This is a genomic window from Devosia sp. CAU 1758 (assembly GCF_054482695.1).
Genome location: NZ_JBTLRJ010000005.1, coordinates 134,144 through 190,430 on the forward strand (window position 1 = coordinate 134,144; position 56,287 = coordinate 190,430).

Annotated in this window: 55 protein-coding genes (2 of these 55 cut by a window edge); 38 read left to right on the forward strand and 17 right to left on the reverse strand. The window is 63.2% G+C overall.

What is annotated here, in order from left to right:
* Positions 1-1,186: the 5' portion of a histidinol dehydrogenase gene (gene hisD, locus ACXYMS_RS16570; protein ID WP_458907928.1), read on the reverse strand. Its footprint begins 110 nt before the window's first position; 1,186 of the gene's 1,296 nt are visible here — the first part of the coding sequence; its start codon is at positions 1,184-1,186; its stop codon lies off the left edge, out of view.
* A gap of 170 nt (positions 1,187-1,356) precedes the next feature.
* Between hisD and ACXYMS_RS16575 the strand changes: the two genes are divergently transcribed.
* Positions 1,357-3,288 carry an alpha/beta fold hydrolase gene (locus tag ACXYMS_RS16575; protein ID WP_458907929.1) on the forward strand — a complete coding sequence of 644 codons (1,932 nt, stop codon included), beginning with the start codon at positions 1,357-1,359 and terminating at the stop codon, positions 3,286-3,288.
* Positions 3,289-3,329: 41 nt separating this feature from the next.
* On the opposite strand, the gene ACXYMS_RS16580 is transcribed toward ACXYMS_RS16575, so the two are convergent.
* Positions 3,330-4,109 (reverse strand): TetR/AcrR family transcriptional regulator, encoded by a 780-nt coding sequence (locus ACXYMS_RS16580; RefSeq protein WP_458907930.1) that lies wholly within the window; start codon positions 4,107-4,109, stop codon positions 3,330-3,332.
* 173 nt (positions 4,110-4,282) lie between these two features.
* On the opposite strand from ACXYMS_RS16580, the gene ACXYMS_RS16585 reads away from it, so the two are divergent.
* The 8 genes from ACXYMS_RS16585 to ACXYMS_RS16620 all read left to right on the forward strand — a co-directional run bounded on the left by ACXYMS_RS16585 (position 4,283) and on the right by ACXYMS_RS16620 (position 13,479).
* On the forward strand, positions 4,283-5,245 hold the full coding sequence (locus ACXYMS_RS16585; RefSeq protein ID WP_458907931.1) for an ATP-binding cassette domain-containing protein: 963 nt from the start codon (positions 4,283-4,285) through the stop codon (positions 5,243-5,245).
* Positions 5,246-5,256: 11 nt separating this feature from the next.
* Complete coding sequence (locus ACXYMS_RS16590; RefSeq protein WP_458907932.1) at positions 5,257-6,009, forward strand: ABC transporter permease; 753 nt, start codon at positions 5,257-5,259, stop codon at positions 6,007-6,009.
* A 21-nt stretch (positions 6,010-6,030) separates the two neighbouring features.
* Positions 6,031-8,298: an ATP-binding cassette domain-containing protein gene (locus tag ACXYMS_RS16595; RefSeq protein WP_458907933.1), complete on the forward strand. Its 2,268-nt coding sequence runs from the start codon at positions 6,031-6,033 to the stop codon at positions 8,296-8,298.
* Positions 8,299-8,395: 97 nt separating this feature from the next.
* Complete coding sequence (locus ACXYMS_RS16600) at positions 8,396-10,255, forward strand: feruloyl-CoA synthase (RefSeq protein WP_458907934.1); 1,860 nt, start codon at positions 8,396-8,398, stop codon at positions 10,253-10,255.
* Positions 10,256-10,257: 2 nt separating this feature from the next.
* Positions 10,258-11,499 carry a thiolase family protein gene (locus ACXYMS_RS16605; RefSeq protein WP_458907935.1) on the forward strand — a complete coding sequence of 414 codons (1,242 nt, stop codon included), beginning with the start codon at positions 10,258-10,260 and terminating at the stop codon, positions 11,497-11,499.
* Positions 11,499-12,260, forward strand: coding sequence for an SDR family NAD(P)-dependent oxidoreductase (locus ACXYMS_RS16610; protein ID WP_458908020.1), 762 nt, complete (start codon positions 11,499-11,501; stop codon positions 12,258-12,260). The genes ACXYMS_RS16605 and ACXYMS_RS16610 overlap by 1 nt, the downstream gene beginning before the upstream one ends.
* Before the next feature lie 8 nt (positions 12,261-12,268).
* Positions 12,269-12,688 (forward strand): acyl-CoA thioesterase, encoded by a 420-nt coding sequence (locus ACXYMS_RS16615; RefSeq protein WP_458907936.1) that lies wholly within the window; start codon positions 12,269-12,271, stop codon positions 12,686-12,688.
* Entirely contained in the window at positions 12,685-13,479 is a 795-nt protein-coding gene (locus ACXYMS_RS16620) for a crotonase/enoyl-CoA hydratase family protein (RefSeq protein ID WP_458907937.1), read from the forward strand. Before ACXYMS_RS16615 ends, ACXYMS_RS16620 begins: the two co-directional genes overlap by 4 nt.
* Before the next feature lie 167 nt (positions 13,480-13,646).
* Here the strand turns inward: ACXYMS_RS16620 and ACXYMS_RS16625 are convergent, their stop codons facing one another.
* Positions 13,647-14,123, reverse strand: a complete 477-nt coding sequence (locus tag ACXYMS_RS16625; protein ID WP_458907938.1) for a MarR family winged helix-turn-helix transcriptional regulator — start codon at positions 14,121-14,123, stop codon at positions 13,647-13,649.
* Positions 14,124-14,393: 270 nt separating this feature from the next.
* Between ACXYMS_RS16625 and ACXYMS_RS16630 the strand changes: the two genes are divergently transcribed.
* From ACXYMS_RS16630 to ACXYMS_RS16640, 3 genes are all read left to right on the forward strand, one after another.
* A complete protein-coding gene (locus ACXYMS_RS16630; RefSeq protein WP_458907939.1) occupies positions 14,394-14,936 on the forward strand; it encodes a TRAP transporter small permease in 543 nt (180 codons plus the stop codon).
* On the forward strand, positions 14,933-16,255 hold the full coding sequence (locus ACXYMS_RS16635; RefSeq protein ID WP_458907940.1) for a TRAP transporter large permease: 1,323 nt from the start codon (positions 14,933-14,935) through the stop codon (positions 16,253-16,255). Before ACXYMS_RS16630 ends, ACXYMS_RS16635 begins: the two co-directional genes overlap by 4 nt.
* Before the next feature lie 183 nt (positions 16,256-16,438).
* A complete protein-coding gene (locus tag ACXYMS_RS16640) occupies positions 16,439-17,455 on the forward strand; it encodes a TRAP transporter substrate-binding protein (RefSeq protein WP_458907941.1) in 1,017 nt (338 codons plus the stop codon).
* Positions 17,456-17,679: 224 nt separating this feature from the next.
* On the opposite strand, the gene pobA is transcribed toward ACXYMS_RS16640, so the two are convergent.
* Positions 17,680-18,837, reverse strand: a complete 1,158-nt coding sequence (pobA, locus tag ACXYMS_RS16645; RefSeq protein ID WP_458907942.1) for a 4-hydroxybenzoate 3-monooxygenase — start codon at positions 18,835-18,837, stop codon at positions 17,680-17,682.
* A 65-nt stretch (positions 18,838-18,902) separates the two neighbouring features.
* On the opposite strand from pobA, the gene ACXYMS_RS16650 reads away from it, so the two are divergent.
* Complete coding sequence (locus ACXYMS_RS16650) at positions 18,903-19,766, forward strand: helix-turn-helix domain-containing protein (RefSeq protein WP_458907943.1); 864 nt, start codon at positions 18,903-18,905, stop codon at positions 19,764-19,766.
* Here the strand turns inward: ACXYMS_RS16650 and pcaQ are convergent.
* Positions 19,763-20,698 carry a pca operon transcription factor PcaQ gene (gene pcaQ, locus ACXYMS_RS16655; protein ID WP_458907944.1) on the reverse strand — a complete coding sequence of 312 codons (936 nt, stop codon included), beginning with the start codon at positions 20,696-20,698 and terminating at the stop codon, positions 19,763-19,765. The genes ACXYMS_RS16650 and pcaQ overlap by 4 nt on opposite strands.
* 146 nt (positions 20,699-20,844) lie before the next feature.
* Between pcaQ and pcaD the strand changes: the two genes are divergently transcribed.
* From pcaD to ACXYMS_RS16680, 5 genes are all read left to right on the forward strand, one after another.
* Positions 20,845-21,636, forward strand: a complete 792-nt coding sequence (gene pcaD / locus ACXYMS_RS16660; protein WP_458907945.1) for a 3-oxoadipate enol-lactonase — start codon at positions 20,845-20,847, stop codon at positions 21,634-21,636.
* The gene (gene pcaC, locus ACXYMS_RS16665) at positions 21,629-22,018 is read left to right on the forward strand and encodes a 4-carboxymuconolactone decarboxylase (RefSeq protein WP_458907946.1); all 390 of its coding nucleotides are present in this window, start codon (positions 21,629-21,631) and stop codon (positions 22,016-22,018) included. The genes pcaD and pcaC overlap by 8 nt, the downstream gene beginning before the upstream one ends.
* Positions 22,015-22,761: a protocatechuate 3,4-dioxygenase subunit beta gene (pcaH, locus tag ACXYMS_RS16670; protein ID WP_458907947.1), complete on the forward strand. Its 747-nt coding sequence runs from the start codon at positions 22,015-22,017 to the stop codon at positions 22,759-22,761. Before pcaC ends, pcaH begins: the two co-directional genes overlap by 4 nt.
* 1 nt (position 22,762) lies before the next feature.
* On the forward strand, positions 22,763-23,383 hold the full coding sequence (gene pcaG / locus ACXYMS_RS16675; RefSeq protein WP_458907948.1) for a protocatechuate 3,4-dioxygenase subunit alpha: 621 nt from the start codon (positions 22,763-22,765) through the stop codon (positions 23,381-23,383).
* Positions 23,384-23,460: 77 nt separating this feature from the next.
* Entirely contained in the window at positions 23,461-24,489 is a 1,029-nt protein-coding gene (locus ACXYMS_RS16680; RefSeq protein ID WP_458907949.1) for a 3-carboxy-cis,cis-muconate cycloisomerase, read from the forward strand.
* On the opposite strand, the gene ACXYMS_RS16685 is transcribed toward ACXYMS_RS16680, so the two are convergent.
* Complete coding sequence (locus ACXYMS_RS16685) at positions 24,486-25,241, reverse strand: IclR family transcriptional regulator domain-containing protein (RefSeq protein ID WP_458907950.1); 756 nt, start codon at positions 25,239-25,241, stop codon at positions 24,486-24,488. The genes ACXYMS_RS16680 and ACXYMS_RS16685 overlap by 4 nt on opposite strands.
* A 126-nt stretch (positions 25,242-25,367) precedes the next feature.
* On the opposite strand from ACXYMS_RS16685, the gene ACXYMS_RS16690 reads away from it, so the two are divergent.
* From ACXYMS_RS16690 to ACXYMS_RS16710, 5 genes are all read left to right on the forward strand, one after another.
* Complete coding sequence (locus ACXYMS_RS16690) at positions 25,368-26,090, forward strand: 3-oxoacid CoA-transferase subunit A (RefSeq protein WP_458907951.1); 723 nt, start codon at positions 25,368-25,370, stop codon at positions 26,088-26,090.
* On the forward strand, positions 26,087-26,758 hold the full coding sequence (locus tag ACXYMS_RS16695; RefSeq protein WP_458907952.1) for a 3-oxoacid CoA-transferase subunit B: 672 nt from the start codon (positions 26,087-26,089) through the stop codon (positions 26,756-26,758). Before ACXYMS_RS16690 ends, ACXYMS_RS16695 begins: the two co-directional genes overlap by 4 nt.
* 1 nt (position 26,759) lies before the next feature.
* Complete coding sequence (gene pcaF / locus ACXYMS_RS16700; RefSeq protein WP_458907953.1) at positions 26,760-27,962, forward strand: 3-oxoadipyl-CoA thiolase; 1,203 nt, start codon at positions 26,760-26,762, stop codon at positions 27,960-27,962.
* 92 nt (positions 27,963-28,054) lie between these two features.
* Positions 28,055-28,975, forward strand: coding sequence for an ROK family protein (locus ACXYMS_RS16705; protein WP_458907954.1), 921 nt, complete (start codon positions 28,055-28,057; stop codon positions 28,973-28,975).
* Positions 28,972-29,682, forward strand: coding sequence for a copper homeostasis protein CutC (locus ACXYMS_RS16710; RefSeq protein ID WP_458907955.1), 711 nt, complete (start codon positions 28,972-28,974; stop codon positions 29,680-29,682). Before ACXYMS_RS16705 ends, ACXYMS_RS16710 begins: the two co-directional genes overlap by 4 nt.
* Here the strand turns inward: ACXYMS_RS16710 and ACXYMS_RS16715 are convergent, their stop codons facing one another.
* Complete coding sequence (locus tag ACXYMS_RS16715; RefSeq protein ID WP_458907956.1) at positions 29,683-30,375, reverse strand: FadR/GntR family transcriptional regulator; 693 nt, start codon at positions 30,373-30,375, stop codon at positions 29,683-29,685. It abuts the gene before it with no gap.
* A gap of 277 nt (positions 30,376-30,652) precedes the next feature.
* Between ACXYMS_RS16715 and ACXYMS_RS16720 the strand changes: the two genes are divergently transcribed.
* Both ACXYMS_RS16720 and ACXYMS_RS16725 read left to right on the forward strand, forming a co-directional pair.
* Positions 30,653-31,384 carry an SDR family oxidoreductase gene (locus ACXYMS_RS16720; protein ID WP_458907957.1) on the forward strand — a complete coding sequence of 244 codons (732 nt, stop codon included), beginning with the start codon at positions 30,653-30,655 and terminating at the stop codon, positions 31,382-31,384.
* A gap of 13 nt (positions 31,385-31,397) precedes the next feature.
* Positions 31,398-32,669, forward strand: coding sequence for an L-fuconate dehydratase (locus ACXYMS_RS16725; RefSeq protein WP_458907958.1), 1,272 nt, complete (start codon positions 31,398-31,400; stop codon positions 32,667-32,669).
* A 5-nt stretch (positions 32,670-32,674) separates the two neighbouring features.
* On the opposite strand, the gene ACXYMS_RS16730 is transcribed toward ACXYMS_RS16725, so the two are convergent.
* The 5 genes from ACXYMS_RS16730 to ACXYMS_RS16750 form a co-directional block, all read right to left on the reverse strand.
* Positions 32,675-33,412, reverse strand: coding sequence for a fumarylacetoacetate hydrolase family protein (locus ACXYMS_RS16730; protein ID WP_458907959.1), 738 nt, complete (start codon positions 33,410-33,412; stop codon positions 32,675-32,677).
* Positions 33,413-33,436: 24 nt separating this feature from the next.
* Positions 33,437-34,204, reverse strand: a complete 768-nt coding sequence (locus ACXYMS_RS16735) for a DeoR/GlpR family DNA-binding transcription regulator (protein WP_458907960.1) — start codon at positions 34,202-34,204, stop codon at positions 33,437-33,439.
* A 486-nt stretch (positions 34,205-34,690) separates the two neighbouring features.
* Positions 34,691-36,124, reverse strand: a complete 1,434-nt coding sequence (locus ACXYMS_RS16740) for a M81 family metallopeptidase (RefSeq protein ID WP_458907961.1) — start codon at positions 36,122-36,124, stop codon at positions 34,691-34,693.
* A complete protein-coding gene (locus ACXYMS_RS16745; protein ID WP_458907962.1) occupies positions 36,124-37,311 on the reverse strand; it encodes an MFS transporter in 1,188 nt (395 codons plus the stop codon). The genes ACXYMS_RS16740 and ACXYMS_RS16745 overlap by 1 nt, the downstream gene beginning before the upstream one ends.
* Before the next feature lie 237 nt (positions 37,312-37,548).
* Entirely contained in the window at positions 37,549-38,037 is a 489-nt protein-coding gene (locus tag ACXYMS_RS16750; protein ID WP_458907963.1) for a hypothetical protein, read from the reverse strand.
* A gap of 369 nt (positions 38,038-38,406) precedes the next feature.
* On the opposite strand from ACXYMS_RS16750, the gene ACXYMS_RS16755 reads away from it, so the two are divergent.
* The 7 genes from ACXYMS_RS16755 (at position 38,407) to ACXYMS_RS16785 (ending at position 47,067) form a co-directional block, all read left to right on the forward strand.
* Positions 38,407-39,561: a Gfo/Idh/MocA family protein gene (locus tag ACXYMS_RS16755; protein ID WP_458907964.1), complete on the forward strand. Its 1,155-nt coding sequence runs from the start codon at positions 38,407-38,409 to the stop codon at positions 39,559-39,561.
* Between the two features lie 12 nt (positions 39,562-39,573).
* Positions 39,574-40,461 carry a carbohydrate ABC transporter permease gene (locus ACXYMS_RS16760; RefSeq protein WP_458907965.1) on the forward strand — a complete coding sequence of 296 codons (888 nt, stop codon included), beginning with the start codon at positions 39,574-39,576 and terminating at the stop codon, positions 40,459-40,461.
* 80 nt (positions 40,462-40,541) lie between these two features.
* On the forward strand, positions 40,542-41,405 hold the full coding sequence (locus ACXYMS_RS16765; protein ID WP_458908021.1) for a carbohydrate ABC transporter permease: 864 nt from the start codon (positions 40,542-40,544) through the stop codon (positions 41,403-41,405).
* Positions 41,406-41,545: 140 nt separating this feature from the next.
* On the forward strand, positions 41,546-42,739 hold the full coding sequence (locus tag ACXYMS_RS16770; protein WP_458908022.1) for an ABC transporter substrate-binding protein: 1,194 nt from the start codon (positions 41,546-41,548) through the stop codon (positions 42,737-42,739).
* A 74-nt stretch (positions 42,740-42,813) separates the two neighbouring features.
* Complete coding sequence (locus ACXYMS_RS16775) at positions 42,814-43,890, forward strand: ABC transporter ATP-binding protein (RefSeq protein ID WP_458907966.1); 1,077 nt, start codon at positions 42,814-42,816, stop codon at positions 43,888-43,890.
* Positions 43,891-44,020: 130 nt separating this feature from the next.
* On the forward strand, positions 44,021-44,887 hold the full coding sequence (locus ACXYMS_RS16780; RefSeq protein ID WP_458907967.1) for a MurR/RpiR family transcriptional regulator: 867 nt from the start codon (positions 44,021-44,023) through the stop codon (positions 44,885-44,887).
* Between the two features lie 164 nt (positions 44,888-45,051).
* The gene (locus ACXYMS_RS16785; RefSeq protein ID WP_458907968.1) at positions 45,052-47,067 is read left to right on the forward strand and encodes a beta-N-acetylhexosaminidase; all 2,016 of its coding nucleotides are present in this window, start codon (positions 45,052-45,054) and stop codon (positions 47,065-47,067) included.
* A 105-nt stretch (positions 47,068-47,172) separates the two neighbouring features.
* Here ACXYMS_RS16785 and ACXYMS_RS16790 read toward each other — a convergent pair whose 3' ends face one another.
* Positions 47,173-47,631, reverse strand: coding sequence for a YybH family protein (locus tag ACXYMS_RS16790; protein WP_458907969.1), 459 nt, complete (start codon positions 47,629-47,631; stop codon positions 47,173-47,175).
* Between the two features lie 35 nt (positions 47,632-47,666).
* On the opposite strand from ACXYMS_RS16790, the gene ACXYMS_RS16795 reads away from it, so the two are divergent.
* A complete protein-coding gene (locus ACXYMS_RS16795) occupies positions 47,667-48,380 on the forward strand; it encodes a helix-turn-helix transcriptional regulator (RefSeq protein WP_458907970.1) in 714 nt (237 codons plus the stop codon).
* Between the two features lie 166 nt (positions 48,381-48,546).
* Here the strand turns inward: ACXYMS_RS16795 and ACXYMS_RS16800 are convergent, their stop codons facing one another.
* Positions 48,547-50,004 carry a M81 family metallopeptidase gene (locus tag ACXYMS_RS16800; RefSeq protein ID WP_458907971.1) on the reverse strand — a complete coding sequence of 486 codons (1,458 nt, stop codon included), beginning with the start codon at positions 50,002-50,004 and terminating at the stop codon, positions 48,547-48,549.
* 175 nt (positions 50,005-50,179) lie between these two features.
* Here ACXYMS_RS16800 and ACXYMS_RS16805 point away from each other — a divergent pair, with 175 nt between their 5' ends.
* The 3 genes from ACXYMS_RS16805 to ACXYMS_RS16815 are packed head-to-tail and all read left to right on the forward strand — an operon-like array spanning position 50,180 to position 52,428.
* Positions 50,180-50,563, forward strand: coding sequence for a RidA family protein (locus tag ACXYMS_RS16805; protein ID WP_458907972.1), 384 nt, complete (start codon positions 50,180-50,182; stop codon positions 50,561-50,563).
* 27 nt (positions 50,564-50,590) lie between these two features.
* Positions 50,591-51,367 carry an SDR family oxidoreductase gene (locus tag ACXYMS_RS16810; RefSeq protein WP_458907973.1) on the forward strand — a complete coding sequence of 259 codons (777 nt, stop codon included), beginning with the start codon at positions 50,591-50,593 and terminating at the stop codon, positions 51,365-51,367.
* A complete protein-coding gene (locus ACXYMS_RS16815; protein ID WP_458907974.1) occupies positions 51,364-52,428 on the forward strand; it encodes a D-TA family PLP-dependent enzyme in 1,065 nt (354 codons plus the stop codon). The genes ACXYMS_RS16810 and ACXYMS_RS16815 overlap by 4 nt, the downstream gene beginning before the upstream one ends.
* Here the strand turns inward: ACXYMS_RS16815 and ACXYMS_RS16820 are convergent.
* The 3 genes from ACXYMS_RS16820 to ACXYMS_RS16830 are packed head-to-tail and all read right to left on the reverse strand — an operon-like array spanning position 52,425 to position 54,825.
* Positions 52,425-52,838: a type II toxin-antitoxin system VapC family toxin gene (locus tag ACXYMS_RS16820; RefSeq protein ID WP_458907975.1), complete on the reverse strand. Its 414-nt coding sequence runs from the start codon at positions 52,836-52,838 to the stop codon at positions 52,425-52,427. The two genes, ACXYMS_RS16815 and ACXYMS_RS16820, sit on opposite strands and share 4 nt — an antisense overlap.
* On the reverse strand, positions 52,835-53,287 hold the full coding sequence (locus ACXYMS_RS16825; protein ID WP_458907976.1) for a DUF7662 domain-containing protein: 453 nt from the start codon (positions 53,285-53,287) through the stop codon (positions 52,835-52,837). The genes ACXYMS_RS16820 and ACXYMS_RS16825 overlap by 4 nt, the downstream gene beginning before the upstream one ends.
* Positions 53,288-53,328: 41 nt before the next feature.
* Entirely contained in the window at positions 53,329-54,825 is a 1,497-nt protein-coding gene (locus ACXYMS_RS16830) for an amino acid permease (protein ID WP_458907977.1), read from the reverse strand.
* 128 nt (positions 54,826-54,953) lie between these two features.
* On the opposite strand from ACXYMS_RS16830, the gene ACXYMS_RS16835 reads away from it, so the two are divergent.
* Positions 54,954-55,784, forward strand: coding sequence for a sugar phosphate isomerase/epimerase family protein (locus ACXYMS_RS16835; RefSeq protein WP_458907978.1), 831 nt, complete (start codon positions 54,954-54,956; stop codon positions 55,782-55,784).
* Positions 55,785-55,853: 69 nt separating this feature from the next.
* Positions 55,854-56,287: the 5' portion of a diguanylate cyclase gene (locus tag ACXYMS_RS16840; RefSeq protein WP_458907979.1), read on the forward strand. 1,315 nt of this gene lie beyond the right edge of the window; 434 of the gene's 1,749 nt are visible here — the first part of the coding sequence; its start codon is at positions 55,854-55,856; the stop codon falls past the right edge of the window.

Consider the following 56,287-nt stretch of genomic DNA (forward strand, 5'->3'; position numbering starts at 1 on the left):
TGACGCCCGCCTCATCGAGCCATTGATGGGTGGCAATCTTGACATAGGCGCCGACCCATAGCCCACCGGTATAAGCGCCCGCACCCATGGTGGGCAGGGTGTGGTTGGTGCCCGAGCACTTGTCGGAATAGACCACGCTCGCCAGTTCGCCGATGAAGAGACTCCCGTAATTCCGCAGCTTTTTGGCGAAGCCCTGGGCGTCGACGGTATGCACTTGCAGGTGCTCGGCGGCGATCAGGTCCGAATAGGCGATCATCGCCGCTTCGTCTTCGCACACGGTGATCTCGCCATAATTGATCCAGGCTTCACGGGCCGTGTTGGCGGTGGAGAGGGTTTCGAGCTGCTTTTCGACTTCGACCAGCGTGGCCTCAGCCAGCGCTTTGTCTGTGGTGATCAGGCCAACGCGGGTGCGGATGTCGTGCTCGGCCTGGGCAAGCAGGTCCGTCGCAATCATTTCGGCATCGCCGGTGGCGTCCGCTACGACGAAAATCTCTGACGGGCCAGCAAGCTGGTCGATGCCGACCGGGCCGAACACCTGACGCTTGGCTTCGTTGACAAAGGCATTGCCGGGGCCGACGATCTTGTTGACCGCCGGCACGCTCTTGGTGCCATAAGCCATGGCGGCGATGGCCTGGGCCCCGCCGATGCGGAAAATGCGGTCGGCGCCGGAGAGGTGGCAGCCGGCGATCATCGCGCTATGCGCATTGGGCGGCAGGCAGGCAATGACCTCGTCCACGCCGGCAACCTTGGCCGGCACGATGGTCATTATCGGTGCAGATAGAAGGGGATAGCGGCCGCCGGGCACATAGCAGCCGACGCGCTGGATGGGGATGACGCGGTGGCCCATATGGACGCCCGGCAGGGTCTCGACCTCCAGCGGCAGAATGGTCGAAAGCTGCGCTTCCGCGAATTTGCGCACATTCTCAATGGCGAATTCGGTGTCCTTGCGGGTCTGCGGATCGAGCTTGTTGAGAGCGGATACACGTTCCGCATCAGTGACTTCGAAGGCCTCCAGATCGGTCTTGTCAAACTTCGCGGAATAGTCGCGCACCGCTGCATCGCCATATTCGCGCACATTGGCGATGATCTCGCTCACCAGCGTCTCGACCGAGGCATTGTCACTCAGCGGGGAGCGGGCGGGTGCTTTCACATAAGTGACGCCGGGAAAGGGTGAGGGGTCAGTCATTACGAGCTCCAGGGGCAGGTCCTGGCCAGCGATCATGAACGCATTATGAACGCGTCCCGAGGCTCGCCGGCTCTGAATTTCGATCTTGCATACGTATTCAAAATTTGCCAGTGTTTTTTGGTAAGGAGCGCCTCGATCTTTCGTCGGAGCCTCAAAGCGAAGCCGGTGAGATGAACAAGCACGCAGTGCCGCAAGGCGAGGGGCAGAGTCAGGGCGCTCACGCGTTGCCGCTACTGCTGCTGCCCGGCACAGTCTGCGACGAACGGGTCTTCGGGCCGCTGATGGCGGAACTGGATCATCCCGACATGCGCGTCGTGGCCATGACCGGGGCCAGGTCGACGCCGGAGCTGGCGCGCAAGGTACTGGCCGCAGCGCCGGAGCGCTTTGCGCTGTTGGGATTTTCGCTGGGTGGTATCGTGGCGCTGGAAATGGCGGCGCAGGCGCCCGAGCGGATTGCTCGTTTGGCGCTGGTCGACACCACGCCTCGGCCCGACCCTGAAGCCAATGCAGTTGTGCGGCGGAATGCCGTGGCCAAGGCCCGGGCCGAAAGCATGGATCCCTATATTCTTGACGCCTGGGACAGGTTGGTGTCCCCGCACAATGTGGGGAATGATCGCCTCAGGGACGTGATCATTGCCATGGCCCGCGATGCCGGGGCCGATGTGCTGGCCGAACAATCCGAGATCGCCATTCACCGGGCCGACAGCCGGGAACGGCTTGGCGCCATTGCCTGCCCGACCTTGATCCTGGCCGGAGCCGACGAGCAGATCTGTCCGCTCTCCGCCCACGAGGAACTCGCCAGCGGTATTGCCGGCGCGCAATTTTTCACCATTCCGCAAGCGGGACACTTCGCCCCGCTTGAAAATCCGGCCGTGCTGGCGCGTCATATAGGCGGTTGGCTGGGTCGGGCACCCAAACATCATGCCGCACAGGCAGCAGACCAAGGAGCCAAGATGAGCGACGCAACGAGCAATCCCAAGAGCAAGGGCAATGCGCCCGTGGCCGCTGAATCGGTACTCCAGGTCGAGCGCCACGACTATACCGACCTGGCGCCGACCAATCGGCCGCGCGGCCAGTCCATGGCCGGGTTCGACGACATCTATACCGATATCGTCGACTACATCATCCGCTGCACCCACCGGATCTGGGACGAGCGCGATATCGGGCTGATCTACAGCCACTACACCCATAATTGCGTGCTCTATGGCACCACCGGCACGATCTACAATCGCGAGGATATTGTCCGCGACACCATCCAGCGGCTGGTGAGTTTTCCCGAGCGCCGCGGCATGGGCACCCATGTGATCTGGAACGGCAATGACAAGGACGGGTTCTTTACCAGCCATCTGGTGACCGGTTCGGGCCGACATACCCAATATGGCCATTTGGGCGCCCCGACCGGCAAACCCTTTGTCAGCCGCACCATTGCCGACTGCATGATCTTTGAAAACAAGATCTACCGCGAATGGGTCGTGGCAGACACCATGGCCATCATCCAGCAGCTGGGCCTCGATCCGCATCACTTTGCGACGAAGACTGCAAAGGCCAAATTCGATGCCGGGCTGATTTCGCTCGATATCGGGGAAAACCGCCGCTTCCTCGGTCAGACCCCACCCGCCGAAAAACCCGATACGTCTTTGGCCCATAATGATCTGGAAGCCCAGACCATCGAGATGCTGCACGAAATCTTCGTCAAGCGCATGTTCGGCCGCATCGCCCAGGATTACGCGCCCAATGCCCAGTATCACGGGCCGCTGATGAAGGAGCTCTATGGCCACGCGGCCATCATCCACCAGCATCTGGGCCTGATCGGCTCGCTGCCCGACGCCTCCTATGAAATCCAGCATGTAGCCTCCACGCCCTGCGAGGAAGGCGGCACCAAGGTCGCTGTACGCTGGATCATGGAAGGCCATCACCTGGGCTATGGCATTCTGGGCACGCTGGGCGATCCGACGGGCGTACGCATCCAGGTGATGGGCATGAGCCACTACCACTGGAAGAACGGCAAGGTCGTGGATGAATGGACCGTCTATGACGAATTGAGCCTGCTCACCCAGCTCAAGCTGGGGCAGTTGGCGGCCGCCGCCGGCGCGGCTGAGTAGGGTCGGCACGCAAGAAATGAAACGCCCGCGTTGCCCTGCCGTCAGGCCGGTGGCGCGGGCGTCTTGCTGGCGATGAGCATGGAAATGCCATCCAGGAGCCGGGCAAGGCCGAATTCAAAAGCGCGGGCCGGATCGCCCAGCCCATAAAGTTCGCCCACCACCGGGCCGACCCGGCTGGCCACCGGATAGCGGGAATAGTCGAGCGTCTCCAAAAAGGGCGCGATGGTGTACCACCATTCTTCGTCGCTCATGCCGGTCTGCTGCTTGACCAGATTAGCCCGGGCCGCGTCGCGCACCGCGCCATAGACATAATTGGTGATCAGCGTCACCGTCATGTCCATCTCGACCTCGTCCAGCCCCAGCCCATCGACGGCGCTCAATATGGCCTCATAGGACCGCATCGTGTTGGGGCCGAGCACCGGACGATGGGTGCCCACCTGCAGCGCCCAGGGGTGGCGCAGGTAGAAGTCACGATAGGCGCGGGCGACTATGGTGACATTTTCGCGCCAACGGCCGGGGTCGAATACCGGCATATCCACTTCGTCTGCACCGCCCGAGACGGCGTCCAGCATCAGATCGATCAGCACCGACTTGTCGGGGATATGGGTGTAAAAGCTCATCGGCGAAATACCGACGGCCTCGGCCACCCGACGGGTCGAGACTGCCTCGATACCTTCGCTGTCGGCGATAGTCACGGCCGCCTTGACCAGATCCGCCACGGCCACCCTGGCCTTGGGTCCACGCTTGGGCGCCTCCACCCGACCCCAGAGCAGATTGAGGGATTTCAATGGATCGCCCCTGCCGGCGATGTCCTCGGTCATATCATCTCCAAATAACTCTTTACACCGTACAATGTTGTGCTAAACCTTGTGTGCTGTACGGAATTTAAGGCGGCTCGGTGACAATGTCGAGCCTGTGTCGAATTCCAGACTGCTGACACGTCGCGTCAACGCATTGGGCAATGGTGCATTCCTTGCCGGTCATAGGGGTGAATATGATTAGTGCACGGGATCTGACTCGTTCGTTCAAGACCAAGGCCGGGCCGGTGGAAGCGGTGCGAGGCCTCAGCCTTGATGTCGCCGAAGGCGAACTGGTGGCCTTTCTCGGGCCAAACGGCGCGGGCAAATCAACCTCGGTGCGCATGCTGACGACGCTCCTGCCGCCCAGTTCCGGCACCGCCATGGTGGCGGGTAGCGACATTATCGCCGACCCGGCGGGCGTGCGGCGCAAGATCGGCTATGTCGGACAGGGCAGTGGCGCCGGGCAATATTACAAGCTGCGCGACGAGCTTCTGACCCAGGGGGCGGCCATGCGCATGGACAAGGCCGCCGCCAGGAAGCGCGCCGATGACCTGATCGGCATGCTGGAACTGACCGGCATGGAGGATCGCATCGGCAATACGCTCTCGGGCGGGCAGAAGCGGCGGCTCGACGTGGCTTTGGGCCTGATGCATAGCCCGAACCTGTTGTTTCTCGACGAACCCTCGACCGGGCTCGACCCGCATAGCCGCGCCAATCTCTGGGAACATGTGCTGCGGCTTCGGCGCGAAACCGGCATGACCATCTTCCTCACCACCCACTATCTCGAAGAGGCCGACACCATGGCCGAGCGGGTGATGATCATGGACAATGGACGGCTGATTGCCGATGACACGCCGGCCCGTCTCAAGGCCGACCTGGCCGGGGACCGGATCAGCATTGGCCTCGCTAATAGCGACAAGGCCGCAGCCGCCGCACTGGCGCAGAACCTGCCCCAGGCCCGCGAGGTCACGCTCGAGGACCAGAAAGTGCATGTCACGGTGGGCGAGGGCGAGACGCTGCTGCCCGAATTCATCCGGCGCCTCCATGAACAGGGCGTGGATGTCGCCAGCGCCTCGGTGCGGCGCCCTACGCTTGATGATGTGTTCCTGGGCCTCACCGGCCGGACCCTGCGCGAAGCCCAGGCGGCTGCGGCTTGAGGAGGTTGAAAATGGATTTCCTGTATGACGTGAAGACCAGCTTTGTCCGCGAGATGAAGCCGCTGATCTCGGGCTGGGTCTGGCTCGCCTTCGGCCTTGTGCAGCCCCTGCTCTATATTGGCCTCTTCGTGCCACTGCTGGGCGATGTGGGCATCGAGGGTGCTTCGCCGCTGCAATGGTTCATCCCCGGCATGATGGTGATGCTGACCCTGTTCGGCACCGCCATGGTGGGCTGGAGCCTGACCGAGGAACTGCTTTCGGGCGTGCTCGAACGCTTTCTCGCCACCCCCATGAGCCGGCCCGCCATGCTGATGGGCCGGGCGCTCAAGGAAATGTTTCCCCTGTTCTTCCAGGCCGTGGTGATGATCGTCATCGCCATTCCCTTCGGGCTGCGGCTCTTTCCGGTGGAAATGCTCTATGGCCTCCTACTGCTGGGTCTCTTCGGTGTCGGTGTGGCGGCGCTCTCCTATGCCCTGGCCATTGCCGCCAAGAACAATACTTCGCTGTTCTATATGGTGAGCCAGTCGGTGGCGCTGCCGCTGATGCTGCTGGGCGGCGTGCTGCTGCCGCTCGATCGTGGGCCGGGCTGGCTCTATATTGCCAGCCGCTTCAACCCGCTAACTTATCTGATCGAGGCCGAGCGGGCGCTATTCGTGGGAGAATTGTTCAGCACCACAGTGCTTTATGGCACGCTGGTGGTGGCAGCGACGCTGGTGGTCGGGCTTGTCGTGGGCGGCACGATGATCCGCAAGGCGAGCATCTAGAAAGTAGGGCAGGGGACGAAGATGCAGGACGATATTTACGGCGCCATCACCATTCGCGGCGCGCGCGAGAACAATCTGAAAAACGTCTCGCTCGACATACCCAAACGCCGGATCACCGTGTTCACCGGGGTCTCGGGTTCGGGCAAGTCGTCGCTGGTCTTTGGCACCATTGCCGCCGAAAGCCAGCGGCTGATCAACGAGACCTACCCCGCCTTCGTGCAGCAGTTCATGCCCAGCTACGGCCAGCCCGATGCCGATCAGCTGGAAAACATTTCGGCGGCCATCATCGTCGATCAGCAGCGGCTGGGCGGCAATTCGCGCTCCACCGTTGCCACAGTGACCGATGCGGCGCAGATGCTGCGCGTGCTGTTCTCACGCCTCGCCGAACCAAGGCTCGGCCCGCCGGGGCTCTATTCCTACAACGATCCGCGCGGCATGTGTCCCGACTGCGAAGGCATCGGCCAAGTGGCGGCCATGGACATGAGCGCGGTGATCGACGAGAGCAAATCGCTCAAGGGCGGGGCGTTGCTACCCAAGGATTTCGCCGTCGACAGTTGGTACTGGGAAATCTACGCCAATTCGGGCCTGTTCGATCTCGACAAGCCGATCAAGGATTACACAGCCGAGGAGCGCGAAAACCTCCTGCACCTCGATGATGGGCGCAAGATCAAGGTCGGCAAGATCGGGCTGACTTATGAGGGCGTCGTCGCCAAACTAAAGAAGGGTCTGGGCAGCAAGGACCCCGAAAGCCTGCAGCCCCATGTGTTGCGCGAATATGAAAAGATCTTCACCCGCGCAGTCTGCCCCGCCTGCCAGGGCACGCGACTCAACGCGGCGGCGCGGACCAGTCTGGTCAATGGAAAATCCATCGCCGAACTCTCGGGGATGCAGGTCTCGGACCTTGCCCCCTTCATCCGCAGCATCGACGCGCCGCAGGTGGGGCCCATGCTCCAGGCGCTGGCGGCGCGGCTGGAAAATCTCGTGACTATAGGGTTGGGTTATCTGAGCCTTGACCGCGAAAGCTCGACCCTCTCGGGTGGGGAGAGTCAGCGCGTGAAGATGGTGCGGCACCTCGGATCGTCGCTCACCGACATCACCTATGTCTTCGACGAGCCCTCGGTGGGCCTCCACCCGCACGACGTGGGGAGCCTGGCCGGGCTGATGACCCAGTTGCGCGACAAGGGCAACACCGTGCTCATTGTTGAGCACAAGCCCGACATGATCGCCATTGCCGACCATGTCGTGGATATGGGTCCGCTGGCGGGAAGCAAGGGCGGTGAAGTGGTCTATGAGGGCGATTATGCTGGCCTTCTCACATCGGGCACGCTGACCGGCAACCACATCCAGAAACACCAAGCCATCAAGGACAAGGTGCGCGCACCAAAGGGCGATGCGCTCAGGATCGCGCATGGCAAGGTCAACAATCTCCGGGACGTGTCGGTCGACATTCCGCGCGGCGTGTTGACCGTGGTCAGCGGGGTTGCCGGATCGGGCAAGTCGAGTCTCATCCAGGGGTGTCTGCCCACTGCCTACCCTGAGACCATCATCATCGACCAGAACCTGGCGCGCGGTTCGCGGCGGTCCAATACGGCGACCTATACGGGCCTGCTCGACGGCGTGCGCAAGGCCTTTGCCAAGGCCAATGGGGTGGAGGCTGCGCTGTTTTCGGCCAATTCCAAGGGCGCCTGCCCGGACTGCAACGGGCTGGGGGTGATCTTCACCGACCTCGCCCATCTCGATCCCATGGTGACCACCTGCGAGACCTGCGAGGGCAAGCGCTTCCTGCCCGAAGTGCTGGCGCATCAATTGCGCGGCAAGTCGATTGCCGATGTCTACGAGATGAGCATCGAGGACGCGGCAGGCTATTTCACCGAACCGGCCTTGGCCAGGATCGTCCAGGGTCTGGTCGATGTGGGTCTGGGCTATCTGACGCTCGGTCAGCCACTCTCGACCCTCTCGGGCGGCGAGCGGCAACGCCTCAAACTGGCGGCCGAACTGGGCAAGAAGGGCAATATCTATGTGCTCGACGAACCGACGACGGGGCTCCACATGAACGACGTCGATACCCTGATCGGCCTCTTCGACCGGCTGGTCGAGGCCGGCTCCACCGTCATCGTCATCGAGCACAATCTCGATGTCATCTCGCGCGCCGACTGGGTGATCGACATGGGGCCCGGGGCGGGCCATGACGGGGGCAGGGTGCAGTTCGAGGGTGTGCCCGCCGCGCTGGCGAAAGACCCGCTATCCTTGACGGGCCGATACTTGGCGCGGCGGAACGGGGCCAGCTGAGGCGGACCCGGAATTCTCCCCATCATTCCTCAGGCTGTATCGACCCTTGCATCTGTTATAGTTATGAGTCATAACTAAATGTGTGGGGAGGATACTCATGAACGTTCATTCTACCCCGATCCGCTCGGTGCGGCTCGGCAACATGGCGGCGGCCGCTGAAAAACGCGCCGATGGCAGCACTATCGTCCGCTCTGTCGAAGAGCTTGGCCCCTATCCCCGCGCCATTGTCGATGCGCTGGAGGCCTGGGCGCACAAGACCCCTGACGCCATGCTGATCGCCGATCGCGAGGGCGAGGGTTGGCGCAAGCTCAGCTTTGCCGATGTGATGGCGCGCATTCCCCCGCTGGCCCAGGCCCTGCTCGATGCCGGCCTCTCGCCCGAGCGGCCGCTCATGATCCTTTCGGGCAATGAGATCGAGCACTTCCAGCTCGGTATGGCGGCGATCTGGGTGGGCATCCCCTATGCCCCGATCTCCCCGGCCTATTCGCTGGTCTCCACCGATTTCGGCAAGCTGCGGCACATTGCCGGCCTGCTGACGCCCGGCATGCTCTATGCCAGCGACGGCGCCAGGTTTGAGCCTGCCATCGAGGCCGTTTTCGGTGCCGATGTGCCGGTGATCGTTCGCACCAATCCGCTGCCAGGCCGGCAGGCGAGCCTGTTCGATGACCTGCTTGCGACCCAGGTGACCCCCGCCGTCGCGGCAGCGCATGAAGCGATCACGGCTGACACCGTGGCCAAGGTGCTGTTCACCTCCGGCTCCACGGGCCTCCCCAAGGGCGTCATCACCACCAACCGGATGATGGCCTGCAACCAGCAGATGATCCGCCAGGCGCTGGCCTTCGTCGAAGACGAGCCGCCGGTGCTGCTGGACTGGATGCCGTGGAACCATGTGGCCGGAGGCAGCCACAATACCGGCATCGCCATCTATAATGGCGGCAGCTTCTATATCGATGATGGCCAGCCCACACCGGCCCGCATCGGGCGCACGCTGGAAAACTTGAAGACGGTGCAGCCGACCCTCTTCACCAATGTGCCCAAGGCCTATGAATTCCTCGTGGCCGCCTTTGACGAGCATCCCGAGGCGCGGCGCAATCTCTTCGCTCGGCTCAAGCTTCTGCAATATGCCGGCGCCGGGCTCAGCCAGCATGTATTCGAGGGTCTCGACAAGGCGGCCCGCGCCGAGACCGGCGAGCGGGTGATGATCATCACTGGCTATGGCTCGACCGAGACCGCACCCTTTGCCTTCACCACCACCTGGCCGGTGGAAGAAGCCGGCCATATCGGTCTGCCCGCCGCCGGCATGACGGTGAAACTCGTGTCCAACGGCGACAAGACCGAACTGCGTCTGAAAGGCCCCAATGTCACCCCCGGCTATTGGCGTGACGCGGACAAGACAGGTGAAGCTTTCGACGAGGAAGGTTTCTACCAGATCGGGGACGCCGTGCGCTTTGCCGATCCGGAGGACCTGACCAAGGGCTTTGTATTCGATGGCCGCGTCACCGAGGACTTCAAGCTCTCGACCGGCACATGGGTCAATTTCGCTGCCGTGCGTGGCTCTGTCATCAGCGCCTGCGCACCGCTGATTCGCGATGTGGTGCTGACCGGGCTTGATCGCAATTTCATCGGCGCCATGATCTTCCCCGATCTGGCCGCCTGTGCCCGCCATGCGGGCCTGCCCGCTGACGCCGATGCGCAGACAGTGATCGGACACCCCGCGGTGCGCGAGAAATTTGTGACAAGTCTTGCCGCGCTGGCGCAGAAATCCACCGGCAGTTCCACCCAGGTCGCCCGCGCCCTGGTGCTGCTCGACCAGCCCGATATTGACAAGGGCGAGGTCACCGACAAGGGCTCGATCAACCAGCGCGCCGTGCGGACGCATCGGCCCCAGCTGGTCGAGAGCCTCTATGCCGATACGCCCGGCCCCGACATCTTCGTTCTTTCCAAGAAAGGCGCCTGATCATGAGCAAAGGCCTTCGCCTCACCTTCGATGACGCCTATCTGCTCGGCGGCGCCCGCACCCCCTTTATCGATTATCGTGGCGCCCTGAGCGACGTCTCGCCTATCGATCTCGGCATCAAGGCGGCCCGCGCCGCGATTCAGAAGACCGGCGTCAAGGCATCGGACATCGGCCACACCATTGCCGGCTCCATGGCCCAGGCCTCATTCGACGCCTATGTCACCCCGCGCCATATCGGGCTCTATGCCGGCGCTCCCATTGAGGCGCCGGCGCATCTGGTGCAGCGCATCTGCGGTACCGGCATCGAGGTCATCGCTCAAGCAGCCGATTCGGTCTCGCTCGGGCGCGTTGACCTCGCGCTGGGCGCAGGGTGTGAATCCATGAGCCGCAATCCCATCGCCGCCTATACCCATCGCAATGGCTTTGCCATGGGCAAGGTGGAGTTCAAGGACTTCCTCTGGGAAGCGCTCTATGACCCGGCCGGCTGCGTCAATATGGGCGACACGGCGGAGAACCTGGCCAAGCAGTACAATATTGGTCGTGAACGGGTGGACCGCTTTGCCGAGCGCAGCTTCAACCGCGCCATTGCCGCCCACGACGGGGGCGTCCTCGCCGAAGAGATCGTGGCGGTGACCAGCGAGGTCTTCGAGATCGAGACGCTGGACAAGCGCGGTATCAAGCTGCCACGCGGGACCGATAGCGTCGATACGGATAGCCACATCCGCCCCTCGCCCTATGACATCCTCGCCAAGCTGCGTCCCGCCTTTGGCGGCGTGCAGACCGGTGGCAATAGCTCCGCCATTGTCGATGGGGCAGGGGCCGTTCTGGTCGCCTCTTCGGCCTATGCCAAGGCCAATGGCCACAAGCCGCTGGCCCGCATTCTGGCCAGTGCCGCCGTCGGCGTGCCGCCGCAGATCATGGGCATCGGCCCGGCCCCGGCCATTCGCGCCGTGCTCGAAACCGCCGGCATGCGGCTGGACCAGATCGGTCGCATCGAGATCAACGAGGCCTTCGGCGCGCAGATCCTGGCCTGCGTCGATGAATTGGGGCTCGATGAGGACAAGCTCAACGTCAATGGCGGCGCCATCGCCATCGGCCATCCGCTCGGCGTCACCGGCATTCGCCTCGGCCTGACCCTGGCGCTTGAACTCAAGCGCTCGGGTGAACGCTATGGCATTGCCTCGGCCTGTATCGGCGGCGGGCAGGGCATTGCCCTCCTCATCGAAAACCCGGAGGCGGCGTGATGGATATTGCGGGCAAGATCGCCTTCGTAACCGGCGGAGCTTCGGGCCTTGGCGCCGCGACGGCGCGGGCGCTGAAAGCCTCCGGCGCCACATTGGGCATTTTCGACCGTGATGCGGCCAAGGGCGAGGCCATTGCCGCCGGACTGGGCGGAAAATTCTTCGCCGTGGACGTATCCGACGCGGCAAGCGCCGAGGCCGCCGTCAGTGCTGCGATTTCTGCGCTGGGCACTCCCTCGGTGCTGGTCAATTGCGCCGGTATCGGCACGGCAGGCCGCATTGTCGGGCGCGACGGCCCCATGCCCCTCGATTCCTTTTCAAAAGTCATCAATGTCAATCTGGTGGGCAGCTTCAACATGATGCGGCTCTGCGCTCATGCCATGTCGCTGGCCGAGCCCGGCACCGATGGCCAGCGCGGGGTGATCATCTCGACCGCCTCGGTGGCCGCCTATGAAGGCCAGATCGGCCAGGCCGCCTATGCCGCCTCCAAGGGCGGCATCGTGTCTCTGACACTGCCCGCGGCGCGCGAATTTTCCCGCTTCGGCATCCGCGTCCTCGCCATCGCGCCGGGCCTGTTCCTGACACCGCTGCTCGAAGGCCTGCCACAGGAGGCGCAGGACAGCCTGGCTGCCGCCATCCCCAATCCCGCCCGCCTTGGCCGCCCCGATGAATTCGCGGCGCTGGTAATGGCCATGGTCGAGAACGACTATCTCAATGGCGAAGTGGTGCGCATCGATGGCGCCCTGCGCATGGCCGCGAAATAGGAGACACCATGTTTTCGCGCACCAGCACTGTGGAGATCCAGTTCGGCGACTGTGACCCGGCCGGCATCGTCTACTATCCCAATTACTTCCGCTTTTTCGACAATGCCGCGGCGGGCCTGCTCTCGGCGGCCTTTGCCATGCACAAGCGCAACTGGCTCGATCATTACGGCATTGCCGGCATTCCCATGGTCGATACCGGGGCGCGCTTCATCAAGCCCTCCAGCTTTGGCGACGTGATCGAGATCAGGAGCGAGATCACCGAGCTGGGCCGCTCCAGCTTCGCTGTCAGCCATAGCGTGTTCAGGGATGGCGAACTAGCCATTGAGGCCCATGAAAAGCGTGTCTGGGTGGTGCGAGGCGAGGGCGGGGCCATCCGGTCAGCGCCGCTCCCGGACGACGTCAGAACCCTGTTGAGCCAGACCGCATGACCAGAATCAAGGATAATCCGATGACCAAGGAACAGGTTCTCGTCGTCAGCCAGAAGGGCGCGATCAGCCATCTGCTGCTTAACCGACCCGAAAAGCGCAATGCGCTCAATGATGACCTGGTCGCGGCGGTCGATGCCTTTTTCGCCGATGTGCCGGCTGAGACCCGCGCCATTGTGGTCAGCGGCACCGGCGGCCATTTTTCGTCCGGGCTCGATCTTTCCCAGCATGTGGCGCGCAGTCCGCTGGACGTCATGGCTCACTCGCGCAACTGGCATCGGGTCATGGCCCGGATTGCCAATTCGCCGGTTCCGGTCATTGCTGCCATGAGTGGCGCGGTCATGGGCGGCGGTCTTGAATTCGGCGCCGCCTGCCATGTGCGCGTCGCCGAGGACAGCGTGCGCTTCCAGATGCCCGAGGGCCTGCGCGGGATCTTTGTCGGCGGCGGTGGCTCGGTGCGGATTTCCCGGCTCATCGGGCCCGACCGCCTGACCGAGATGATGCTGACCGGCCGCACCTATTCGGGTGTTGAGGGCGAACGCCTGGGCCTTGCCCATCACGTCGTGGCAGAGGGCGCAGCCTTGGACAAGGCCTTCGAACTGGCCGGACGCATCGCCAAAAATTCTCCCACCATCAATGGCTTCATCATCCAGGCCATCGCCCAGATCGGGTCCATGCCGCCCGAGGCCGGCCTTTATGCCGAAAGCCTGACGGCGGCGCTGAGCCAGACCGGCCCCGATGCCGAGGAAGGGCTGAAGGCCTTCCTCGAAAAGCGGCCGCCGGTTTTTCGCTAGGGGCAGATGCCATTCTCCCCTCGAGGGGAGAAGGTGGGCGCGCAGCGCCGGATGAGGGGTTCAGCATTGAGGTCCTCCCGCAAGGACTTCACCCCTCACCCCAACCCTCTCCCCTGGAGGGAGGGGGCGAAGGGCCGCTGTTCCGGGTGAACTTAAGAAGCCCGGAATCAGATCAGCCGGTCGAGCAGCTTGAGCAATTGGGCGCGGGCCGCCGGGCCACCCAACCGGTCGACGGTCTCGGCTTCGAGCGCCGCATGCCGGGCCTGGGCAATGACCAGGAACGCCGTGCCCTCAGGCGTAAGGTGCAGGGCATTGGCCCGCTTGTCATGCGCCGAAGGGACACGTTGCACGAGGCCACGCTCCTCCAGCCCATGCACCAGGGTGACGAAATTGGCGCGCTTGATGCCTAGAACCTCGGCAATTTCGGTCTGCTTGCGGCCCGGATTGTCCGCGATCAGCACCAGAACCGAATATTCCGCCGGGCGGAGCTTCAGTTCTTCGAAGATCGCGAGGAATTTCTGGAATACACTGAGCTGGGCGCGTCGCAGGCGATAGCCGATGGCACCCGTGGTCGTGTGGGTGCTCAGGCTCGTCTCGGTCTGGTCGGCTGATGCCGCATCTGGCGTGGGGGAAGGATTGGTCATCGTTTCTCGACCCTAGCGGGACCGATAGCGAAGGCAAGGGTGCCAATCGTGATATATGACGATGTCCGGGGGGAAACTGAGGTCGGCATGAAAACGGGCCTGCGGGTCGATTTCATTCGTTGCGGTTATTGGTTAATCCGAAATTGGCCGCGTTTGATAGGGGATATCGGCCTGGTATATATTCCTCAGGTTATGTGATGGCGGTCATTTGTCATTTTACTTGGCGCCGACCAGTGACTTAAATCGAGGCTGAAGTAGGGGAGGACCTGCGTGTTTAGAGACGAGTCCCTTTTGGGGCGCCTGATCGTGGGCCTGGCGAAATGGCTGGCCGTTGCCGGCGGCCTGGTGCTCATGGCCATGGTGGCCATGATTTGTGTCTCCATCGTGGGGCGCGCCCTGCTTGCCTTCGGCCTCAGGCCGATCACCGGCGATTATGAACTGGTGTCGATCGGCATGGGCTTTGCGGTCTTTGCCTTCATGCCCTGGGCGCATCTGCAGCGCGGGCATGCCCTGGTGGCACTGGTTACCGACAGCCTGGGCATTCGTGCTAATGCCTGGATCCTGGTGATCACCGACCTCATGGTGCTTGTCGCCTCGGTTTTCATCGCCTGGCGGCTCTATCTGGGCATGATGGACAAGTTCGCCTATCGCGAAACCACCCTGTTGCTGCGTTTTCCCCTGAGCTGGGCCTATGCCATGGGCTTTGTCGGAGCGGCGGTGCTGGTTCTGGTCGCAATCTATGTACAGGGCCGGTCCCTCAGCTATGCGCTCAAGGGCGAAGCCGAACCCAAGCGTGCCGGAGCCGAGCTATGACCAATTTGATGCTCGGTTTTCTGGGACTCCCGGCGGTCCTGATCCTGATCTTCCTGCGCGTACCCATCGGCATTGCCATGCTTGCCGTCGGCGTTTTCGGCTCCTTTCTGGTCACGGGCAGTTTCAATCCGGTTTCGGCCCAGTTCAAGAACCTCACCTATTCCACCTTCGCGTCCTATTCGCTTTCGGTGGTGCCGCTGTTCCTGCTGATGGGCCAGTTTGCGACCCTGGGCGGACTTTCGGCGGGCCTCTTCAACGCCGCCGCTGCCTGGCTGGGCCACAGGAAGGGCGGCGTGGCCATGGCCGCCATCGGCGCCAGCGCCGGTTTTGGCGCCATTTGCGGCTCCTCGCTCGCCACCGCGGCGACCATGGGACAGGTGGCGCTGCCCGAGCTCAAGAAATACGGCTATTCGGGCGCGCTTTCGACCGGCGCCGTGGCAGCCGGCGGCACGCTGGGCATTCTCATTCCGCCCTCGATCATCCTGGTGATCTTTGCGGTCCTGACCGAGCAGAACATCGCCAAGCTGTTCATGGGCGCATTCGTGCCGGGCATTCTGGCCGCCATCGGCTATGTCATCGTCATTGCCATCTATGTCCGCGTGCGGCCTGACGCCGGCGGCGTGCGCGAGCGGCTTCCCTATCGCCAGCGCTTCCGGGCGCTGTTCGACACCTGGCCGGTGCTGGTGGTTTTCCTTGCCGTGATCGGCGGCATCTATACCGGCATCTTCACGCCCACCGAGGCGGCAGCCGTCGGCGCCGCCGGCACCTTCCTGATCGCGTTGGCTGCCAGAAGCCTCGATCGCAAGACCATTGTCGAGGCGTGCCTCTCGACGGCCAGCTCGACCGCCATGATCTTCCTGATCGTACTCGGCGCTGCGGCCCTGAACGGGTTCCTGGCCATGTCGCAGGTGCCCCAGGTGATGGCTGCCTGGGTGGGCGAGCAGGGCTTCAACCCCTGGATTGTGATGATCCTGGTGCTGGTCTTCTATCTGGTCATGGGCTGCGTCATGGATTCGCTGTCGATGATCCTGCTCACGGTGCCCATCATCTTTCCGATGATGTCGGTACTCGACTTCGGCCTGACGCCGGACGAGTTCGGCATCTGGTTCGGTATCATCGTGCTGATCGTGGTCGAGGTGGGGCTGATAACGCCACCGGTGGGGATGAACCTGTTCATCATCAATTCCATGTCGCCACAGACCCGACTATCCGAAACCTATCGCGGCGTGCTGCCCTTCGTGGCCAGCGACATCGTCCGCACCGCAATCCTGGTCGCCTTCCCGCCCGTCACCCTGTGGCTGGTCTGGATGCTGTACTAGGAGCGTGATCAGCAAAAGTTGCAGACTTTTGCGGTTCGATCACGCGACAAGGCGAAACCGGAGTTCCATGCCCGCAACGGGGAGATGGAACCCGGTAATGAACCTGCCCAGGCCCGGCACCCCAGGTGCAGGACGCGGGCAATGAACCGGCCAAACCTGGCCATGACGAGGGAGGGATACCCAATGAAGACCAAGACTTTGGTGCTGGGGGCGCTTGCAGCGCTTGCCATGTCCACGAGTGCCTTTGCCCAGGAAGTGACCCTGCGCATCCATCAGATGCTGCCGGCCCAGGCCACCATTCCGGCCCAGGCCATCGAGCCATGGGCTGCCAAGGTGGCCGATGAATCGGGCGGCCGCATCGCCTTCGAACTCTATCCGGCCATGCAGCTCGGTGGCGCGCCGCCGGAACTGTTCGACCAGGCCAAGGACGGCGTGGTGGACATCATCTGGACCGTGCTCGGCTATACGCCCGGTCGGTTCCCCAAGTCTGAAGTGTTCGAGCTGCCGTTCATGACGCCGAATGGCGAAAGGGGTTCGGGCGCTTTCTACAACTACGTCATGGCCAATTCGGCGGAAGAGTTCGCCGGCGTGCATGTCATTGCGCTGCACACCCACGGCCCCGGTCTGTTCCACTCGACCAACCCGATCACGAGCCTGGAAGATCTCCAGGGCATGAAGGTCCGTGGCGGCTCGCGCATCATTTCGAGCATGCTTGCAGAACTGGGTGCCGAGCCTATCGGCATGCCGGTTCCGCAGGTGACCGAGGCCCTCTCCAAGGGCGTGATCGACGCCACCACCATTCCGTGGGAAGTGACGCCGTCGCTGCGTGTGGCTGAACTGGTCAAGAACCATACCGGCTTTACCAGCCAGAATGGTCTTTATACCCAGACCTTCGGCTTCGTCATGAACATGGACAGCTACAACAACCTGCCCGACGACCTGAAGGCGATCATCGATGCCAATTCCGGCCTCGAGACTTCGCGTCAGTTCGGCCGCGTCATGGACAATGGCGACTCCACCGGCCTGTCGATTGCCGTCAATGCCGGCAACAATATCGTTCAGCTCGACGAAGCCGAGACGCAGCGCTGGATCGATGCCGCACAGCCGGTGATCGAGCAGTGGTATGCCGACATGGAAGCGCTGGGCTTTGATGGCCCGGCCCTGCATGAAGCCGCCAAGGCCGCTATCGCCGCCGAATAAGGTGGTCTGAACAAGAGAAGGGCCCGGTCAGGAGATTGACCGGGCCCTTTTTTGTTTTCAAGGCGAAGGGCGCGGGGGGCCATGGCCGGACAACGCGGAGCCGCCCTCGGACTTGATCCGAGGGCCACTGTCCGCCAGCACGACGGTTGCGAAAGGCCCTCGGGTCAGGCCCGAGGGCGGCGCGGTGGTTGGGAAGGGCACGCCGGTCCGTTGGGGTAGGCCCGTCAGGCCGACAGGCCGGTATAGTTTTCCGCCAGGCTCTGCTGGGCTGCCCGCGAGCCCGCCAGATAGTCGAAATCGGCGCGCTGGATGCGGCGGCCAAAGGCGCCGTTCTCCGGGAAGGTGTGGAGAAGGCTCGTCATCCACCAGGAGAAGCGCTCGGCCTTCCAGATGCGGCTCAGTGCCCTGGCCGAATAGAGGTCGAGCCCGACCCCCGAGTGCTCGCCATAATTTTCGATAAAGGCATCGGCCAGCATGGCCACGTCGCTCATGGCAAGGTTGAGGCCCTTGGCGCCGGTCGGCGGCACGATATGGGCCGCATCGCCCGCCAGGAACAGCGCGCCGAAGCGCAGCGGTTCGGCCACGAAACTCCGGAGCGGCGCGATGGATTTTTCGATCGACGGGCCGGTTTGCAGCGCCTCGGCGGTTTCGGCATTGAGGCGCCGGCGCAATTCGTCCCAGAAGCGGCCATCGCTCCAGTTTTCGACCCTCTCGTCCGTTGGCACCTGGACATAATAGCGGCTGCGGATGGTCGAGCGCTGCGAACAGAGGGCAAAGCCGCGCTCGTGATGGGCATAGATCAGTTCATGCGCCACCGGCGGCTTGTCGACCAATACGCCCAGCCAGCCGAAAGGATAGATGCGCTCGAAGGTGGTCAGCGCGTCCGCCGGAACGCTGGCGCGGCTGACCCCGTGATAGCCGTCGCAGCCGGCAATATAGTCGCAGTCGAGCCTGTGGGTGACGCCGTCCTTGACCCAGGAGACCCAGGGCTTGCCGTCGATATCATGGAGCGCGACGTCGTCCGCCTCATAGACGGTCTGACCCTGCCGCGCCTGCATCAGGTCGCGGGTCACTTCGGTCTGGCCATAGACCATGACCTGCTTGCCGACGAGGTCGGTAAAGTCGATGCGCAACCTGTCGCCGTCAAAGGAGAGGTCGGTGCCGTGATGGACGAGGCCCTCGGCATGGAGCCGCTCGGCCACCTGGGCGCGTTCCATCAGGTCGACCGAACCCTGTTCCAAGACGCCCGCCCGAATGCGCCCCAGCACATAATCGGCGCTCTTGCGCTCGATGATGACATTGTCGATGCCGTTGAGATCGAGCAGGCGCCCGAGCATGAGTCCGGCCGGCCCGGCGCCGATAATGGCAATCTGGGTGCGCATGGCTTCCCCCCCTGTTCTTGTTGCGCCTAATGTGCGGTTTCGCGGGCGGGACTGGAATGGACAGGTTGCGCAATTTCTTGCACTATCCGAACATGAATTCCGTCCCCACCTATGCCCTTTACGGCGAGACCGAGAGCGAGCGGCAGCAGGACTGGCTGCATTGGGAAACCATCCAGGCACGCAGCCGCCTGCATGATTATCGCATTGCGCCGCACCGGCATGAGCAATTTTTCCAGGTGCTCTATCTGACAGCGGGCCGCGCCGAGATGACCCTGGACGGGGACCTGCATGTGCTCGAGCCGGACAGCGTCGCGGTGCTGCCGGCCGGAACGGTGCATGGCTATGCCTTCAGCACCGATGTCCGGGGGCTGGTGGTGACGCTGATGGAGCGAGACATCGAGGGGCTTGGCCTGCCCCGGCCCGATGCCATGGTGATCGGGGGGCATTGCGCCGATATTGCCCTGGCGTTGAACCGCCTGACCGCTGAGGCCGACCGCCCTGGTCTCGATCACGACATGAGCATGCGGGCCCACCTCCTACTGCTGCTTGTGGCGCTGCGGCGGGCCATCCCGACCCTGTCACAATCGGCCGCCGCCGGGCGGGCGGGACATTTGGTCGCCGCTTTCCGCGACCATGTCGAACAGCGCTTCCGCCAGACTAGGCGGGTTGCCGACTATGCCGGCGCGGTGGGGGTGAGCCCCACCCATCTCAACCGGCTCTGCCGGCAGGTGCTGGGACGCTCGGCCCTTTCCGTCGTCGAACAGCGCGTGGCCATCGAGGCGCGGCGGCAATTACTGTTTTCCACCCTGCCCATCAAGCAGATCGGCGCCGAACTGGGCTATGAGGACCCGGCCTATTTCTCGCGCTTCATCACCCGCATGTTCGGCGCCTCGCCGGCGGCCCTCAGGGAGCAGATGCGCAGGCGCTAGTGACCCGCATTGCGCAGCCGCTCGGCCACGTTGCGCGCCGCCTGCATAAGACTGGTGGCGGCCAGCGTGGCTGGCGTATCGGTGCGGGTGGTAAAGCCCACCGGCCCGAGAGTCTCGCTGGTATCCACCGGCAGCAGCGTCAACTGACCCTCGGCCACGTCATCGGCCACCACCCCCTCCGAGATGATCCAGATGGCCTCGGTCTGGCGCACATAGGAGCGGCCAAAGGCATTGGAGACCGTCTCGATCTCGTCGCGCAACTGCGTCACGCCATGCGCCAGGAGGATACGGTCCACCAGGGGCCGGATCACGGAATCCGGGGTAGGCATCAGCGTCTGGTATCCCTCGATCAGCCGTAGGTTGAACTCGGCCTCCGCCAGCACCGGGTGGCCCGGCCGCACCGCCAGCACAACGCGCTCGGAATAGAGATGCTCGAAGCTGAGGCCCACCATGGCATTGGGCTCGGCCATGCGGCCAATGACCAGGTCCACATCGCCCGTGCGCAGCAGCGAGAGCAGGTAGCTATTGGGCCCGGTGATGATGCGCGTGGTCACGCCCGAACTGTCGCGGGTAAAGGCACGCACTGCGTCGGGCAGGATGCGGGCGGAAACGGTGGGTAAGGCGCCGACACGCACCATGGCGGCATCATGAGTGCCGCGGGCCGCGTCGATCCCCTGCCGCAGGGCCGCAAGGCTGGTCGAGGCATAGCGGAAGAACACTTCGCCAAACGCGGTCAGCGACAGCCGCCGCCGGGTACGATCGAACAATTGCCCGCCCAGCAGGGCCTCGAGCTCTTGCACCGTCTTGGTGGCCGCCGGCTGGCTGATATTGAGCGCATCGGCCGCCCCGGCCATGGACCTCAAGCGCGCCACCTCAAGGAAGCAGGCAATGTGCCGCAGTCGGATTCGGGGGTCGATAATGCGTTGGGACATGGCACTACTGGTTATGGCACATAGACAATTCGAGCAAAAATGCGCAATTGTTGGGTTGATCGATAACCCATGGATTATGTCATGGCAGAGACATATCATTTTACAGTGACCGCGCCAGCCCCTTAAATCGGGGCCAAGAGGACATCATGAGTTTTGCGCGTATCCACGGCACTTTGCTGCATTATCGCACCTGCGGGCCCCAAGGGGCGCCGGCCCTGGTCTTTGTCAATTCCCTGGGCACCGATGCACGCATCTGGGACGAGGTGATCGCGGATCTGAGCGCGCATTATTTCTGCCTGTCCTATGACAAGCGCGGCCACGGCCTCAGCGATGCGCCCGAGGGCGAATACAGCCTCGACGATCACCTTGCCGACCTCGAAGGCCTGCTCGACCATATTGGCCTCGACCGGGTCGTGGTGATCGGCGTGTCCATTGGTGGTCTCATTGCCCAGGGCATTGCCCTTGAATCCCCGCAGCGCGTGGCCGGGCTGGTGCTGTGCTGTACCGCGCCGCGCATGGGCGACAATGCCATGTGGGATGCCCGCATTGAAACGGCACTGAACCAGGGCCTTTTGCCCATGGCCGATCCGGTGATGGAGCGCTGGTTCAGCCCGGACTTCCGGGGCAACCGCCCGGTGGAACTGGCCGGCTGGCGCAATCTCTTTCTCTCCACCAATCCGCAGGGCTATGCCGGCACCTGTGCCACTCTGCGCGACACGGACCTTTCCGCCGCCATTGCCGATATCCCAGCGCCAACCCTGATCGTGGCTGGGGATGCGGATCTCGCCGCGCCTGTTGAGCTGGTGCGCAACTGCACCGTCATCCCCGGCGCGCGCTTTGAAGTGCTGGCCGGGGTCGGTCACATTCCATCTATCGAACGGCCTGCTGTCCTGGCGGGCCTCATCACCGATTTTCTCAAGGAGGTCGGCCATGGCTGACACGTCATTGTTCGACCGCGGCATGTCGACCCGGCGCGCGGTGCTGGGCGACAGCCATGTCGACAGCGCCACCCGGCGCATGTCCGACTTCGATGCCGATTTCCAGTCCTTCATCACCGAAGGCGCCTGGGGCTCGGTCTGGTCCCGGCCCGGGCTGACAAAGCGCGAGCGCTCGATCATCACCCTGGCGCTGCTGGCGGGGCTCGGGCATGAAGAGGAATTCGCCATGCATGTGCGCGCCACGGTCAATACCGGCGCCAGCGAGGACGATATCAAGGAATTGTTGCTGCACGTGGCCGTCTATGCCGGCGTACCGGCCGCCAACAGCGCCTACAAAATTGCAAAACAGGAATTGGCCAAGCGTCAGGAGGCAGCGCAATGAGCGGCATCATTCTACCCGGAGCCGATGGCATGCTTTTCCAGCGCGACCGCGCCTGGCACCCGGCGGCCGACACCCCCGGCTACAAGTCGACCACCTTCCGCGCGCCCAAGCATAGCCTTCTGGCGCTGGGGCCGACCAAATCGGAATTGACCGGCCCGACCTTCGGACACGAAAAGCTGGGGCCGCTCGATAACGACCTCATCCGCAATTTCAGCCAGGATGGCACCGACGCCATCGGCCAGCGCATGGTGGTCTATGGCCAGGTGCTAGACGAGAATGCCCGCCCCGTGCCCAATACGCTGGTCGAATATTGGCAGGCCAATGCCGGTGGCCGTTATCGCCACAAGAAGGAAGGGTATGTCGCTGCCCTTGACCCCAATTTTGGCGGGTTCGGCCGCTCGATCACCGACGAGAACGGCTTCTATCACTTCCGCACCGTCAAGCCCGGCGCCTATCCCTGGCCCAACAATGGCAATGACTGGCGCCCCGCCCATATCCATTTCTCGGTCTTCGGCCATGCCTTTGCGCAGCGCCTGATCACCCAGATGTATTTCGAGGGCGACCCGATGATCTGGCAATGCCCGATCGTGGCCACCATCAATGACAAGGCCGCTATCGACCAGCTGACGGCCAAGCTCGACCGCCTCAACACCACGCCCATGGATGCGCTGGCCTATCGCTTCGATATCGTGCTGCGCGGCCGTCGCTCGACCATGTTTGAAAACAAGCCGGAGGGGAATTGACATGCTGCATCCCACCCCGATCCTGAAGGAAACCCCGTCCCAGACCGCCGGTCCCTATGTCCATATCGGCATGACGCCGAATTTCTGCGACATCACCGGCGTCATCGACAAGGACCTGGGCAAGACCATGCTCAACGGCGCGGTCGAGGGCGAACGCATTGATATTGTCATCCGCCTCATCGATGGCGCCGGCACCCCGGTGGCCGATGGCGTGACCGAAATCTGGCAGGCCGATGCCAGCGGCAATTTCGTGGGGCCCACGGCGCCGAACTCCAATTCCGTGCCCGCCTTTACCGGCTGGGGCCGCCAACCCGCCGGTAGTGACGGGATCGCCACCTTCGAGACCATCAAGCCCGGCCGCGTGCCCGGCCCCGATGGCAAGCTCATGGCCCCCCATGTCTCGCTCTGGATCGTGGCGCGCGGCGTCAATATCGGCCTCCAGACCCGGCTCTATTTCGCCGACGAGGCCGAGGCCAATGAAGGCGACTTCGTGCTCAACAAGATCATGGACAAGCGCCGCCGCGAAACGCTGATCGCCCGCCGCGAGGACGGTCCGGTGCCGCGCTATGTGCTGGACATCCATCTCCAGGGTGACAAGGAAACAGTGTTCTTCGATATCTGAGGAATGCCCCCACCCTTGATTCCGCCCCGCAAGGTGGACGGATCAAGGGTGGGGTGACCAGCGCCTAGGATGGACCCATGACCCTGCTTTCCGCTCTTGCCGGCGACGCCGAAATCGAAGCCCTGCTGTCGGACGCGGCGCAACTGGCCGCCATGCTGGCGGTCGAAAAGGCGCTGGCCGGGGCGAGCGCCGATGCCGGCTGGATCAGCGACGCGGCGGCCGAGGCGGTCGCTGCTGCCTGCGATGGATTCACCCCCGACTGGCCCGACCTAAAATCCGGCATGGCCCAGGATGGTGTGGTGGTCCCGGCGCTAGTCAGGCAATTGCGGGCCGCCCTCGCCGAACCGCATAGGGCGGCGCTGCATAAAGGCGCCACCAGCCAGGACATCACCGATACCGCCCTGATGCTGCAACTGGCCGGTGTCTTCGACATCTATGAGGCGCGGCTGACCAGTCTATTGGGCAAGCTCGATGCTCTCGCTGCCGAATTCGGCGACAAGGCCTTGATGGCCCATACCCGCATGCAGGTGGCGCTGCCAACGACCTGGGGCGCCAAACTTGCCAGCTGGGCCGAGCCATTGCGGCGCCACCGGCAGGCTCTGGCCGCCATGCGGCGCAGTCTTCTCGTGGTGCAGCTGGGTGGTCCCGTGGGGGGCCGTGAAAGTTTCGAGGGCTATGGCGACGCCATCGCCGCTGCCATGGCGAAACGCCTTGATCTGGGCCTGGCCTCCCCCTGGCAGGCAAATCGCGACCCCATCGTGGCGCTGGGCAATCTGCTCGCATTGATTTCGGGTTCGCTGGGCAAGATCGGCGCCGATGTCACGCTGCTGGCGCAGAACGAAGTCGCTTCCATCCGCCTTGAGGGCGGTGGCGGCTCCTCGGCCATGGCGCACAAGTCCAACCCGGTCAATGCCGAGGTGCTGGTGGCGTTGGCGCGCGCCAATGCCGGGCTTTCGGGCAATCTGGCGCAGGCACTGGTGCACGAAAATGAACGCTCCGGCGCCGCCTGGACCCTCGAATGGCTGACCCTGCCATCCATGCTGGTCAATACCGGCGCCAGCCTCCGCCTGGCCCAAAAGCTGCTCGATCAGCTGCGCATCGCCTAGTTCAGCATCGCCCGCAACTCGGCTTGCACGGCGCGCATCGGCCCGAGATAGAGCCGGGCAAGGGCGCCGATGTCGTCCTGATTTGCCGGCACGCCCACATTGAGCGCCGCCACAATCTTGCTGCGGGCATTGACCACCGGCACGGCAATGGAGCGCAGGCCCAGTTCCACCTCCTGGTCGATCAGCGCAAATCCGTCTGACCGCACCCCGCCCAGAATGACCATGAGCGTTTCCACATCGGTGACGGTGTGACGCGTGCGGGCCACCAGCGGGGAGGCCTCGAGCAGCGCAAGCGCCTCCGCCTCGGGCAGGGCGGCGAGCATGACTCGACCCATCGAGGTGCAGAAGGCCGGCAGGCGCGAGCCGGGCATCAGGGCAATGGACATGACCTTGCGCTGCGCGGCGCGGGCCACATAGACGATATCGGCGCCATCCAGGATCGAGACCGACGAGCTTTCCCCCAGCCGGTCCGACAGCTGGTCGAGCAGGGGCTGCACCATTTGCGGCAGCGGCATGGTGGCAAGGCACGCCGTGCCCAGCCGCAATATGCGCGGCGTCAGCGTGAAATATTTCCCGTCATAATCGGCATAGCCGAGATGGGCGAGCGTCAACAGGCAGCGGCGCGTCGTCGCCCGGTCCAGCCCGGAGCCGACCGAGACTTCGGCAATCGACTGCCGGGGGCGCTCGGCGGTGAAGGTCTCGATGACCGAGAGGCCCTTGGTCAGCCCACCCATGATGTCGCGCTCCAGCATGGCTGGGCCCCCGTTGTGCGATATGTCAACAAATGCAGCATATCGCACAAACCTGATTGCCGGCAAGCCAGCGCCGGGCGTATCTGAAGGCCATGCATTCGGGCACTTGAGAAGGACGGAACGCTGATGGACAAGACAGTCCCCGATCTCCAGACTGCCGTGGCGGGCGTTGAAGACGGCATGGTGGTAATGGTTGGCGGGTTTGGCGGCTCGGGCGCGCCGATCGAGCTCATCCACGCGCTGATCGACCGCTTCAAGGCCAGTGGCAGCCCGAAGAACCTGACTTTGGTCAACAACAATGCCGGCAATGGCCGCATCGGTATCGCCGCCATGATCGATGCCGGCATGGTGGCGAAAATGGTCTGCTCGTTCCCCCGCTCGGCCGATCCGCGCGCTTTCACCGAGAAATATCTGGCCGGCGAAATCGGTCTCGAACTGGTGCCGCAGGGCACCTTGGCCGAGCGCATCCGCGCCGCCGGCGCTGGAATCCCCGCCTTTTACACGCCGGCTAGCTACGGCACCGATGTCGCCAAGGGCAAGCCTGTGGCCGAGTTCGACGGCAAGCATTATGTGCAGGAGCGCTGGCTCAAGGCCGATGTGGCGATCCTCAAGGCCGAACTGGCCGATACGCTGGGCAATCTGACCTATCGCAAGGCGGCGCGCAATTTCTCGCCGCTTATGGCCGCCGCTGCTGCCAGGACGATTGTCCAGGCGACCAAAATTGTCCAGCCCGGGGCAATCGACCCCGAACATGTGGTGACCCCCGGCATTTTCGTCGACGGCATTGTCGAAGTCAGTGACGCCAAGCAGGAAGAAGCCCTGATGCGCGAAGGAGTGGCCTATTCATGAGCACCAAACTTTCCAACGCCCAGATCGCCTGGCGGGCCGCGCAGGACATCGAGGACGGCGCTTATGTCAATCTCGGCATCGGCTTTCCCGAAATGGTCGCCAAGTTCCAGCCGCCGGGCAAGCAGGCCATTTTCCACACCGAGAACGGCGTGCTGAACTTCGGTGAAGCGCCCGCCGAGGGCGAGGAGGACTGGGATCTCATCAATGCCGGCAAGAAGGCGATCACCCTTCGCCCCGGCGCGGCATTTTTCCATCATGCCGACAGTTTCGGCATGGTGCGCGGCGGGCATCTCGATGTAGCGATCTTGGGCACCTATGAAGTGGCCGAGAATGGTGATCTTGCCAATTGGTCGACCGGCCCCAAGGGCGTGCCGGCGGTCGGCGGGGCCATGGACCTGGTGCATGGCGCCAAGCGCGTCGCCGTCATCACCGACCACGTCACCAAGGATGGCAAGCCCAAACTGGTGAAAAAGTGCGCCCTGCCACTGACCGGCGTCGGCTGCGTCACCCGCGTCTATACCAGCCTTGCCGTGCTCGACATCGAGAGCCAGCGCTTCGTGTTACGAGAAAAACTGGCCGGAATGAGCGTCGACGAATTGCAAGCCGTGACCGGGGCCGAGCTGGTCCTGCCCGACACGATCGGCGACCTTGTCGCCCCGGAGTTGTGAGATGACACACGCCTATATCTGCGCCTATACGCGCACACCTATCGGCCGCTTCGGCGGCGCGCTCTCCGCCGTCCGTCCTGACGATCTCGGCGCGATTCCGCTAAAGGCGCTGATGGAGGAGCATACCGGCGTCGATTGGGAAGCCGTCGATGATGTCATTTTCGGCAATGCCAATGGCGCCGGCGAAGACAATCGCAATGTCGCCCGCATGAGTCTCCTGCTGGCCGGAATGCCGGTGGCCGTCACCGGCACTACCATGAACCGCCTTTGCGGTTCGGGCATGGATGCGGTCATCACCGCCGCCCGCGCTATTCGCTCCGGCGAGGCGGAGTTGATGATTGCCGGCGGCACCGAATCCATGTCTCGCGCGCCCTTCGTTCTGCCCAAGGCCGACACCGCCTTTTCGCGCAATGCCGAGATCTACGACACCACCATTGGCTGGCGCTTCGTCAATCCGCAGATGAAGGCGATGCATGGCGTGGATTCCATGCCCGAGACCGGCGAGAACGTGGCGCAGGAATTTGGCGTCAGCCGCGAGGCGCAGGATGCGTTCGCCGTTCGCAGCCAGGACAAGGCCGTCGCTGCCCAGAACAATGGACGCCTCGCAAAGGAGATCACCCCGGTCTCCATCCCGCAGAAAAAGGGGGACCCTCTCCTGGTCGACAAGGATGAGCATCCGCGCGCCGGCACAAGTATGGAAACCCTGGGCAAGCTGCGCCCGCTCTTTCCCAATGGCAGCGTGACGGCCGGCAATGCTTCGGGCGTCAATGACGGGGCGGCGGCGCTGATCATCGCCTCGGAAGCGGCGGTAAAAAAGCATGGCCTGACCCCGATTGCCCGCATCCTGGGCGGCGCGGCAGCCGGTGTGCCGCCGCGCATCATGGGCATGGGTCCGGCACCGGCCAGCAAGAAGCTGATGGCGCGGCTGGGTCTTTCCGAGAACGACTTTGACGTCATCGAACTCAACGAGGCCTTTGCCAGTCAGGGCATTGCCGTCTTGCGCGACCTCGGCATTGCCGAGGACGATCCGCGCGTGAACCCAAATGGCGGCGCCATTGCCCTGGGCCATCCCCTCGGCATGAGCGGCGCTCGTATCACCGGCACCGCGGCGCTCGAACTCAGCCTCTCCGGCAAGCGCCGGGCGCTGGCCACCATGTGCATCGGCGTCGGTCAGGGCATCGCGATTGGGCTTGAGCGGGTCTGACGGCGCGGATTGCTGCGTTGCAGGATTTTGGTGGTACCTGCGCTTGATCGCAATGGCGCAACCGGAATAAATGCCGGCCAAAGGGCCAGCATATGATCACCTGTTTCGATATTGGCGGCACCACTATCAAGGCCGCCACCGCCACCGCCACCGGCCCCAGCACCCTGACCGCCATCGGCCGGGTGCCGACGCCTCGCGATGATTTTTCGGATTTTGCCCAGGCGATTGACGGACTGATCGAGGCAGGCGGCGCCCCTTCGGGTACGCCCGTCTCCATTTCCGTCACCGGCGTGGTCGACCCCGAGACCGGGGTGACCACGGTGGCCAATATCCCCTGTATCGACGGGCGCAATCTGGCCGGTGATCTGGGGGACGTGCTGGGCCGCAAGGTGCTGGTGGCCAATGATGCCGATTGCTTCGTGCTGGCCGAGGCCTTCGCCGGGGCCGGGCGTGGCCATCGCGTGGTGTTTGGCGCCATCCTGGGTACCGGCGTCGGTGGCGGCATTGTTGCCGACGGGCGGATCTTTCGCGGGGCAGGCGGGTTGTCGGGCGAATGGGGCCATGGCACTGCCGTCGCCACCCAGGTTAGCGTGCCGCCGTATGACGTGCCGCATTTTGCCTGCGGCTGCGGGCAGATGGGCTGCGTCGATACCATCGGTGGGGCGCGTGGCATCGAAAAGCTGCATAGGCATATGCATGGGTATGACCTGCCCAGCACGGAAATCATCGCTGGCTGGGAAGCCGGTGGCCCCGCCGCGCGCCAGACAGTTGACCTCTATGTCGAACTGGTTTCGGTGCCGCTGGCGTTGAGCGTCAACATTATCGGCCCCGAAATCATTCCGGTCGGCGGCGGGCTGGGCAATGCCCATGCACTGATCAACCGGCTGGATGTGGCGGTGCGCAGCCGCATCCTGCGCCGGACCGACCGCCCGCTGGTCGTGCCGGCGCGACTGACCGTCGATGCCGGCCTGATCGGGGCCGCGAGCCTCGCCTTTTCCGAGGGTCCGGCATGACCTTGCTCGAGATCTGCGTCGACGATGCCGAAGGACTGGAAGCGGCCATAGCGGGGGGCGCCGATCGGATCGAGCTCTGCTCGGTGCTTGAACTGGGCGGCCTCACGCCGCTGCCGGGGCTGATGGCGCTGGCGGGCCGGTCTCCAGTGCCGGTGCGCGCCATGATCCGCCCGCGCGCCGGCGACTTCGTCTTCGGGCCTGCCGATATCGTCGCCATGCTGGGGGACATTGGAGCGGCCCGCGCGGCGGGTCTGGCGGGCGTGGTGCTCGGGGCCAGCCTTCGCGATGGGCGGCTTGACTTTGAAACCCTCGAACGCCTGGTCGACGCCGCGGGTGAAATGGAAAAGACCTTGCACCGTGCTTTTGACTTGGTGCCTGATATCGCCGAGGCGGTGGAGCAGGCCGTGGCGCTGGGCTTTGATACCGTTCTCACCTCGGGCCGCGCCGCTACGGCGTCGGAAGGCATCGAAGATCTAGCCCGCGCGCATCAACTGGCCGATGGGCGACTGACCATTATGGCCGGCTCGGGTGTCAATGCGGCGACGGCGCCGGCCATCCTGGCCCGGGTAAGGCTCCTGGCTCTGCACGGCGCTTGTGGCGAGCGGGCAACCCCTGACACTGCGCCGGCCGTGCGGCTGGGCTTTGTCAGCGCGCGGCGCAAGACCAGCCGCGATCAGGTGGCGGCACTCAAAGCCGTATTGGCCTGACTATTCCCAGGCCGCCAGCATGGCATCGGCCACGAAATCGAGATGCCGCGCCATGGCGGTGCGGGCCGCCTCGGCCTTGCCGCTGACCATTGCGGACACAATGGCCTCGTGATCGCTCAATATGTGGAGGCGAACCGCGCCGATATCGGCCAGGTGTTGGTGGAAGCGGGTATCCACTTCGCCGCGCCGCGAGGTCCAGAGCCCATCCAGCGTTTCGCGCAATACGGCATTGCCGCAGGCATCGGCCAGCGTCATGTGCAGCATGCGGTCGCTCTCGGATGACCATTGACCCTGGGCCGTTTCGGCCTGCATGCGGCCGATGGTCTGGTTGAGGCATGCCTTGCTCTCCGGCGTCATGTTCTGGCTGGCCAGCGCCGCCGCTTCCGGCTCCAGCAGCCGCCGCACCGCCATGATCTCAAGGGGGGATGCACTGAGCTCGGGCAGGGCCTCTCGCGCGTTCTCGCGCTTGCGCACAAAGGCGCCGACGCCCACCCGCACCTCGACCAGCCCCGCGACTTCGAGCGCAATCAGCGCCTCGCGCACCGTCGGGCGGGAGACGCCCAGACTCAGCGCCAGGTCGCGCTCGGACGGCAATTGCTGCCCGGCCTCAACCGTGCCGCCCAGGATCTGGTCGCGGATCTGGTCGGCAATCTGGATATAGAGTTTGCGGTTGGATACGGCCTGCAGTTTCATCATGCCCTCGTTGATCTCTCATAGCGACGGGCGGGTCATCTGTCCACTGGTCTGACCACTTGACAGCCTGACCGAGATTGACTTACCTCTGGCACACTATTGCAGGATGGGCTTGGAACTGGATGTCGGTCGACGCGCAATGCGTAGCCGCTCGAACTGGCCTGCGGGCAGTATCGGGGCCTGGACCGAATTCTGCAAGCGGCGTGAAATTTATTTCACCTCGGGCAGAGCCACCGTCAGGACTGACGCACGGCCCGATCTCACCTCAGGACATTGCATGACCGACCTTGCCGGAAAAATAGTTCTGATCACCGCCGCTGCCCAGGGCATTGGCCGGGCTTCAGCCGAGGCATTTGCCCGGTCCGGGGCACAAGTGGTCGCCACCGACATCAATGACGCGTTGCTGGCCGAACTCGATGGCACGCCCAATGTAACGACCCGCGTGCTCGACGTTCTCTCCGATGAGGCTGTCCATGCGGCGGTGGCGGAGATCGGCCATATCGACGTGCTGTTCAACTGCGCCGGCGTGGTCCATTCCGGCACGGTGCTGGAGATGAGCGACGCCGATCTCGACTTTGCCCTCAATCTCAATGTCAGGGCGCAGATCCGCACCATCAGGGCGGTGCTGCCGCAAATGCTGGAACGCAGGGACGGGGCCATCATCAATATGGCAACCGTGGCATCCTCGATCAAAGGCGTGCCCAATCGCGCCGCCTATACCATTTCCAAGGCCGCCGTGGTGGGCCTCACCAAATCCATTGCCGCCGATTACACCACCATGGGCATTCGCGTGAACGCCATCTGTCCCGGCACGGTGGATAGCCCGAGTCTCCACCAGCGCTGGCATGCCACCGGCGATTTCGAGGCGGCGAAAAAGGCCTTCATCGCTCGCCAGCCCATCGGTCGCATCGCGCGCCCCGAGGAAGTGGCGGACCTGGCGGTCTATCTCGCTGGCGCCACCTATACGACAGGGCAAGTCCACATCATCGATGGCGGCTGGACGGCCTGAGTAACGAACCGATATGAAGATCGGCTCCCTGACGACACACGACCTGCGCTTCCCCACCTCGGCATCGCTCGATGGCTCGGACGCCATGAATCCTGATCCGGATTATTCCGCCGCCTATGTGGTGCTGGGTACTGACGGCGCGCTAGAAGGCCATGGGCTGACCTTCACCATCGGGCGTGGCAATGAGGTGGTCTGCGCTGCCATTGCCGCGCTCACCGAACGTGTTGTGGGCCTCGATCTCGACTGGATCGCTGAAAACCCCGGCCGTTTCTGGCGCCATGTCACCGGCGACAGCCAATTGCGCTGGATCGGACCGGACAAGGGCGTCATGCATCTGGCGACCGGAGCCGTAGTCAATGCCGTCTGGGACCTCCTGGCCAAGCGGGCCGGCAAACCAGTCTGGCTATATGTCAGCGAGATGAGCCCCGAACAGCTCGTCTCCATCGTGGATTTCCGCTACCTCATCGACGCCATCACGCCCGAGGAAGCGCTCGAGATTTTCCGCCAAGCCGAACTGGGAAAGGCCGACCGCATCGCGCGCCTGCGCGAAGAGGGTTACCCCTGCTACACCACCTCGGCGGGGTGGTTGGGCTATTCCAATGAGAAGCTCACGCGGCTCGCCACCGAGGCGGTAGAAGCCGGTTTCACCCATATCAAGATGAAGGTCGGCCGCGACCTCGATGACGACATTCGCCGCCTCGAGATCGTCCGCGCCATCATGGGCCCTGACCGGTACTTGATGATCGACGCCAACCAGGTCTGGGAAGTCGACCAGGCCATAGACTGGATCAACGCCCTCAAGCGCTTCGACCCCTATTTCATCGAGGAGCCCACCAGCCCCGACGATGTGGAGGGCCATAGGAAAATCCGCGAAGCCATCGCCCCGGTAAAGGTCGCGACCGGCGAAATGTGCCAGAATCGCATTCTCTTCAAGCAGTTCATCACCCGCGACGCCATTGACGTGGTGCAGATCGACGCCTGCCGCATCGGGGGGCTGAATGAAGTACTCTCCGTGCTGCTGATGGCCGCCAAATACGGCAAGCCGGTCTGGCCACATGCCGGGGGCGTCGGCCTCTGCGAATATGTGCAGCACCTATCGATGATCGACTATCTGGCTGTGTCCAGCACCAGGGAGGGCCGCGTGATCGAGTATGTCGACAACCTGCACGAGCATTTCCTCGACCCCTGCGTGATCCGGGGCGCCGCCTATATGCCGCCCGAGCGTGCCGGTTTTTCGATTGAGATGAAGCCGGCTGCGATTGCGGAGAATGTGTTCGAGGAGTAGGGCTCCTAAACCCCGCAGGTCACCCGGCTCCAGTCGCCCAGAATACCCTCAACCATGCTGGCGTCATTGAGCGGCGCCAGGGCCCGCGCGCCGGTGATGATCACCTGCCCGACCTTGAGTGGCATTCCCCGCCCGGCAGCATGGCCCGAAAGCCAGCAGATGGCCTTGAGGATGTCCTCCCAGCTGGCGCCCTTTTCCACCGCATGGGCCGGCTTGCCATCGAGCTCTAGCGTGACCCTCAGCGTCTCGAGACTGCCGATAATGGCGCGGTCCAGCGCCGTGCCGACCACCACCGCACCATTGCTCTGTAGGTCACCCAATTGCAGATTGCGCGGCATGGCATCGCGGTCGGCAAAGGGATTGCCGACCATTTCGATGGCGGGATGGAGGCTGGCAATGGCCGCTTCGACCATCTCGGTCGAGGCCCCCGCCGGCAGGTCGGTACCCAGGCGCACCGCAATCTCGATTTCGGCCAGTATCAACCGGTGGTGCTTGCCATTGAGAAGGTCGGCGGCGGCAAAATAGCGATTGGCCGGAATTGGCGAGCAGAGCGGCGGATCGCCAAGGCCTGCTGCCACCTTCCAGCCGCCCACTGCACCGATCTGGCGGATGATTTCATCCTGCAGCGCATAGACGGCATCGAGGTCTGCCGGCACCTGAGCCTCTGCAACCGTCTCGACAATCTCTCCCCCGTCATGGGCAGCAATCAGCCGCGCGGCGAGGTCGGCAAAGGCATTGGTCATGGCAATTTATCCCGGCAATAAGCGTCAGGCAGCGCCTGTCTCGATCAATTGAATGCCGGCATCTGCGCAGACTTGCCTGATGGAATCTACTTGGCAAATGTCCGTAATGAAGCTGTGGGCCTGGCTGAGATGGCCGATGCGCACCGGAGCGGTGCGGGTGAACTTGGTGGCGTCGGAGACGACGATGACATGGCGGGCATTGGCGATAATCGCCTGCGCCACTTTCACCTCGCGAAAATCGAAATCCATCAACGCGCCGTCCGGGTCTATGGCCGAGACGCCGATCACCGCAAAATCCACCTTGAACTGGCGGATGAAATCCACCGCCGCCTCGCCCACGATGCCGCCATCGGCAGGCCGCACCACCCCGCCGGCAATCACCACCTCGATGCCGGGCACGATGCGCAGGTGATTGGCGACATTGATATTATTGGTGATAACCATGAGGCCCCGGTGGTCCACCAGCGCCTGGCTGACGGCCTCGGTCGTGGTGCCGATATTGATAAAGAGCGAGGCATTGTCCGGGATCAGCGCCGCCGCCGCCCGGCCGATGGCCCGCTTTTCCGCCGGGGCAATCTGGCGCCGCGCTTCATATTCGACATTCTCGACGCCCGAGGGATGCATGGCCCCACCATGGGTGCGCTTCAGCGCCCCGCGGTCGCAAAGGATGTTGAGATCCTTGCGGATGGTCTGCGGCGTGACATCGAAGGCGGCGACCAGTTCATCCACGCTCACCTCGCCCTGCTGGCGGGCCATCTCGACGATCTTCGCCTGTCGCATTGTGGGGGTCATGGGGCTTCACCTGCTTTCGTTTTGTGGTTAAACGAAAGAAAGATGGCGAGGAAGTCAATTTGCTGAAATTTCGGCCTTTGGCCTATATGCTCGCGGTGCTCCTGGGCGTCATTATTGGCGGTGCCATTGCCGTTCAGGCATCCGGTTTGGTTCCGGGGCGCTAACCAGCATCTTTTCACTTTTCGCCGTGGTGCCTGCCTGGGCATTGTTTCTGCCCTCAACCCTGTTTGCTCTGCGCCTTATGGCGCGTCGCAACTGGCATTCAGGCCTGCATCATTGCCTAATGGGCAGCGCTTCTGCGTCGCTTACCGTTGCGGTCCTTTTGATGGTCTGTGCTCTGGCCGGCTGGTTGCCCTCCACCACCCACTCCCTGCGTCAGGCGCTGTGGTACCTGATTGCTGCGGCGGTGGGCGGTTTCGTCGGCGGTTATGTATATTGGGGGGCGGCAAAAGAGCCGCCGCCGCCTACCAAGGCATAGAGTGTCAATCACCCCGCCCGCTTCGACCACCTTACCACCGGCGTGAACCCGAAACCCCGGTCGAACGGATAGCTCGGGCGCGGCGTGTGCTTGCGTTCCGTGCGTTCCACGAACTGGTCCACCACGCCAGGCGACAGGGCCATGATGCCCGGATTGGCCATCGGCCCCAGCTCGGGGGACAGATAGCCCGATTTGACCGCGATGATTTTCGCCCCCTGCGGGTCGAGGCCAAGTCGGGTGAAATCCGCAATGTTGTGGAATGGCCGGCGGCGCACGGTCAGCACCAGCTCGATTCCGGCGATCCGCACCACCGCTTCGCGCAGGCGCGGCTCTTCGGCTTCGGCAAGGAACAGGACCTCCGCTTCGGTATCGACAGGCGTGCTTGACGGATCAAGGCTGGCTCCGATGTGGAGGTTTATTCGCGCACCAACACCTGCCGCATAGGCCGCGTCCGTCGCCGCCTTGTCGGCAATTCCGGCAAAGATCACGCCCTGCGCATCGCGGGCAATGAGGGCCGCCAGCACTTCGGCCCGGTCGCCCACGCCGCCGCCGGTCGGATTGTCACCGGACTCGGCCAACACCACGGGATGGGTTTGGCTGGCGATTGCCCGGTCGACGCAATCGTCAATCGAGCCTGTCTCCATGCCGAAGTCAAAGTCCTCGCGGATATTCCAATAATCCTGCGCCAGATGGGTCGCCGCTTTCTCCACGGAGGCGCGGTCGGTGCCGGTCACCACGGCGCAGGCGGCGGCGCGCGGCTCGTCTGCCCAGACATAGCCCACCTGGAATGAGGCATCCCAGATCCCGCTCGGCTCCTCGACCTGGTGCAACTGGGTGTAAAAGCTCCGCGCCGGTTCGTCCTGCGTCGAGGTGCGCTCGCCCGGCAGCAGCACCGGCACCGGCGCCCAGGCCAGCAGCGGACGCTCACCGGTCCTGAGTGCCCGCACCAGCATGGTCACGGCCCGGCGCATCGTGTCCTGCACATCGATATGGGGTGCCGTGCGATAGGTCGAGAACATGTCGAGCCCGTCGATGATCTTCTGGCTGACATTGCCATGAAGGTCATAGCTGGCCGAGATCAGCACGTCGGGGCCCACGGTCTCGCGCACGGCAGCGATGAAATCGCCCTCGGCGTCGAACATACCCTCGACGAACATGGCGCCATGCATGGCGAGATATACGCCATCGAGCGGCAGCGCGGCTTTCAATCCGGCAAGGATTTCATCCTTCCAGCGGTCATAGAGGGCCCGCTCCACCGGCCCGCCGGCAATGGCGCGGGCATGGAGCACCGTCACGAACTCGGCCGGGAAATGCGTCAGGAAATCGAAATACTGGTCCTTGAGCATGGCGGGGCCGCGCAACACGCGAAAATCGGCTTCGCGGGCGAGGACGGGATTGTAGGTGCTGCATTCGGTATGCAGCCCGGCGACAGCAATCTTCACTAGAGGACTCCAGGTACTTCGGCTTCGGGATTATGGGCAGGCAGGGCTCGACGGGGCGTCAGTCGCCCGGTCAGGAACAGGCTCACAACCAGCATGGGAATGACGCAGGCCACGCCATAGCGAATATCGCTGTGCTCGGCGACGAGGCCAATCAGCGGCGGCCCGATGAGAAAGCCGGTCAGCGCCACAAAGGACAGCACCGCCACATTGGCCGAGGCGGCGCGATCGCCAATGCCGGCCGCGGCGGTCACGGCCAGCGGGAAGCCGACCGAGACGCCGACCCCGATAATGCCGAAGCCGAGCAGCGCCATCTCGACGCTGGGCGAGGCGAATAGCAGCATTGCACCCAGCACGGCCAGCGACCCGCAGAGACGGGCCGTACCCACCCCGCCCAGTCGCCGCTTGAGAAAATCGCCGCCAAATCGTCCGGCGGCCACCATGAAGGCAAAGACCGAATAGCCCAGGCCCACCATGCCACCTTCGACCATCAGCGCGTCGCGCAGGAAGATGGCTGACCAGTCGGCCATGGCCCCCTCGGTCATGGTAATGCCGAAGACGAAAAGGCAGATGCCGATCAGCGCCGGGCTCGGCAGCGACCAGGCCGAACGCTGGCCCCCGCCCGATGTCGCGGCGTCGCTGAGCCTGGGCAGCGCCGCTCCGGCCGCCAGCGCAATGGGCAGCACCAGCGCCGCCAGCAGCGGCACGGCAAGTCCTGGCGCCACGCCCAGGCCCGCAAAGCCGGAGCCGATGAGGCTCCCCGCCATGATCCCCAGCGACCAGAAGCCATGCGACGTATTCATGATCAGCTTGCCGGTGGTTTTCTCAACGAGGTCCGCCTCTACGTTCAGGCCCAGTTCGACGAAGGAGATGGACGAACCGGCCAGCATCAGCGCCACGAACAGCAGCACCGGATCAGGCGCCAGCACCGGCAGGCTGGCGGCAATGGAATAGAACACGAAGCCGGTAAAAATGGCGGTACGGGCACCGATGCGCCCCACCAGCGGCCCGGCGAAGGGCAGGGTGATGAGCGTGCCGACCGGCATGCCGAGCAGGGCCACCGCCAGGGCTGCCGGCCCCAGACCCATCGCCGCCTGCACCTCGGGAATGCGCGGCAACCAGGAGCCAAAGGCAACCGGCTGCAGGAAGAACACCAGCATGATGAGGCGTTGGGGGGTGAAAAAGGACATCTGGCTAAACTCTAGGTCCACCCACCGGGTCGTTCCCGCGAAAGCGGGAATCTCCGTTTGGGTCCAGGGAAACAGGGCTTCCCGCTTTCGCGGGAATGACACTGTGGCAGGGTCGCGGAATTGGTCCTGCCACAAAGCCGTCCTCGGGCTTGACCCGAGGACCTGTTCGAACACCTACCGCCTTGCGAATGGCCCTCGGATCAGGTCCGAGGGCGGTGCGGTGGTTGAGGAGGCTGATCAGCCTTGCTTGGGCATCGGGTACGGCAAATACCCAACAAACCCCGTCAGCTTCCATTGCCCACCGACCTTGCGGCAGAAATAGAGGGTCTGCCAGTTGAGCCGGTCGACACCGCCATCGGCCAGTTTGATCTCGCCATTGAATTTCTTGTGGGCCAATGCGCGCTCGCCGGTGATCTCGATCTCGGTGAGGCTGGTGGCGCGGTGGATGCCGGCCTCCTGGTCTTCGGCATAGACCACCTTCTGACCCTCATGCGCCTGGCGCAGCCACTCGTCGCGATATTGCGCCAGACTGGGAAAGCTGATGGTCCAGCCATCGGGATTGTCGCTGCGATTGCCATTGATGCCCATGAAGTCGTCGGCAACGAAATCGTCTTCGACCATCGTCCAGTCGGCATTGACGAAGGCCTTGATGTCGCGCGGCACCAGCATGGTCCAGATGGAAGAGCGGTCGGCGTCTTCGGGAAAGGGATTGGTCGAAAGGCTCATCTCTCGTCTCTCGCCTGGGCAGGACGTGCGCTGAGGCACGTTCACCAGTTCTGTTTCAAATTTTCACATTCGCCATCATTGTGCCCCCCCATGAAAGAGGCCACATGGATACCAATTTCGACATGCTGCGCTTTCTCCGCTCGTTTGTCCACACCCAAGGACCTGCCAAGTCGCCATTAAACGCCTAGAAATACAGCAAAGTGCCGTAGGTTTGAGCGCATCCGCGTGGTGGCTTAAATTGGTATTGTATTGGCGTCGAATGTGTGTTGACATTGCGTTGAGAAGACGCCTAGTCTTGAAAATCGTTTACACAAACGACACCGGTCCGCAAGAGATCGGCGGGTTAATAAAACAGGGAATGGCAGGGTTATGCGGGTTGGCATTATCGGCCTCGGCTATCGTCTTGGCTATCTGGCGCGGATATTTTCTGCCGCCCGGGATGATTTCGATATTGTCGGCTATGTGGATCCCGCTCCGGCCGGCCTGCCCTATGCACAAGAGCATGATGTTTCCGTCGGCAAGGCTTTTGACAGCCTCGAATCCCTGATCGACGAGGGCAATCTCGACCTCTTGATGGTCGGCTCTCCCAATCACCTGCACCTCGAGCATATTCGCATCGGCCTTGAGCGCGGCATGAAGATCTTTGCCGAAAAGCCGGTGGTGACCACGGTGGAAGACACCATGGCGCTGGCCGAACTGATCGGCCAGTACGGCTCCGACAATGTCATGGTGGGTCTCGTGCTGCGTTACGCACCCCTCTATGTCGACCTACGCCAAGCCCAGGCCGAGGGCAAGCTGGGCGACATCACCTCCATCGAGGCGTCCGAACATATCCCGCCCTATCACGGCGCCTTCTTCATGCGCGACTGGCGCCGCTATGGCAGATATGCCGGCAGCTTCATGCTGGAAAAGTGCTGCCACGATCTCGATCTCTACAATGGCGTCATGGGCTGCCGTCCGCGCTATGTCGCCAGCTTCGGTGGCCGCAAGAGTTTCACGCCAGAGAACGCCCCCCAGGGTGCCGGTGCCAACGATCTTACCGAATATTATCGCAAGCCATCGGGCTGGCAGGGATCGGATAGGGTGTTTGACAGCGACGGCGACATCATCGATTTCCAGACCGCTATCGTTCAATACGAGAACGGCGCGGCGCTCACCTTCCATACCAATATGAACGTCCCCGACGATTTCCGCCGCTTCGCGGTCATGGGTGCCAAGGGTATGGCCGAAGGCGACTTCATCCGCAATTATTTCCGCGTCACCGACAGCCGCACTTCCGAGCGCCTCGAAGACAAGACCTATCAAACCTCCGAGCTTAGCCAGCACTATGGCGCCGACGAGCAGATGGCCGAGGATATTCTCAAGCATTGCCTTGAGGGCGCGCCCCTGCCGGTTTCAGTAACCGATGCTCTGGAAGCGGGCCTCCTTGCCCTCTCCATGGACGAGGCGATGGCCAATAAATCCGTCGTCGACATGACTCCCGTCTGGCAGCGTTTCGATACTGCCCTGGGTCGCGGACACTGAGGAGACAAGCCGATGACCAGCACCAGAAGCGCCACAATCTTCGCCCTCGCCCTGCTGGCTCCGGCACTGATCTACATCCTGACCATCGTGGCCTATCCGCTGGTCGATACCATCGTCCTCAGCTTCACCAATGCCTCGTTGCGGGCCGAATATGACTGGGTCGGCTGGGCCAATTACCAGCGCATCTTCGGCGCCGGCAATTTTACCGAGGTGATCATCCGCACCTTCATCTGGACCTTCTTTTCGGTTTCGCTGAAGATGGTGATCGGCATGTGTGGCGCCGTGCTGCTCAACGCCGCGCTGCCCGGCCAGACGTTGTTCCGTATCCTCACCATGCCGCCCTGGATTGTCCCCATGGCCATCGGCATTTTCATGTGGGGCTGGATGTATAACGGCCAGTTCGGGATGATCTCGGGCCTCTTGCAGAATTTCGGCATCACCGATGGCCCCATCGCCTGGCTGGCCTATGGCAACACGGCCTTCTGGGCCACCATCATCACCGATGTGTGGATCGGCGTGCCCATGGTCACGATCTATTTTCTGGCCGCCATGCAGTCGATCCCGCGGGACCTGCACGAGGCGGCCTGGACCGATGGCGCCGGCCGGTTCTACCGCTTCCGCCGCATCACCGTGCCGCTGATGGTGCCCGCCATCATCACCATGAGCCTGCTCTCGCTCATCGCCACCTTCAATTCCTTCGACATCATCTGGATACTGACCCAGGGCGGCCCGTCCGGCTCGACCACCACGATGATCATCGACACCTACAAGACGGCCATGGGCTCCCGGAAATACGGCGAGGGTGCGGCGCGTGCCGTGGTTATCTCGCTGTTCGTGACGGCGTTCTGCATCGTTTACTTCCGCGCCGTGCGCAAGCTCCAGCAGGGAGAAGCCAAATGAGCGACCTCGCCCGCACCGCCGAAGTGGCGGCCGCCGACAGCAAGACCAGCGTCAAGCCCCAGGCAAAGGTCCGGCGTGGCATGTGGGCCGCCTCCCGCCCGATGATCGACCGCTACACCTGGTACGAAGTGGTCGCGCTTTACGCCGGTATTGCCCTGTTCCTGTTCTTCGTACTGGCACCCTTCATCGAGGGGTTCCTGGTTTCTCTCAAACCCTTGTCCCAGCTGTTCTCGACCCCCTACAGCTTCATTCCCAAGAGCGGTTCCTTCGAGGCCTATGTCACCATGTGGACCTCGGTGCCGGCCCTGGGCATGCACATCTTCAATTCCTTCTTCATCTCCACGATCGTTACCGCCATCGTGGTCGCCATCGTTGTGCCTGGCGCCTACGCCTTTGCCCGGTTCAACTTTGCCGGGGCAGGGTTGCTGCTGGCCGGGTTCCTGGCCGTCAACATGTTCTCGGGCGCCGTGCTGCTGATCCCTTTGTTCCGCCTGATGCGGACCCTCGGACTGCTCAACACCTACTGGGCCATGATCGTGCCCGGTGCCGCCTTCCTCATTCCATCGTCCATCTGGCTGTTGCGCACCTATATGATGCGCATTCCACGCGAGCTGGACGAAGCCGCCTGGGTCGATGGGGCTTCCCGCCTCTATACCCTGCGCCGTGTCATCCTGCCGCTGGCCATGCCGGGCATCGTGGTGGTCGCCATCATGACCTTCATCGGCGCCTACGCCCAGCAGTTCATCTTCGCGCTGACCTTCAACTCCAAGACCGAATTCATGCCGTTGCCGATCGGGCTCTTTGCCTTCTTCGGCAAGCAGGAAGTGATTTGGAACGAGCTGATGGCGGCGTCTTTTGTCGGAATCCTGCCGGTCATGATCGTTATCGTGTTCCTGCAGCGCTATCTCGTCGCCGGTCTCACCGCCGGCGCCGTGAAGCAGTAGCGGAGCGTGTCCGATCCCCGGATCGGCAGCGCAAGAAACAAGGGTTTGGAGATCGTCCAGCGTCCAACGCTGAACGGCTCTGGAAGGGCCGAGGGGCCCGCAATCAAGGGAGACTACAAGTGAAAAAGACAATCGGTTTGATGGCCGTGTCCATGCTGGCCCTGGCCGGCGCCGCCCCGGCGGCCTTTGCCCAGGACAAGGAAATCACCTTCATCAACTGCGGTGACGAACTGACCGCCGGCTATGCCGAGCACTTCGCCGAGTGGGAAGCCGCCAATCCCGGCTTCAAGGTTGCGCCCGAAGTCGTGGGCTGGGGCCAGTGCCAGGACAAGGTGACGACGCTGGCTGCCGCCGGCACCCCGGTCGCCTTGGCCTATGTCGGCTCGCGCACCCTCAAGCAGTTCGCCATCAACGACCTGATCGTTCCGGTCCCGATGACCGACGAAGAAAAGGCTGCCTACTACAATTACGTCCCCGAGACCGTCACCTTCGACGGCACCCAGTGGGGCGTTCCCGTCGCCTTCTCCACCAAGGCCCTTTACTGGAACAAGGACCTGTTCGAAGAAGCCGGCCTCGATCCGGAAACCCCTCCCAAGACATGGGAAGAAAAGATCGCTTTCGCCAAGCAGATCACCGAGAACACCGATGCCGCCGGTTACGGCGCTGTCGCCAAGACCTTCGACAACACCATGCACCAGTTCCTGCACTGGGTTTACACCAATGATGGTTCGGTGATCGATGCCGATGGCAATATCACCCTGAATTCCCCGCAGGTTCTGGCGGCCCTGACTGCGCTCAAGGACATCATTCCCTACTCGGAAGAAGGCCCGACCGCTTACGAGCAGAATGAAGTCCGCGCCATCTGGCTCGACGGTGGCGTCGCCATGATCGAAGCCTCCCCCGGCGCTGCAAACCTTGCCACCGAAGCCGGCATGAACTGGGGCGTCGCTCCGCTTCCGCTCGGCCCGGATGCCAAGGGTCCGGGCACCCTGCTGATCACCGACGCGCTTGCCGTGTTCAAGGGCTCGGGCGTCGAAGAGCAGGCCATTAGCCTCGCCAAGTTCATCACCGATGGCGATCGTCAGTGGGATGCGGAAATGGCCCAGGGCCTGACCCCGCTGCGCCCGCTCCACTCCGATGACCTGGTTGCCGAAAAGCCCTACTGGAAGCCGTTCTTGGACGGCATCGAGTTCGGTGGCCCCGAGCCGCTGTTCGAGGACTATATCGGTCTGCAGAACGTGATGATCGAACTGGTCCAGTCCGTCGTGACCGGCGCTGCCGAGCCTGAAGCTGCCCTTGAAAAGGCCGCTGCCGAACTCGAGCAGTATAAGTAAGGTCCCTCCCGACCTCCAGCCGTCGCCCTTCGGGGCGGCGGCTCTCCCTCCTTTTCTCTGCGGAGATGCGAACCATGTCGCAACTGAACCTCAAGCGCCTCGAAAAGTCCTTCAACGAAGCCCGTATCATCAAGGGCATCGACCTGGACGTGTCCGAGGGCGAGTTCGTGGTGTTCGTGGGCCCATCGGGCTGCGGCAAGTCCACACTGTTGCGCATGATTGCCGGCCTCGAAGATGTCAGCGCCGGGGAGATCGAGATCGGTGGCAACGTCGTCAACGACCTGCCGCCCGTGCAGCGCGGCATCGCCATGGTGTTCCAGTCCTATGCGCTCTATCCGCATATGAGCGTCTACGAGAACATCGCCTTCCCGCTGCGCGTCGAAAAATTGCCCCAGGCGGAAGTCGATGACCGGATCCAGGCCGCCGCCAAGGTGCTTCAGCTTGAAAACCGTTTGCAGCACCGCCCGGGCCAGCTCTCGGGTGGCCAGCGTCAGCGCGTCGCCATCGGCCGCGCCATCGTCCGCCAGCCCAAGATTTTCTTGTTCGACGAGCCGCTCTCCAATCTCGACGCGGCCCTCCGCTCGGAAATGCGCATCGAGCTGATGGAACTGCACAAGCGTCTCGGCTCCACCATGATCTATGTGACCCATGACCAGATCGAAGCCATGACCATGGCCGACAAGATTGTGGTGCTCAATGCCGGCGAGATCAGCCAGATCGGCGGCCCGCTCGAGCTTTATCACAAGCCCGACAATCTCTTCGTGGCCGGCTTTATCGGCTCGCCCAGGATGAACTTCATTGCCGGCAAGGTGCGCGCCGCCAATGGCACCACGCTCACCGTCGACCTGGGAAGCCTTGGCGCAATTGAACTGCCGCGCAGCAGCACCACCATTGCCGGTCAGGACGTGACCCTGGGCATCCGCCCCGAACATCTGACCCTCAATCAGGGCCAGTTCACGCTTCAGACCACCCCCAATATTGTCGAGCAACTGGGCATCCACACCATCACCTATTCGACGCTTCCGGGTGGCGAGAACTTTATAGGGCTGTTCGAGGGCAATCCCGACCTTGAGGATGGCAAGACCATCCGCGTCGGCTTCGATGCCGCCCAGGTGCATCTGTTCGACGCCAGGGGACTGGCCGTGTACTAGAGCGTTTCCAGCAAAAGTGGCAACGGTTTTGCGGTTCGGAAACGCGACAAAACAAAGACTTGGACTGTTTCACTGTTTCCACGACCGGTGAAACAGTCCAGTCCGCCGGGCCGGGTGAGGGGGACGCAAGATGCTGGATATCGTGGGGCTGCTGCAAACCGAAAAGGATGCGTTCACCCGCTCCGAGCGGGCCCTAACCGAAATCGTGCTGGCCGATGTCGACCGCGTGCTCAAGATGAGCATTGTCGACCTGGCCGCCCACGCCGATGTCTCCCCGCCCACTGTCACCCGCTTCTGCCGGCGCCTAGGCTGCGACAGCTATGCCGATTTCAAGGTGCGGCTGGCCCAGTCCCGTTTTGTCGGTCAGCGTTACTTCGCCCCCGCCTCCGGCCCATCGAGCGTGCGCGAAATTGCCCAGGGCGTGGTCAACGGCATCCAGTCCACCATCTATGACGCCTTTGACAGCATCGATTTCGACGCCATCGAGCGGGCCGCCGAATCCATCTGCAAATCCAGTTTTGTGCTCAGCTTCGGTTCGGGCGGTTCGTCCTCGATGATGGCCAACGAGACCGAGGCACGGCTGTTCCGTCTTGGCCTCAAGGTGACCGCTTCCACCGATCACCAGGTGCAGATGATGCGGGCCGCGTCGGCCCCCTCGGGCACGGTGCTGATGGCCTTCTCGCTCTCTGGCAATAACCTGCCGCTGATCAGAGCACTGGCCGTTGGCGGCGAATATGGCATGACCCGCGTGGTGGTCTCGCGCCCGGGCTCGCTCATGGCCGAGCAGGCCGATATTCTCCTGCCGGTACACTGGCGGGAGAACCAGGACATTCTCCGGCCCACGCCCGGCCGCTACGCCTTCCTCGCCACGCTCGACATCCTCAGCCAGACCATTGCGGCTCGGCTCGGCACATCCGCCGTCGCCAGCATGCGACGCATCAAGCACCAACTCGTCGTCAACCGCGACGGCGACGACGCCCAGCCGCTGGGGGATTGATGTGTCAGCGTGCCACGCCCTCGTGGTTCGAGGGTCGCTGCGCTCCCGCTTCAACATGAGGACTGCTGGAGCGCTGCTTTCATAATAGCCCTCATGGTGAGGTGCGAGTTCTTCACGAGCCTTGAACCACGAGGGCGTGCCAACAGGTTAAAAACGAGTCTTCCATGCCCAATAGTTTCTCCCTCGTCACCACATGGTCCCCCGAAACCGATAGCGAGCCGCTCGGCTATGGCCTGGAACTGACCAATAATGGCGACACCCCGGTCAGCAATTTTCAGCTCGGCTTCTCCGGCCCCGCCCGCATCGATCCGCATGCAACGCTGGAAAATGGCAAGCTCCTGAAGCGCCTCTCCAACCACACGCTGATCGCCCCGCCAGATGGCTTTGTGCTGCAACCGGGTGAGACCTGGACGTCAACGGCCCGCGGCCTCTCCTATGGCCTCCGCCACTGGAGCGATGGTGCCAATGCGGCCTATGTGGTGCTTGAGGATGGCGCCATCGTCGCCATCCCCACCGCGCCCACCCAGGGCAAGGGCCACAATTCGCCGCTTCTGAAGGGCGCCGCCCGCTTCCCCGTTCCGGCCAAGGCACCGGTCCCCCATTCCATCATCCCCTGGCCCAACCATGTCGCTACCACCGGCAGCCGCATTGCCCCGGTCGGTTTCGATCTGGTGCCCGAAGGCGAATTGGCAAGCCGCGCCGCTGCCGCCTTTACTGATCTCACCGCCGAACTGTTCCCGGTCGAAGCCATCGTCCGTCCTGCCTCGGAAGCGGGCATGCCGGTGCAGGTCGTGGAAACGGCAGGCCTTGGCGCCGAGGCCTATGAAATCGCCTTTGCCGAAGACAATGCTACGGTTTCGGCCACCACAAGGCAGGGCATGTTTTACGGTCTCGTGACCCTCGGTCACATGCTGCGCGGCGCGCGCCAATATCCGGGCACCTTCACCTTCCCCACCGGTGGCACGATCAGCGACGAACCCGGCTTTTCTTTCCGTGGCAGCCATCTCGATGTCGCGCGCCAATTCTATACCGGCGCCGAAGTCAGCCGCCTCATCCGTCTTATGGCCTGGAACAAGATGAACAAGTTCCACTGGCACCTGACCGAGGACGAAGCCTGGCGCCTCGAAATCGACGCCTATCCGCAACTGACAGAGATCGCCGCCTGGCGCGGTCACGGCAAGGCCCTGCCGCCGCTACTGGGCTCCGGCCCGCAGCCCACGGGCGGCTTTTACACCAAGAAGGTCGTTCGCGAGATCGTCGCCCTGGCCGATGATCTGGCCATTTCCGTCATCCCCGAAATCGACATGCCGGGCCATTTCTACGCGGCTCTCCAGGCACTGCCCGAACTGCGCGACCCTGATGAAAAGGGAGAATACCAGTCGGTCCAGGGCTTCCCGAACAACAGCCTCAACCCCGCTCACGAGCCGGTCTATCGCTTCGTCGAGACCATTGTCGATGAAGTGCTCGACCTTTTCCCTGCCGGCATCTTCCATCTGGGCGCCGACGAAGTGCCGCTGGCCGCCTGGTCCGGCTCGCCGCTGGCGCTCGACATGATCGAGCAGATGGCCGGCCCTGCCATGCGGAGCAAGCACGAGGCCCAGTTCAACCAGCTCGGCAATCACCACGGCGCCGACGAGATCGAAGGCTCGCCCACCGCAATCATCCAGGCCGAGTTTATCCGCCGCGTGCACCGCTATATCGCCTCAAAGGGCGCCATCACCGGCGGCTGGGAAGAGGCGGCCCATGGCGATGCAGTCGACAAGGACAAGGCCTATGTCATCGGCTGGCGCAATGTGGAGATCAACGCGGCCCTCGCCGAACGCGGTTTCGACATCGTCGTCTCGCCCGGCCAGCGCTATTATCTCGACATGGCCAATGGCGTGAACTGGGCCGAGCCGGGCGCCGGCTGGGCCGGCTGGTCTGGTCCCCAGGAAACCTATGAATTCGAAGCTCGGGCCGGCTTCTCCGAACAGGGCCTGAAGCATCTGCTGGGCGTCCAGAGCTGCATCTGGTCCGAGAGCATGACCGACCGCGCCATCTTCGACCGCCTCGTCTTCCCCCGCATCTCGGCCATCGCCGAAGCCGGCTGGACCCGTCCCGAGCGCAAGAGCTGGGAGCGGTTCAAGTCCATGGTCGGTCTGATGCCGATCATGTACGGTAACTTCGAGCAGGCCGTGTAGCGGCAAAATCTCTCCAGTGGAGAGATTTTAGGCGAGAAGGCCATGAGAGCTATGCTCGAATGGCGGCCGAGTAAGAATAAGTGCAGGGGGCCGGAGCCCCCTGGTTCATTTTGTAGCCATCACAGTGTCGCCAAAGGGATGGTCGATGACCATCTTCCAGGTGCCGTCTGGCTGTCGGAGCAGGACGGCCACGGACAGCGCCCGCATGAGCTGATTGTCCGGACCTGGCGCCTCCCATGCCATCAGGTGTAGCGCGGCATCACCCGAGACGACGACCTCATGGGCGCCATAGGTGAACTTGACCCCCGATGCCACGAAGTCGGCGAACATGGCACGCAGTGAGCCGTCGCCGCTGACGGTCTGGCCGGGCGCGGCGACCACGCTGGCCGGATCGGCATAGGTGGACATGATCGTGTCGATGTCCCCCAGGGCGAAGGCATCGGTCATGGTCTTGATGGTTTCAAGAATGGCAGTCTCGTCGGACATCGAAGTCGTCTCCTGGGCATGAGTGAGGGCAGGGATCATCGCGGCAGCCATGGCGGCCGCCATCAGAAACGGGCGCATCGGCCCCTCCTTTTTCGTGGACGCCCATGTCATAGATGCCTGCACTGACAGAAACCGGCAGGGTGTCCATGCGTCTGTTTCGGCTCTTCGATCTGCTTGATCGCCTGCGGGTGCGGCGCGTGCCGGTGAGTGCTGAAGTGCTCGCCCGCGAGATGGGCGTTTCGCTGCGCACCGTCTATCGCGACCTTGCGGACCTGCAGGCGCTCGGTGCACCCATTCGCGGCGAGGGTGGCGTCGGCTATGTCATGGACCACGGCTATTTCATGCCATCGCTGCACCTCACGCCCGATGAAATCGAAGCCCTGGCCTTCGGCGCGCGCCTGGCTGCAGCGCGAGGTGGTGATGGGTTGGCCCAGGCCGCCGCTTCAGCCCTGGCCAAGCTCGCTTCGGCTGTGGGCGATGAGGACCGGGCGGCATTGCTCGACGTACCCATGGAAGTTGGACCTAGTGCCGCGACACCAGCGCCGGCTCTGGACCGGTTGCGACTGGCTGTGCGGGACCGGCGGGTCCTGCATATTCACTATCGGGATTTGTCGGGGCGCGTCACCGAGCGTCTGGCGCGGCCACTAGGCCTGACCATGTTTGATGCCGTCTGGCTGCTGACCATTTGGTGCGAGCGCTCCCAGGCATTCCGCCATCTGCGCGTGGATCGCATCGCGAGCGCCGCGGAGACCGGCAAAACGTTTCGGCATGAGCGGGGCAGGCGCTTTGCGGATTGCCTGGCGCAGGAAAAGGGGCAGCCAGTCTAGCGGCCCACCCCTCACCCCCATCGGGGGATGGGGTGGATCGGGCGAAGCCCGAGACGGGTGAGGGGGATGTCGTCCGAGGCGAAGCCATTCAAAATCCCCCGGCATTCGAGCATAGTTCTTATGGCCTTGCCGCTTCAATCTCTCCACCGGAAAGAACGGGACTGCGTCAGCCCCAAGGGTTATCCACCATCGGCCAGATGTCCCGCCGCGCCTTGCGGTAATCCGTCTCCGCCGGACGGTTGGGATAGGGCTTGCCCGCCGAGCAATAGACGATCTCCGAGGCGATTCGGGAAAACGAGTCGTAGAAGTGGTTGGTCGACTTGATCAGCAGCACTTTGCGCGATGTCGGATTAATGCCCAGCGCCGAGAACAGGCTCGGGTCGAAACTCTGCGCGCGGGTCGAATTGAGAATCACGTCGATCCCGTCAAAGTGGATCCATGCCGCATCGCCAAAGGGCGCAAAGCTGTCGCCGAACTTCATCTGCGCGTCGCGCACCAGGCGCTTGACCGTCACCTGCTTGTCGATGGGGTTGCCGGTCATCGGTGCCGACTTGGCGCCGAAGCGCAGCGGAATGTCCGCGCCTTCACCGGCGGCAAAGCATATCTGCACCGCGATGGGATCCCAGATCGTGCCCACGGCCACGTCGGTCACGCGGCGCGCGATCAGTTCATCAAGGATGATGGTGGCGTCGCCCGCCGTGCCACCGCCGGGATTGTCCCACACATCGGCAATCACCACCGGCCCCCTGGGCGCGGTGATGGCGGCCTCAACGGCGGTCTTTTCGTCCACCTGGCTGACCATGAACGTGCCGCGCATGGCATAGAGATCGCGCCCCAACCGTTCCGCCAGAGCCGCCCCCATTTCAGGCTGGTTGTCGGTGATGGCCACCAGCCTCGTGCCCATTTCCGGCACGTCACCAGCCATGAAGCCATGCACCACTGAAAGCGAAAGCAGGCCCGGCTCGGATTTTTCGAGCGCCACCAGATTATCCACAAAGCCCCGCATAGGCTGCTTGGATGTGGGAAAGACGTCGATCATCCGGCAGTCGAAAATGCTCATCACCGGCTTGATTTCGCCCTTCAGCGCCCGCACCGCGATGGACCACAGGTCGCGCGCCCTGTCGACAAAATCGGTATGCGGAAATTCCTTGAAATAAACGAAGAAGTTGGCCGCCTCGGCGCGTTTTGCCGTCAGGTGGCTATGCGGATCGAGTTCGGCGCAGATCAGCACGTCTGGGCCGACAATGGCACGGATGCGCGTCAGCAGATCCCCCTCCGGATCGTCATAGCCCTGCGCCACCATGGCGCCATGGAGGCCCAGCACCACCCCGTCCACCGGCATGGCGGCATGCAATTGGCCGATGATCTCGTCCCGCAACTCCTCATAGGTCGCCTGGGCCACTAGCCCCGCCGGATCAGCCCAGCTTGCCGTGCCCTCGATAAGGGTCCAGCCTTCACGCGCGCACACCTCGCGACCCACGGTAATGGGCGCGGTGCACAATGTCGGGGTCACCGGATGCTGCCCCGGCTTGGCATGCAGCGACGCCTCGAATGCCCGCTTGTCGATCGCAATGGGCGAAAACGTATTGGTCTCGGTGGCAAGGGCGGCGGTAAAAAGGCGCAAGGCTCTGATTTCCGGATGAAATTGGCGCAGGTGGATCGCGTGTCAGGCTACACCATGAAGCAAGGGGATTCACGTAAGAAATTTACATTTCGTGGTGAGGAATATCCCCGAAATGCGGAAATTAAGCTATAAAACCCGCCAGAGAAGAAACTGAGTTTCATCAAAGGAGAGCAGAATGCCGATCAAGCGCTATGGAGCGGACAAATCCGGGGCCGGTGGCCAGAACCTGCCTTTCGCCCGCGCCGTCGAAGCCGGCGGCTGGCTTTATGTCTCGGGCCAGGTGCCCATGCAGGACGGCGAAATCGTCGGCACCGGGATCATCGAGCAGACTCATCGCACCATAAAGAACGTCATCGCCATTCTCGAAGAGGCCGGCTACGGGCTCGAGCACGTGGTGCGCTGCGGCGTCTGGCTCGACGATCCGCGCGATTTCTGGAGCTTCAACGCCGTCTATAAATCCTATTTCGGCGAGCACCCCCCGGCCCGCGCCTGCGTGCAAAGCCACATGATGGTCGACTGCAAGGTCGAGATCGAATGCGTGGCCTATAAGGGGCCGTGAGGGGAAACCCCTCAAAAGGAACGTCCAATGACAGCCAGTCCCTTCCGCCTCGACGGCAAGACCGTCCTCATCTCCGGCGCCGGTGGCGGCATTGGCCGCACCTTGGTGGAAACCTTCCGCGCCGCCGGTGCTCTTGTTGTTGGCGCTGACCGCGAAGCCTCTATGCTCGATGGCCTGCCGCTCACCCGCACAATCGCCGTCGATCAGGCCGACGCCAAATCCACCCGCGCGGCCATTCTCGCCGATATCGCTGCCCATGGCGTGGTCGATGCGGTCATCGCCAATGCCGGCTTCACCCGCGCCGAGCATCTGGGTCAGCTGGACGACGATGTCTGGGCCAGCGAAATGGCGATCAATCTCAACGGCGCCTATGCATTGGTCGATCCGCTCACTAGGGCCATGGCCCAGCGCGGTTCGGGCAATGTGGTGTTCATCTCCTCGGTCAACGCGCTCCAGCACTTCGGCAATCCGGCCTATTCGGCGGCCAAGGCCGGGCTGATTGCCTATGCCAGAGCCATTGCCGTGGAACGCGGTGGCCAGGGCGTACGGGCCAATGTCGTGGCGCCCGGTTCCGTTCGCACCCCCGCCTGGGACCATCGGCTGGCGGCCGATCCGCATCTCCTCGACAAGGTGCTGCCACACTACCCCCTGGGCCGTATGGTGAGCCCGCTCGAAGTTGCCAATGCCGCCCTGTTCCTGGCGTCGGATGCGGCCTCGGGCGTGACCGGGGTCACCATCCCCGTCGACGCCGGTCTCACCGCCGGCAATCATCGCTTCGTCAACGAGGTCCTGAGGGCGCAATGACCCATTTTTCCGAACTGGACACCCCCGCTGTCCTCATCGACATCGACCGCGCCGAGGCCAATCTCCGCCGTGCCCAGGACGCCGCCAACAAGGCCGGCATCGCGCTCAGGCCTCATATCAAGACCCACAAGCTGCCGTTCTTCGCCAGGCGTCAGGTGGAACTGGGCGCCGTCGGCATCACGGTGCAGAAACTGGGGGAGGCCGAAATCATGGCCGATGCCGGCCTCACCGACCTGCTGCTGACCTTCAACATCATCGGCGCAGCCAAGCTCAAACGCCTGCATAATTTGCATCAGCGGGTGACCATCCGAACCGTCGCCGATAGTGCCGCCTGTGTCGCAGGCCTTGCCGGAACGTTCACCGATCCCACCCGCCCGCTTGGAGTTTTCGTCGAATGCGACACCGGCATGGGCCGCTGCGGGGTTCAGTCGCCCGAAGCGGCGCTCGAACTGGCCCGCCAGATCATCGCCGCGTCGGGCCTCGCCTTTGCCGGACTGATGACCTATCCGGCCGCCGGAAAGTACCAGCAGGCGGCGCAATGGCTGGCCGAGGCCAGTGCGCTGTTCGCTGCAGAAAATGTCGATCTCCCCGCCATCACCACCGGCGGCACACCCGATATCTGGCACATGGACGAGGCGGCCCGCGTCGCCACCGAATACCGCCCTGGCACCTATATCTATATGGACCGCTCCCAGGTCGCCGCCGGCGCCGCCACATTCGATGACTGCGCCCTGACCGTGCTCGCCACGGTTGTCTCTCGCCCCACCGAAAACCGCGCCATCATTGACGCCGGCTCCAAGTCCCTGACGAGCGATCTGCTGGGCTTGCAGGGCCACGGCCATGTGGTCGAATACCCCGACGCCAAAGTCGTCGGCCTCAGCGAGGAACACGGCACAATCGACCTCTCGGCTTGCGCGACCAGGCCGAAAATCGGCGATGTCATCCGCATCGTCCCAAATCACTGCTGCCCGGTGACCAACCTGTTCGACAAGGTCAACCTGATCCGCAATGGGGACCTTCTGGAAACGCTCGACGTGGCTGCCCGCGGCCGGGTGGATTAGCAGGCCAGCGCCCGAACATGGCCTTGCGCGGCGTAACGCAGGATGTGGGCGTCCCGCGTGACGATGGTCATGTCCAGCGCCCGCGCGGTCGCAATGATGATCCGGTCTGCCGGGTCTTTATGGATGACACCGGGCAGGAACGAGGCGTCGGTGAGGATTTCGGGCGATAGTGCAGTCAGGCTGAGCGACCCCGAAGCCACGACACGGTCAAACCAGACTTTCGGCGGCAGGGGAGACGCCAGGCGTCCCTTGGCGATCAGCAGCGCGCGTTCCCATGCCGAAATGGGCGACACGCTGACGGGGCGGTCCTCCTCAAAGGCGGCGTTCATGGCCGCTACCGCCTCTGGCGCCAGGTCTGCCTCTTCGGCCATCCAGATCAGGGCACAGGTGTCGAGCAGCAATTGGGTCAATCGGGTTTTGATCCCGTCGAGGGGAAGAATTCGTCCCCGTAATCATCGTCATAAACCTTGCCCCAATCGGGGTCTGCCGGTTCGGTCAGGTCGACGCCGGGCATGACGATGCTTGTGCCCTTCATGCAGCCCAGGAGCGGGTGCTTCAATGGTTTGGACGGCGCCTTGCTGGCAAAACTGGCCTGCTCCATTTCGCTGAACCCCTCCCTGCTTGTCGGCACGAATTGGATGGTCTGGTTCTTCAGGTCCACAAGTTGGGTGTCGTATCCCGCCCCCTGCCATGCGGACGATTGAACATGGGTGCCGCCGCTATTGCTCCACCAGGCCGCGTAAAGTCGCGCTGACCTAGGCAGCGTGAATCCCAGAATGCGTTCAATCTCCGGGAAGGAGAGTGCGACACGTCCCTTTGCCCGCTCCAGATACTGCCTCAGTGGACTGTACTTTGACATTGTAACCTCGCCACTTACAATAGTAAGTACAAGGCCAATTGTCAATTTTGTCGCCCCGCCTTTCCGTGCTCAAGCGCAAACTCCTCTTCCGGCGAGAGGATGAGGCGATGCCGCCCGAACATGGCGAAATAGGCGACGCAGACGCCAAACCACAGGCACACGCCAATGATGCCGGCGCGATAGGTCGGATCGCCTGCGACCTGGAACCAGAGCGTGATGGCGGCAATGATTATGGTGGCGACCGCGCCGGGCACGCCCAATGGGTTGCGGAAGGGGCGTTCGATATCGGGCAGGTTGCGGCGCAGGAGAATAAAGCTCACCGCCTGCATGATATAGCTCAACATGGCGCCGAACACCGCCATGTTGAGAAGGGTAAAGCCGATGATCGAGCCGCGACGCTCTTCGCCCGCCAGGAACCAGATCGCCGAGAGCACGCCCAGCCCCACAATAGCGCCGAACACCATCGCCAGGTGCGGCGTGCGGCGCCGGTCATGGGTGAGCGAGAGAAAGGTGGGGAAGTAGCCGGCCCGGCTTAATGAAAAGATCTGCCGACCCTGCGCGAATACCACGGTGTGAAACGAGGCAACCAGTCCCAGCACCGCCACCAGCGCCAGCACCTTGGCCAGGCCATCCCCATAGATGGCGCGGAACCCGTCCAGCAGCGGCTCACCCGAATTGCCCAGCGCAAAGGACCCCACCCCCACAACTGACGGATTGAGGGTGAGCACGGCCAGCGCGGACACGAACAGGGTGAGAAAGCCCAGCAGGATTCCGCGCGGCATGTCGCGCTTTGGGTCCATGCTCTCCTCGGCCGCCAGCGGCAATTGCTCGATGGCCAGGAACAGCCACACAGCGAACGGCATGGCCATGAAAACGCCCATGATGCCATTGGGCAGGAAGGGACCATTGCCCTCGGGCAGTTCCACCCCTCCGGGCCCGACATTGAGCGCGAAGCGGGCAAAGTCGATATTGGGCAGCGCCGAAACCCAGAACACCATGAGGCATGCCAAGGCCAGCAGCGTCACCAGCATGGTCACGCGGAAACTGAGCGCCACGCCCCACATGTTGAGGCCCACGAACACCACATAGCATCCCACCCACCAGGCCGGCTGCCACGCCTCTGGCGTCTCGAAAATGCCGGTCATGTAGGAGCCGATGAAAAAGGCGATGACCGCTGGCGCCAGCACATATTCGACATTTTCGGTGAGGCCGGTGAGAAAACCGCCCCATGGGCCCATGGCCGTGCGCGCAAAGGAATAGGCGCCCCCGGTATGGGGCAGGGCCGGGCTCATTTCGGCAATGGCGAAGGTCAGGCCCAGATACATCAGGCCCACCACCAGCGTCGCCAGCAGCATGCCGCCCCAGCCGCCTTGCAGGAGGCCACCGTTCCACCCGGAAAAATGTCCCGAAATGACGGCGCCGACCCCAAGCGCCCAAAGGTGCCAGGCAGTGGCATGGCGGACGAGGCCGCGCCGGTCGAAATAGGCCTGTCCCCGGCTGGCATAGGCCACGCCGGCCGGCTTGCTTGTTCCTGTCATTGCAACTGCCCCCGCGCTGACCCGATAGCGGCAGGTGGCGCAAGCGGCCTTGCCAAGTCAATGGCTTTCGTCTCGCTTGCGCCTCCCGGAACACCATGAAACTCTGCTGCGAAAAGAGGAGCCTTCCCATGACCGATCCCCATCAGCGCATCGCCGTATCCACCTGGTCCCTGCACCGGACGCTGGGCACAGTCTATCCGCACGATCTCACCACCGACGCAGTGGGCGAGGGGGACGACACGTTCGGCGAAGGCGAGGAATCCCTGCTCGGCCTGCCCTCGATATTGGCCAATCACGGCTATCACCGGCTGGAAATAGTCTCCTTCCACCTGCGCAGCCGCGACCCGGTCTATCTGGGCGAATTGCGCGACCAGCTCCAGGTCTCCGGCGTGCGCCTGCAGACCCTGCTGATCGACGCAGGAGACATGACCGACCCGGTCCATGGGCAGCGCGATACACGCTGGATCGCCGGCTGGATAGATGTGGCCAATGCTCTGGGGGCGGAAAATGCCCGCATCATCGCCGGCAAGCAGAAACCTTCGCCCGAGACCATCTCGCGCTCGGTGGTGGGCTTCAGGGAATTGCTGGCCCTCAATGCCGGCTCACCCCTGCGACTCGTCACAGAAAACTGGTTCGACCTGCTCTCGACCCCCGACGCCGTACATGAAGTGCTGGATCGGCTGGAGGGGCAGGTAGGCCTCCTGGCCGATTTCGGCAATTGGACCGGGGCGGACAAATATGAGGGCCTCAAATCCATCTTCCCGCGGGCCGAGTTGTGCCACGCCAAGGCGGGTTTTGACGGCGGCCGCATGGATGAGGGCGATTATGGCCTGTGCGTGGGTCTAGCCGAGGAGGCCGGCTATACTGGTCCCTATACGCTCATTTTCGATGCCGGGCAGCCAGCAGAATGGGCCGGGCTGGCTCAGGAGCGGGATTTTATCCTTTCTCGTCTAGAATAAAGTCCGGCGAGGCAAAAAAGTGATCGCCGCGCAGCCACTTGTTAAGGCTCGCAGGGCAAATATGACGAAATGGCAACGTCACGTGCAAGTTCTGAAGACGCCTTTGCCGCCGATGCTCTGCACTCGGCGCAGACCTTCATGCGCCTGCTCGATTCGGCGCCGCTGGGCATGCTGGTCACCACGCTCCAAGGCATTGTGGTTTATGCAAACCCCGCCTTCACCGACCTGCTTGGGCACCGGCCTGAGCCTGGACACGTGTTTCAGTTTGCCGATCTGGTCTCCGACGACACCAACCTAGCGACGCGCCTCCATTTTGAGCGGCTGCTGCGCGGCGAGGTGTCGGTCAGCCGCGGCGAACACCAGTTGCGTCACGCCGACGGCTACCCGATTTGGGCCATGGTCGGGGCTACCATCCTGCCTGCCGATGGCGATACGCCGCCGCTGATCCTGGTGCAGATGAACAGCATCGAGCTCCAGAAACGCGCTGAAGAAGCTCTGGCCGT

Coding starts and splice junctions, on each gene's coding strand:
- ACXYMS_RS16575 (WP_458907929.1), top strand. CDS start 1,357: ATGAACAAGCACGCAGTGCCGCAAGGCGAGGGGCAGAGTCAGGGCGCT.
- ACXYMS_RS16580 (WP_458907930.1), bottom strand. CDS start 4,109: ATGACCGAGGACATCGCCGGCAGGGGCGATCCATTGAAATCCCTCAAT.
- ACXYMS_RS16585 (WP_458907931.1), top strand. CDS start 4,283: ATGATTAGTGCACGGGATCTGACTCGTTCGTTCAAGACCAAGGCCGGG.
- ACXYMS_RS16590 (WP_458907932.1), top strand. CDS start 5,257: ATGGATTTCCTGTATGACGTGAAGACCAGCTTTGTCCGCGAGATGAAG.
- ACXYMS_RS16595 (WP_458907933.1), top strand. CDS start 6,031: ATGCAGGACGATATTTACGGCGCCATCACCATTCGCGGCGCGCGCGAG.
- ACXYMS_RS16600 (WP_458907934.1), top strand. CDS start 8,396: ATGAACGTTCATTCTACCCCGATCCGCTCGGTGCGGCTCGGCAACATG.
- ACXYMS_RS16605 (WP_458907935.1), top strand. CDS start 10,258: ATGAGCAAAGGCCTTCGCCTCACCTTCGATGACGCCTATCTGCTCGGC.
- ACXYMS_RS16610 (WP_458908020.1), top strand. CDS start 11,499: ATGGATATTGCGGGCAAGATCGCCTTCGTAACCGGCGGAGCTTCGGGC.
- ACXYMS_RS16615 (WP_458907936.1), top strand. CDS start 12,269: ATGTTTTCGCGCACCAGCACTGTGGAGATCCAGTTCGGCGACTGTGAC.
- ACXYMS_RS16620 (WP_458907937.1), top strand. CDS start 12,685: ATGACCAGAATCAAGGATAATCCGATGACCAAGGAACAGGTTCTCGTC.
- ACXYMS_RS16625 (WP_458907938.1), bottom strand. CDS start 14,123: ATGACCAATCCTTCCCCCACGCCAGATGCGGCATCAGCCGACCAGACC.
- ACXYMS_RS16635 (WP_458907940.1), top strand. CDS start 14,933: ATGACCAATTTGATGCTCGGTTTTCTGGGACTCCCGGCGGTCCTGATC.
- ACXYMS_RS16640 (WP_458907941.1), top strand. CDS start 16,439: ATGAAGACCAAGACTTTGGTGCTGGGGGCGCTTGCAGCGCTTGCCATG.
- pobA (WP_458907942.1), bottom strand. CDS start 18,837: ATGCGCACCCAGATTGCCATTATCGGCGCCGGGCCGGCCGGACTCATG.
- pcaQ (WP_458907944.1), bottom strand. CDS start 20,698: ATGTCCCAACGCATTATCGACCCCCGAATCCGACTGCGGCACATTGCC.
- pcaD (WP_458907945.1), top strand. CDS start 20,845: ATGAGTTTTGCGCGTATCCACGGCACTTTGCTGCATTATCGCACCTGC.
- pcaC (WP_458907946.1), top strand. CDS start 21,629: ATGGCTGACACGTCATTGTTCGACCGCGGCATGTCGACCCGGCGCGCG.
- pcaH (WP_458907947.1), top strand. CDS start 22,015: ATGAGCGGCATCATTCTACCCGGAGCCGATGGCATGCTTTTCCAGCGC.
- pcaG (WP_458907948.1), top strand. CDS start 22,763: ATGCTGCATCCCACCCCGATCCTGAAGGAAACCCCGTCCCAGACCGCC.
- ACXYMS_RS16680 (WP_458907949.1), top strand. CDS start 23,461: ATGACCCTGCTTTCCGCTCTTGCCGGCGACGCCGAAATCGAAGCCCTG.
- ACXYMS_RS16685 (WP_458907950.1), bottom strand. CDS start 25,241: ATGCTGGAGCGCGACATCATGGGTGGGCTGACCAAGGGCCTCTCGGTC.
- ACXYMS_RS16690 (WP_458907951.1), top strand. CDS start 25,368: ATGGACAAGACAGTCCCCGATCTCCAGACTGCCGTGGCGGGCGTTGAA.
- ACXYMS_RS16695 (WP_458907952.1), top strand. CDS start 26,087: ATGAGCACCAAACTTTCCAACGCCCAGATCGCCTGGCGGGCCGCGCAG.
- pcaF (WP_458907953.1), top strand. CDS start 26,760: ATGACACACGCCTATATCTGCGCCTATACGCGCACACCTATCGGCCGC.
- ACXYMS_RS16705 (WP_458907954.1), top strand. CDS start 28,055: ATGATCACCTGTTTCGATATTGGCGGCACCACTATCAAGGCCGCCACC.
- ACXYMS_RS16710 (WP_458907955.1), top strand. CDS start 28,972: ATGACCTTGCTCGAGATCTGCGTCGACGATGCCGAAGGACTGGAAGCG.
- ACXYMS_RS16715 (WP_458907956.1), bottom strand. CDS start 30,375: ATGAAACTGCAGGCCGTATCCAACCGCAAACTCTATATCCAGATTGCC.
- ACXYMS_RS16720 (WP_458907957.1), top strand. CDS start 30,653: ATGACCGACCTTGCCGGAAAAATAGTTCTGATCACCGCCGCTGCCCAG.
- ACXYMS_RS16725 (WP_458907958.1), top strand. CDS start 31,398: ATGAAGATCGGCTCCCTGACGACACACGACCTGCGCTTCCCCACCTCG.
- ACXYMS_RS16730 (WP_458907959.1), bottom strand. CDS start 33,412: ATGACCAATGCCTTTGCCGACCTCGCCGCGCGGCTGATTGCTGCCCAT.
- ACXYMS_RS16735 (WP_458907960.1), bottom strand. CDS start 34,204: ATGACCCCCACAATGCGACAGGCGAAGATCGTCGAGATGGCCCGCCAG.
- ACXYMS_RS16745 (WP_458907962.1), bottom strand. CDS start 37,311: ATGTCCTTTTTCACCCCCCAACGCCTCATCATGCTGGTGTTCTTCCTG.
- ACXYMS_RS16750 (WP_458907963.1), bottom strand. CDS start 38,037: ATGAGCCTTTCGACCAATCCCTTTCCCGAAGACGCCGACCGCTCTTCC.
- ACXYMS_RS16755 (WP_458907964.1), top strand. CDS start 38,407: ATGCGGGTTGGCATTATCGGCCTCGGCTATCGTCTTGGCTATCTGGCG.
- ACXYMS_RS16760 (WP_458907965.1), top strand. CDS start 39,574: ATGACCAGCACCAGAAGCGCCACAATCTTCGCCCTCGCCCTGCTGGCT.
- ACXYMS_RS16765 (WP_458908021.1), top strand. CDS start 40,542: ATGTGGGCCGCCTCCCGCCCGATGATCGACCGCTACACCTGGTACGAA.
- ACXYMS_RS16770 (WP_458908022.1), top strand. CDS start 41,546: ATGGCCGTGTCCATGCTGGCCCTGGCCGGCGCCGCCCCGGCGGCCTTT.
- ACXYMS_RS16775 (WP_458907966.1), top strand. CDS start 42,814: ATGTCGCAACTGAACCTCAAGCGCCTCGAAAAGTCCTTCAACGAAGCC.
- ACXYMS_RS16780 (WP_458907967.1), top strand. CDS start 44,021: ATGCTGGATATCGTGGGGCTGCTGCAAACCGAAAAGGATGCGTTCACC.
- ACXYMS_RS16785 (WP_458907968.1), top strand. CDS start 45,052: ATGCCCAATAGTTTCTCCCTCGTCACCACATGGTCCCCCGAAACCGAT.
- ACXYMS_RS16790 (WP_458907969.1), bottom strand. CDS start 47,631: ATGCGCCCGTTTCTGATGGCGGCCGCCATGGCTGCCGCGATGATCCCT.
- ACXYMS_RS16795 (WP_458907970.1), top strand. CDS start 47,667: ATGCCTGCACTGACAGAAACCGGCAGGGTGTCCATGCGTCTGTTTCGG.
- ACXYMS_RS16805 (WP_458907972.1), top strand. CDS start 50,180: ATGCCGATCAAGCGCTATGGAGCGGACAAATCCGGGGCCGGTGGCCAG.
- ACXYMS_RS16810 (WP_458907973.1), top strand. CDS start 50,591: ATGACAGCCAGTCCCTTCCGCCTCGACGGCAAGACCGTCCTCATCTCC.
- ACXYMS_RS16815 (WP_458907974.1), top strand. CDS start 51,364: ATGACCCATTTTTCCGAACTGGACACCCCCGCTGTCCTCATCGACATC.
- ACXYMS_RS16825 (WP_458907976.1), bottom strand. CDS start 53,287: ATGTCAAAGTACAGTCCACTGAGGCAGTATCTGGAGCGGGCAAAGGGA.
- ACXYMS_RS16830 (WP_458907977.1), bottom strand. CDS start 54,825: ATGACAGGAACAAGCAAGCCGGCCGGCGTGGCCTATGCCAGCCGGGGA.
- ACXYMS_RS16835 (WP_458907978.1), top strand. CDS start 54,954: ATGACCGATCCCCATCAGCGCATCGCCGTATCCACCTGGTCCCTGCAC.